This window comes from Pseudomonas sp. LTR0 (genome assembly GCF_036630035.1).
In the GTDB taxonomy this organism is placed as follows: domain Bacteria; phylum Pseudomonadota; class Gammaproteobacteria; order Pseudomonadales; family Pseudomonadaceae; genus Aquipseudomonas; species Aquipseudomonas putida_Y.
This window is the reverse complement of record NZ_CP123734.1, coordinates 125,001-182,671: the sequence shown is the minus strand read 5'-3', so window position 1 is coordinate 182,671 and position 57,671 is coordinate 125,001. Positions and strand designations below refer to the sequence as shown.

General features: G+C 60.1%; 36 protein-coding genes, 2 tRNA genes, 6 rRNA genes and 1 pseudogene (2 of these 45 cut by a window edge). 12 read left to right on the top strand and 33 right to left on the bottom strand.

The window, feature by feature from the left end; all coding sequences use genetic code 11:
- Positions 1 to 194, bottom strand: the 5' portion of a protein-coding gene (locus tag QCL51_RS00810; protein ID WP_021782568.1) for a YbaK/EbsC family protein. The gene continues 265 nt to the left of window position 1, outside the view; 194 of the gene's 459 nt are visible here — the first part of the coding sequence; it begins with the start codon at positions 192 to 194; the stop codon falls past the left edge of the window.
- Between the two features lie 98 nt (positions 195 to 292).
- On the opposite strand from QCL51_RS00810, the gene QCL51_RS00805 reads away from it, so the two are divergent.
- Both QCL51_RS00805 and QCL51_RS00800 read left to right on the top strand, forming a co-directional pair.
- A complete protein-coding gene (locus QCL51_RS00805) occupies positions 293 to 1,639 on the top strand; it encodes a nodulation protein NfeD (RefSeq protein ID WP_021782567.1) in 1,347 nt (448 codons plus the stop codon).
- 2 nt (positions 1,640 to 1,641) lie between these two features.
- Positions 1,642 to 2,394, top strand: coding sequence for a slipin family protein (locus QCL51_RS00800; RefSeq protein ID WP_021782566.1), 753 nt, complete (start codon positions 1,642 to 1,644; stop codon positions 2,392 to 2,394).
- A 48-nt stretch (positions 2,395 to 2,442) separates the two neighbouring features.
- Here the strand turns inward: QCL51_RS00800 and QCL51_RS00795 are convergent, their stop codons facing one another.
- The 3 genes from QCL51_RS00795 to QCL51_RS00785 form a co-directional block, all read right to left on the bottom strand.
- Positions 2,443 to 3,075: a LysE family transporter gene (locus QCL51_RS00795; protein WP_103443291.1), complete on the bottom strand. Its 633-nt coding sequence runs from the start codon at positions 3,073 to 3,075 to the stop codon at positions 2,443 to 2,445.
- A gap of 198 nt (positions 3,076 to 3,273) precedes the next feature.
- Positions 3,274 to 3,861, bottom strand: a complete 588-nt coding sequence (locus QCL51_RS00790; RefSeq protein WP_103443290.1) for a mechanosensitive ion channel family protein — start codon at positions 3,859 to 3,861, stop codon at positions 3,274 to 3,276.
- Positions 3,861 to 5,771, bottom strand: coding sequence for an ATP-binding cassette domain-containing protein (locus tag QCL51_RS00785; RefSeq protein ID WP_103470274.1), 1,911 nt, complete (start codon positions 5,769 to 5,771; stop codon positions 3,861 to 3,863). Before QCL51_RS00785 ends, QCL51_RS00790 begins: the two co-directional genes overlap by 1 nt.
- A 50-nt stretch (positions 5,772 to 5,821) precedes the next feature.
- Here QCL51_RS00785 and QCL51_RS00780 point away from each other — a divergent pair, with 50 nt between their 5' ends.
- Complete coding sequence (locus QCL51_RS00780) at positions 5,822 to 6,301, top strand: TIGR02444 family protein (RefSeq protein WP_103470275.1); 480 nt, start codon at positions 5,822 to 5,824, stop codon at positions 6,299 to 6,301.
- On the opposite strand, the gene QCL51_RS00775 is transcribed toward QCL51_RS00780, so the two are convergent.
- Entirely contained in the window at positions 6,280 to 7,293 is a 1,014-nt protein-coding gene (locus tag QCL51_RS00775) for an AlgP family protein (RefSeq protein ID WP_274101488.1), read from the bottom strand. The two genes, QCL51_RS00780 and QCL51_RS00775, sit on opposite strands and share 22 nt — an antisense overlap.
- Positions 7,294 to 7,471: 178 nt before the next feature.
- On the opposite strand from QCL51_RS00775, the gene QCL51_RS00770 reads away from it, so the two are divergent.
- Positions 7,472 to 8,110 (top strand): FKBP-type peptidyl-prolyl cis-trans isomerase, encoded by a 639-nt coding sequence (locus QCL51_RS00770; RefSeq protein ID WP_021782560.1) that lies wholly within the window; start codon positions 7,472 to 7,474, stop codon positions 8,108 to 8,110.
- Positions 8,111 to 8,118: 8 nt separating this feature from the next.
- Here the strand turns inward: QCL51_RS00770 and QCL51_RS00765 are convergent, their stop codons facing one another.
- The 7 genes from QCL51_RS00765 to QCL51_RS00735 form a co-directional block, all read right to left on the bottom strand.
- A complete protein-coding gene (locus QCL51_RS00765) occupies positions 8,119 to 8,589 on the bottom strand; it encodes an Rsd/AlgQ family anti-sigma factor (RefSeq protein ID WP_021782559.1) in 471 nt (156 codons plus the stop codon).
- Between the two features lie 231 nt (positions 8,590 to 8,820).
- The gene (locus QCL51_RS00760) at positions 8,821 to 9,327 is read right to left on the bottom strand and encodes a disulfide bond formation protein B (RefSeq protein WP_021782558.1); all 507 of its coding nucleotides are present in this window, start codon (positions 9,325 to 9,327) and stop codon (positions 8,821 to 8,823) included.
- Between the two features lie 222 nt (positions 9,328 to 9,549).
- A complete protein-coding gene (locus tag QCL51_RS00755) occupies positions 9,550 to 10,788 on the bottom strand; it encodes a heme biosynthesis protein HemY (RefSeq protein ID WP_021782557.1) in 1,239 nt (412 codons plus the stop codon).
- Entirely contained in the window at positions 10,785 to 11,885 is a 1,101-nt protein-coding gene (locus QCL51_RS00750) for a uroporphyrinogen-III C-methyltransferase (protein WP_021782556.1), read from the bottom strand. Before QCL51_RS00750 ends, QCL51_RS00755 begins: the two co-directional genes overlap by 4 nt.
- A 45-nt stretch (positions 11,886 to 11,930) precedes the next feature.
- Positions 11,931 to 12,698, bottom strand: a complete 768-nt coding sequence (locus QCL51_RS00745; RefSeq protein WP_021782555.1) for a uroporphyrinogen-III synthase — start codon at positions 12,696 to 12,698, stop codon at positions 11,931 to 11,933.
- The gene (gene hemC / locus QCL51_RS00740) at positions 12,695 to 13,636 is read right to left on the bottom strand and encodes a hydroxymethylbilane synthase (protein ID WP_021782554.1); all 942 of its coding nucleotides are present in this window, start codon (positions 13,634 to 13,636) and stop codon (positions 12,695 to 12,697) included. The genes QCL51_RS00745 and hemC overlap by 4 nt, the downstream gene beginning before the upstream one ends.
- A gap of 118 nt (positions 13,637 to 13,754) precedes the next feature.
- Complete coding sequence (locus QCL51_RS00735) at positions 13,755 to 14,498, bottom strand: LytTR family DNA-binding domain-containing protein (protein WP_021782553.1); 744 nt, start codon at positions 14,496 to 14,498, stop codon at positions 13,755 to 13,757.
- 297 nt (positions 14,499 to 14,795) lie between these two features.
- Between QCL51_RS00735 and argH the strand changes: the two genes are divergently transcribed.
- Complete coding sequence (gene argH, locus QCL51_RS00730) at positions 14,796 to 16,190, top strand: argininosuccinate lyase (RefSeq protein ID WP_021782552.1); 1,395 nt, start codon at positions 14,796 to 14,798, stop codon at positions 16,188 to 16,190.
- Between the two features lie 124 nt (positions 16,191 to 16,314).
- Here the strand turns inward: argH and QCL51_RS00725 are convergent, their stop codons facing one another.
- Complete coding sequence (locus QCL51_RS00725; RefSeq protein WP_021782551.1) at positions 16,315 to 16,977, bottom strand: glutathione S-transferase; 663 nt, start codon at positions 16,975 to 16,977, stop codon at positions 16,315 to 16,317.
- Between the two features lie 148 nt (positions 16,978 to 17,125).
- Between QCL51_RS00725 and QCL51_RS00720 the strand changes: the two genes are divergently transcribed.
- Both QCL51_RS00720 and QCL51_RS00715 read left to right on the top strand, forming a co-directional pair.
- A complete protein-coding gene (locus QCL51_RS00720; RefSeq protein WP_021782550.1) occupies positions 17,126 to 17,428 on the top strand; it encodes a hypothetical protein in 303 nt (100 codons plus the stop codon).
- A 69-nt stretch (positions 17,429 to 17,497) separates the two neighbouring features.
- Complete coding sequence (locus QCL51_RS00715) at positions 17,498 to 17,743, top strand: TIGR02647 family protein (protein ID WP_021782549.1); 246 nt, start codon at positions 17,498 to 17,500, stop codon at positions 17,741 to 17,743.
- Positions 17,744 to 17,805: 62 nt separating this feature from the next.
- Here QCL51_RS00715 and QCL51_RS00710 read toward each other — a convergent pair whose 3' ends face one another.
- From QCL51_RS00710 to QCL51_RS00675, 8 genes are all read right to left on the bottom strand, one after another.
- Positions 17,806 to 19,716, bottom strand: a complete 1,911-nt coding sequence (locus tag QCL51_RS00710; RefSeq protein ID WP_103463456.1) for an FTR1 family protein — start codon at positions 19,714 to 19,716, stop codon at positions 17,806 to 17,808.
- A 452-nt stretch (positions 19,717 to 20,168) separates the two neighbouring features.
- The gene (locus QCL51_RS00705; protein WP_230849510.1) at positions 20,169 to 21,056 is read right to left on the bottom strand and encodes an RHS repeat-associated core domain-containing protein; all 888 of its coding nucleotides are present in this window, start codon (positions 21,054 to 21,056) and stop codon (positions 20,169 to 20,171) included.
- Positions 21,057 to 21,157: 101 nt separating this feature from the next.
- A complete protein-coding gene (locus tag QCL51_RS00700; RefSeq protein ID WP_021782546.1) occupies positions 21,158 to 22,573 on the bottom strand; it encodes a TolC family protein in 1,416 nt (471 codons plus the stop codon).
- Positions 22,570 to 23,445: an HlyD family secretion protein gene (locus QCL51_RS00695; RefSeq protein ID WP_003255903.1), complete on the bottom strand. Its 876-nt coding sequence runs from the start codon at positions 23,443 to 23,445 to the stop codon at positions 22,570 to 22,572. The genes QCL51_RS00700 and QCL51_RS00695 overlap by 4 nt, the downstream gene beginning before the upstream one ends.
- Positions 23,442 to 23,654, bottom strand: coding sequence for a DUF1656 domain-containing protein (locus QCL51_RS00690; RefSeq protein WP_003255905.1), 213 nt, complete (start codon positions 23,652 to 23,654; stop codon positions 23,442 to 23,444). The genes QCL51_RS00695 and QCL51_RS00690 overlap by 4 nt, the downstream gene beginning before the upstream one ends.
- Positions 23,651 to 25,738 carry an FUSC family protein gene (locus QCL51_RS00685; protein WP_338444521.1) on the bottom strand — a complete coding sequence of 696 codons (2,088 nt, stop codon included), beginning with the start codon at positions 25,736 to 25,738 and terminating at the stop codon, positions 23,651 to 23,653. The genes QCL51_RS00690 and QCL51_RS00685 overlap by 4 nt, the downstream gene beginning before the upstream one ends.
- A complete protein-coding gene (locus QCL51_RS00680; protein ID WP_021782544.1) occupies positions 25,735 to 26,187 on the bottom strand; it encodes a MarR family transcriptional regulator in 453 nt (150 codons plus the stop codon). Before QCL51_RS00680 ends, QCL51_RS00685 begins: the two co-directional genes overlap by 4 nt.
- 208 nt (positions 26,188 to 26,395) lie before the next feature.
- Complete coding sequence (locus QCL51_RS00675; protein WP_017147865.1) at positions 26,396 to 27,190, bottom strand: tetratricopeptide repeat protein; 795 nt, start codon at positions 27,188 to 27,190, stop codon at positions 26,396 to 26,398.
- Positions 27,191 to 27,397: 207 nt separating this feature from the next.
- Here QCL51_RS00675 and QCL51_RS00670 point away from each other — a divergent pair, with 207 nt between their 5' ends.
- Complete coding sequence (locus QCL51_RS00670; RefSeq protein ID WP_021782543.1) at positions 27,398 to 27,958, top strand: WYL domain-containing protein; 561 nt, start codon at positions 27,398 to 27,400, stop codon at positions 27,956 to 27,958.
- 69 nt (positions 27,959 to 28,027) lie between these two features.
- Here QCL51_RS00670 and QCL51_RS00665 read toward each other — a convergent pair whose 3' ends face one another.
- Positions 28,028 to 28,369 carry a hypothetical protein gene (locus QCL51_RS00665; RefSeq protein ID WP_021782542.1) on the bottom strand — a complete coding sequence of 114 codons (342 nt, stop codon included), beginning with the start codon at positions 28,367 to 28,369 and terminating at the stop codon, positions 28,028 to 28,030.
- Positions 28,370 to 28,514: 145 nt separating this feature from the next.
- Positions 28,515 to 42,119 (bottom strand): retention module-containing protein, encoded by a 13,605-nt coding sequence (locus QCL51_RS00660; RefSeq protein ID WP_338444516.1) that lies wholly within the window; start codon positions 42,117 to 42,119, stop codon positions 28,515 to 28,517.
- Between the two features lie 990 nt (positions 42,120 to 43,109).
- On the opposite strand from QCL51_RS00660, the gene QCL51_RS00655 reads away from it, so the two are divergent.
- Positions 43,110 to 45,266 carry a type I secretion system permease/ATPase gene (locus tag QCL51_RS00655; RefSeq protein WP_021785124.1) on the top strand — a complete coding sequence of 719 codons (2,157 nt, stop codon included), beginning with the start codon at positions 43,110 to 43,112 and terminating at the stop codon, positions 45,264 to 45,266.
- Positions 45,256 to 46,632, top strand: coding sequence for an HlyD family type I secretion periplasmic adaptor subunit (locus QCL51_RS00650; RefSeq protein ID WP_021785125.1), 1,377 nt, complete (start codon positions 45,256 to 45,258; stop codon positions 46,630 to 46,632). Before QCL51_RS00655 ends, QCL51_RS00650 begins: the two co-directional genes overlap by 11 nt.
- 156 nt (positions 46,633 to 46,788) lie before the next feature.
- Here QCL51_RS00650 and lapD read toward each other — a convergent pair whose 3' ends face one another.
- Together lapD and lapG are read right to left on the bottom strand one after the other, a co-directional pair.
- On the bottom strand, positions 46,789 to 48,735 hold the full coding sequence (gene lapD / locus QCL51_RS00645; RefSeq protein WP_338444515.1) for a cyclic di-GMP receptor LapD: 1,947 nt from the start codon (positions 48,733 to 48,735) through the stop codon (positions 46,789 to 46,791).
- 10 nt (positions 48,736 to 48,745) lie between these two features.
- Entirely contained in the window at positions 48,746 to 49,507 is a 762-nt protein-coding gene (gene lapG / locus QCL51_RS00640; protein WP_172402884.1) for a cysteine protease LapG, read from the bottom strand.
- 203 nt (positions 49,508 to 49,710) lie between these two features.
- On the opposite strand from lapG, the gene QCL51_RS00635 reads away from it, so the two are divergent.
- Both QCL51_RS00635 and QCL51_RS00630 read left to right on the top strand, forming a co-directional pair.
- Positions 49,711 to 50,400, top strand: coding sequence for a GntR family transcriptional regulator (locus QCL51_RS00635; protein WP_103468999.1), 690 nt, complete (start codon positions 49,711 to 49,713; stop codon positions 50,398 to 50,400).
- Between the two features lie 333 nt (positions 50,401 to 50,733).
- Positions 50,734 to 51,082, top strand: a pseudogene (locus QCL51_RS00630) (TonB-dependent receptor); the annotation flags it as partial.
- Positions 51,083 to 51,148: 66 nt separating this feature from the next.
- Here the strand turns inward: QCL51_RS00630 and rrf (QCL51_RS00625) are convergent.
- From rrf (QCL51_RS00625) to QCL51_RS00590, 8 genes are all read right to left on the bottom strand, one after another.
- Positions 51,149 to 51,264: ribosomal RNA gene (rrf, locus tag QCL51_RS00625) — 5S ribosomal RNA — on the bottom strand.
- A 109-nt stretch (positions 51,265 to 51,373) separates the two neighbouring features.
- Positions 51,374 to 51,489: ribosomal RNA gene (gene rrf, locus QCL51_RS00620) — 5S ribosomal RNA — on the bottom strand.
- 130 nt (positions 51,490 to 51,619) lie between these two features.
- A 23S ribosomal RNA gene (locus QCL51_RS00615) occupies positions 51,620 to 54,512 on the bottom strand.
- Between the two features lie 234 nt (positions 54,513 to 54,746).
- Positions 54,747 to 54,822 (bottom strand) — tRNA-Ala (locus QCL51_RS00610).
- 6 nt (positions 54,823 to 54,828) lie between these two features.
- Positions 54,829 to 54,905, bottom strand: a tRNA-Ile gene (locus QCL51_RS00605).
- Between the two features lie 77 nt (positions 54,906 to 54,982).
- Positions 54,983 to 56,519: ribosomal RNA gene (locus tag QCL51_RS00600) — 16S ribosomal RNA — on the bottom strand.
- Positions 56,520 to 56,967: 448 nt separating this feature from the next.
- Positions 56,968 to 57,083: ribosomal RNA gene (rrf, locus tag QCL51_RS00595) — 5S ribosomal RNA — on the bottom strand.
- 130 nt (positions 57,084 to 57,213) lie between these two features.
- Positions 57,214 to 57,671, bottom strand: a 23S ribosomal RNA gene (locus QCL51_RS00590); it runs 2,435 nt beyond the window's last position.
- Together the 16S, 23S and 5S rRNA genes with 2 tRNA genes alongside form the textbook arrangement of a ribosomal RNA operon.

The following is a 57,671-nucleotide window of genomic DNA, read 5'->3' as shown; positions in this document are numbered from 1 at the left end:
CGGTTGGCCGGTAGCACGGCCATAATGTAGTTGCCGTGACGGTCATCGACCATCACCGCCTTGGCGACCCGTTCGGCGGGCACGCCGGCCATACGGGCCGACTCCAGGCTGGTGGCCGAATGTGGGTGGGGAATGATGTCGTAGTCGCAGTTGGCCTTGTCCAGGCTGGCCTGCAGGGTCTTTGCCATACGCATGATGCACCTCCGGTTTCGCCCCCCAATCTTCAATTTTAGGCCGGGTACGAGTGGTCGGGGCTAAACTTGTGTAATACGCGCAAATGAGGTGACGACAGGTGATCGCCCACTGCTGGCGCTGGCTGTTGCTGCTGTTGTTGCTTGGCATCACGCCAGGTGGCCAGGCAGCGCCCGGCGCGGTGTGGGTGCTGGGCATCGACGACGCCATCGGCCCAGCCAGCGCCGACTACCTGGTACGCAGCCTTGGCCAGGCCCAGGCGCAAGGCGCGCAACTGGTGGTTATCCGCATGGATACCCCGGGCGGGCTGGACAGCGCCATGCGCCAGATGATCAAGGCAATTCTCGCCAGCCCTGTGCCGGTCGCCAGCTACGTTGCCCCCAGCGGAGCCCGCGCCGCCAGCGCCGGCACCTATATTCTCTACGCCAGCCATATTGCGGCGATGGCGCCCGGGACCAATCTGGGTGCTGCCACGCCGGTGCGGATCGGCGGCCCGCCTGGCACGCCCGATGATGACAAGGCCAAAGGCGGCGACGATGAAACCCTCGCACGCAAACAGGTCAACGACGCTGCTGCCTACATCCGTGGCCTGGCGCAAATGCGCGGCCGCAACGCCGACTGGGCGGAGAAGGCCGTGCGCGAGGCGGTCAGCCTGTCCGCCAGCGAGGCTTTGCGCCTGAACGTGATCGATCAGGTGGCCGATGACCTGCCTGACCTGCTGCGCAAGCTCGACGGCAAAATGCTCCAGGTGGCCGGCCAGCCACGGCAGTTGCAGACCGCAGGCGCCAGCGTGGTCGAGCATCTGCCGGACTGGCGCACACGGGTTCTGGCGGTGATCACCAACCCCAGCGTGGCACTGATCCTGATCATGATCGGCGTTTACGGCCTGTTGTTCGAATTCATGAACCCCGGTTCTGCGGTGGGTGGTGTGGTCGGTGGTATCTGCCTGCTGCTGGCGCTGTATGCGCTGCAGCTATTGCCGGTGAGTTTCGCCGGGGTGGCGCTGATCCTGCTTGGCATTACCTTCATGGTCGCCGAAGCCTTCTTGCCCAGTTTCGGCGTGGTCGGCTTCGGCGGCATCGTTGCCTTTGTGGTCGGCGCGTTGATCCTGATTGACACCGACGCCCCCGGTTTCGGCATCCCGCTGGCCTTGATCGGCACCCTGGCGCTGCTCTCGGCATTATTGATCGGTGGCGTGCTGGGCATGGCTCTCAAGGCCCGTAAGCGGGCGCTGGTCAGTGGCGACGCCGGCCTGGTCGGCAGCCTGGTCACCGTCACCCAGGTGATGGCAAGCGACCCATTCTGTGGTGTCGTGCTGGCTCAGGGCGAACCATGGCAAGCGCGGTGCGCAACGCCCCTGCAAACTGGCCAGAACGTACGGGTGACCGCGCGCCATGGCGTGATGCTGGAAGTGAGCGCCGCCGCCCCTGCGACGCAAGGAGAATGAGCATGTTCATGCAATTCGGTTTCGGCGCAGTGCTGATCGTGCTGGCCATGCTGGTGCTGTCGGCGTTTCGCATCCTGCGCGAATACGAGCGCGGCGTGGTGTTTCAACTGGGGCGCTTCTGGCAGGTCAAAGGGCCGGGGCTGATCCTGTTGATCCCGGTGATTCAGCAAATGGTACGGGTCGACCTGCGTACAGTGGTACTGGATGTGCCGCCGCAGGATGTGATCACCCGCGACAACGTTTCGGTCAAGGTCAACGCAGTGTTGTACTTTCGCGTGCTCGACCCGCAAAAAGCGATCATTCAGGTCGAGGATTTTCTGGTGGCGACCAGCCAGCTGGCCCAGACTACCCTGCGTGCGGTGCTGGGCAAGCACGAACTGGATGAGCTGCTGGCAGAGCGCGAGCAACTGAATCTGGATATCCGCCAGGTGCTGGATGCGCAGACGGATGCCTGGGGCATCAAGGTGGCCAACGTCGAGATCAAGCACGTTGACCTGAACGAGTCGATGATACGCGCCATCGCCCGCCAGGCCGAGGCCGAGCGCGAACGTCGGGCCAAGGTGATTCATGCCGAAGGTGAACTGCAAGCGTCGGAGAAACTGATGCAAGCCGCGCAAATGCTGAGCAAAGAGCCGGGGGCGATGCAGTTGCGCTATATGCAGACACTGGGGGCGATTGCCGGGGACAAGAGCTCGACCATCGTCTTCCCGCTGCCGATAGATTTGCTGAAGGGGCTGGCTGGCAAGGAGAAATAGTGATGGACCAATCGCGGGCTTGCCCGCGAATGGCCTGTATTCGGTCTGTCAGACCGGCGCGCGGCGCAAGGTCGCGAGGAAGGTGGCTGCACCAATGAACAACCCGGCAAAGGTCCGGTTCAAACGCTTCTGCTGTTTGGGTGTGCGCAACATGCGCAACACATGCGAAGCCAACCCGGTGTACCCCGCCATCACCAGCAGGTCGACAGTGACCATGGTCACGGTGATCGCCACATATTGCGGCAGCAGCGGCGCATGCGGGTTGAGGAACTGCGGCAGCACCGCCAGCATGAACACCAGCGCCTTGGGGTTGCTGATGTTGACCAGGAAACCACGGAACACCAGGCTCAGCGGCTTGCCGATCGGGCGCACGCCTGATTCATCGCTCATGTCCATCGGCAGTGCACGCCATTGCTTATAGGCCAGGTACACCAGGTAGGCGACGCCAAACCACTTGATGACCTGGAACGCCGTGGCCGAGGCGGCCAGGATGGCACCGACGCCGGCGGCGATGATGGCGATCTGCATGATCAGGCCCAGCTGCAGGCCCAAGGCGTTCCAGTAACCACGCCAGAAGCCGTATTGCAGGCCGCTGGACATCGAGGCAATCGCCCCGGCACCAGGTGAAAGGCTGATCACCCAGCAGGCAGCAAAGAAGCCCAACCATACTTCCATCGACATCACACACCTCGCTCGAACATTTGTTGCAAAACGTTAAGCTAAGGTTTTGGCGAAAAAATAACCAGTGATTTCTGATGGATTTGTGGTGCCTGACCTGACCTCTTCGCGGGCACGCCCGCTCCCACGCCTACAGTGCATTTTCAGACGCTGTGGGATACCTGTGGGAGCGGGCGCGCCCGCGAAGGGGCCAGTACAGGTTCAGTCAGCTTCGGCAGCTGTTTCTTTGTGCAGGGCCTGTACCTCGGCCCCGCGCCAGCGTCGTACTGACTTCTGGAAGAACTGGCTATTAGGCACCTGCACAAGCGCCCCACCCGCTTCGGGCATTTCCAGCAGCGTGGTGAACAGCAGGTTGATGGCGATCACCCGGCCTTTCACACCGGGCTTGTCGAGGGTGTCGACCAGCTCGACCACATCGCCGATGCGAAACGGCCCAACCGTGAATATCAACACCGCGCACAACAGGTTGGACAACACGCTCCACATGGCGAAGAAGGCCACCGCCGCTACCGCTACGAAGCCGGAAAGTGCTGTCCACAACACAGTCGCCGAAACACCCAGGCGCTCCAGCACGAACAGCAGCGCGCTGCCCATGATCAGCCAGCGCAGGCCACCGCGAACGGGCACCAGCAACTCCGGCGGCAACGGGTAACGCTGGCCGAGTCGGCCAAGCCCACGGGCGACGATACGCTGCAGGATGAACGCCGCGACCAGGATCAAGAGTATCTGCAAGCCTAGCCAGAAGGTATCCATCCATTGCCCTGGCAGCAGCGAACGCAGTTCCTCCATCAGGACAGTGCCTCGAGTTCGGCCTGCATGCTTTCAAGGGTTTCCAGCGCTTCCATCCAGGCCTCTTCCAGCTCGCCTTCGCGTTGCTTGAGCTTGGTCTGGCGCGCCAGCAGGTCGCGCAACTCGTCCTTGCGCGCCGCCTCGTAAAGGCCACCATCACCCAGCGCGGTCTCGATCTCGGCCAACTGCGCGTGCACCTGGTTGAGCTCGGTTTCCAGCTTGTCGGCAGCCTTCTTGTGCGGTGCCAACTGCTGACGCAAGGCTGCGGCAGCCTGGCGCTGGGCTTTCTTGTCGGTCTTGTCCGGGTTGGCCGGTGCAGTACTGGCCGGCGCACTGCGCTGGCGGTACTCGACCAGCCAGCGGCTGTAGTCCTCCAGGTCACCGTCGAAGGTGTCGACCTTGCCGTCGGCCACCAGCAGGAAGTCGTCCGTGGTGCTCTTGAGCAAATGACGGTCGTGGGACACCACCACCACTGCACCGGCAAACTCCTGCAAGGCCATGGTCAGTGCCAGACGCATTTCCAGGTCCAGGTGGTTGGTCGGTTCGTCAAGCAGCAGCAGGTTTGGCCGCTCCCAGGCAATCAGCGCAAGTGCCAGGCGAGCCTTTTCGCCACCGGAGAAGTTAACCACTGGCTCGTCGCAGCGGGCACCGTGGAAGTCGAAGCCGCCGAGGAAGTCGCGCAGCGTCTGCTCACGCTCGGTAGGGGCGATGCGCTGCAGGTGCAGCAGCGGGCTGGCCTTGTCGTCCAGCGAGTCCAGCTGATGCTGGGCAAAGTAGCCTACAGCCAGGTTCTCGCCACGAACCAGACGGCCCGACAACGGCTCCAGCTCACCTGCAAGGTTCTTGATCAGGGTCGACTTGCCGGCGCCGTTGGGCCCAAGCAGACCAATACGAGCGCCTGGGGTGAGCTGCAGTTTGACCTTGTCGAGGATGGCCTTGTCGCCATAACCCAGGCTACCTTCGGAAAGGCTCAGCAACGGGCTGGAAATTTTCTGCGATTCACGGAAGACAAAGTCGAACGGCGAATCGACATGCGCCGCCGACAGCTCTTCCATGCGCTCAAGGGCCTTGATCCGGCTTTGCGCCTGACGGGCCTTGGTAGCCTGAGCCTTGAAGCGGGCAATGTACTTTTCCATGTGCGCGCGCTGCGCCTGCTGCTTCTCGTAGGCCTGCTGCTGCTGCGCCAGACGCTCGGCACGGGTGCGCTCAAAGGCGGTATAGCCGCCTTTGTACAAGTTGAGCTTGCGCTGCTCGACGTGCAGCACATGGTCGACCACGGCATCGAGGAAGTCACGGTCATGGGAGATCAGCAACAACGTGCCGGGGTAGCCCTTGAGCCAGTCTTCCAGCCACAGGATCGCGTCGAGGTCGAGGTGGTTGGTAGGCTCGTCGAGCAGCAACAGGTCGGACGGGCACATCAGGGCCTGGGCCAGGTTCAGGCGCATCCGCCAGCCACCAGAGAAATCGCCGACACGGCGGTCCATCTGCTCGTTGGTGAAGCCCAGCCCAGCCAGCAATTTGCGCGCACGGGCGTCGGCGGTATAGCCGTCGGCGCTTTCCAGCTCACTGTGCAGGCGCGCCAGGGCGGTGCCGTCGTGGGCCTGCTCGGCGGCGGCCAGTTCGGCCTGGACCTTGCGCAGGCGCACGTCGCCGTCAAGCACATAGTCCACAGCCAGGCGGTCGAGGGTGTCGACCTCTTGGCGCATGTGGGCGATGCGCCAGTCGCCGGGCAGTTGGCAGTCACCGGCATCGGGTGACAGCTCACCGCGCAGCAAGGCGAACAGGCTGGATTTTCCGGCGCCGTTGGCGCCGATCAGGCCGGCCTTGTGACCGGCGTGCAGGGTCATCTCGGCGCCTTCTAGCAAGCGCTGCGGACCACGCTGTAAAGTGAGGTTGGATAGTCTGATCATGATGGTCGCGGAGTCTACCAGCTTCCTCGGCCCATAGCGCGAGTGGAACCATGCACACCGACCTTTGGAATTACGCCCTGACCCTGTATGCCAGGCCCGGCGTGGAAGCCGCCTGCCTTGAACTGCAGGCACTGGGCGGTGATGTCTGCCTGCTGCTGTGCGCAACCTGGCTACAAGCACGCGGAGTAACCGTGCTGGGCGAACGCGCACAAGCACTGCAAGAACTCGCCGAGCCCTGGCAGCGTGACGTGGTTACCCCGCTACGCAGCCTGCGCCAGCAATGGCGAGCCACAGCATCGGGTGATACACAACTGGCGGCATTACGTGAACAAGTGAAAGGGTTGGAGTTGCGGGCTGAAAAAGCCTTGCTTGAGCGCTTGCAGGAACGCTCGCAACAGTGGCCCGTGGGCTCCCATGAGCCCGCGGACGACTGGCTGGCCCGGCTGGCACCGGACCAGGCTCTGCATCATGACGCGCTAGTTCAGTTGCGCGTCGCAGCGGCTGCGCTTCAGGACGCCGAAGGTGCCTGAGCAGGCGTGCTCACAGGTGCCGACGGTGCTGCAGCCGCCGGGCTCACCGAGTTGGTTGCGGCGGCCGGTGTAGCGGGTTTGGCCTCGGCAGGCTTAGCGGCCGTGCGTGCAGGTGCCTTGGCGGCAGCTGGTTTTGTGGCTGGCTTGGCAACAGGGGCTTTGGCAGCTGGCTTGGCCGCAGGTTTGGCTGCTGCGGGCGCCTTGGCTGCTGGTTTAGCCGCAGGCTTCGCGGCAGCGGTCGCCTTGGCAGCCGGTTTGGCCGCAGGCTTCGCGGCAGCGGGCGCCTTGGCAGCCGGTTTGGCCGCAGGCTTGGCGGCAGCGGTCGCCTTGGCAGCCGGTTTGGCCGCAGGCTTGGCGGCAGCGGTCGCCTTGGCAGCCGGTTTAGCCGCAGGCTTCGCGGCAGCGGTCGCCTTGGCAGCCGGTTTGGCCGCAGGCTTCGCGGCAGCGGTCGCCTTGGCAGCCGGTTTGGCCGCAGACTTCGCAGCAGCGGTCGACCTCGCAGCTGGTTTGGTCGCAGGCTTGGCGGCAGCGGCCGACCTCGTAGCTGGTTTGGCCGCAGGCTTGGCGGCAGCCGACTTGGCGGGTTTCGCTGCACGCTGATCAAGTGCCTTGGCTGCTGCTTCGCGTACCTTGCCTACACCCTGGGCCAGCTTGAGGCTGTCCTGAGCATCGCGTTTGAGTTGCTGAATGTAAGAGCGGGTCTGGGTTTGACGTTCCTTGAGAGAATCGAGCAGTTCCTCAAGTTCACCAATGGCTTTTTGCGCCTTGGTCTGCGCCTTGGCTTTACCTGCCTTGGCCGCGTCTTGCAGTTTCAGGCGACCGTTGTGCAGTTTTTCCTGTGCCTTGCCACGCTGCTTTTCCAACTTCGCCAGCAGTTTTTCCGCATCAGCCAGCGCTTGCGAGCAGGCCTCTTCCAAGTGCTCGAGCAAGCTGCCCGAAAGTTGCTGGAGCAGGTGTAACGGCGTACTTACTGGCTTCTTTTTGGCCGACATGGTTTACCTCCTGGCTGACGAGATTACGGCTCATACTATGCTTCTGCTGCTACCGCCGCTAGGGCATGTTGACCGTAATATTTACGCCGCGTTGCATGCCTGGGCAAAGTTGTTATCTTGCAGCTGCGTGAAAGTGTAGTTGCTGAATTAATCATTGCTGGTATTTGGGAGTCAGGCGTTGCCTCGATATCTTGTTTTAGGTTTATGCCTGATGGCACCCCTCGCCTTGGCCGAGAGCGAAGACCACGATTTGGCCTACAGCCTGGGTGCCAGCCTGGGTGAACGCCTGCGCCAGGAGATGCCGGGTTTGCAACTGGATGCGCTGGTCGAAGGCCTGAAGCAGTCCTATCAGGGGCAACCCCTCAAGCTCGACAAGGCACGCATGCAGGCGGTGCTCCAGCAGCATGAAACCCAGGAAAGTGACGCCGCTACGCAAAAGCTGCAGGCTGCCGAAACACGTTTCATGGCTAATGAGCGTGGGCGTTACGGGGTACACGAACTAACGGAAGGTGTGCTGTACAGTGAACTGCAGGCGGGCACGGGGGCTCAGCCGAAAGCAGGCGGCAAAGTGCAGGTACGCTATGTGGGCAGACTGCCGGATGGCTCGGTATTCGACCAAAACCAGACACCACAATGGTTCAACCTGGATTCGGTTATCGAAGGCTGGCAGGTCGCCTTGCCGAAAATGCACACTGGCGCCAAATGGCGCCTGGTAATTCCTTCAGCGCAAGCCTATGGCGCCGAGGGGGCGGGGGATTTGATTGCACCCTACACCCCCCTGGTATTCGAGATCGAACTGCTGGCGGTTGGCGACTGACGCCAACCTCAGGCCTGCACTGCACCCTCTTCTTTGTGTGCGTTGTGCAGCACTTCGATCAGACAGTCTTCAAGCTCGAAGCGCTCATGCAACAACCCGCCCAATTTGGCCAGCTTCTCGGCAAAGCGTTCGGTGTCCTTGCACTCCCCCTTGGCGCAATGGTCATTGAAGGCCAGTGCAATCTGAGTACTGTCGTTGATCCGAGGGTTGATCTCTTCGGCCAGCTTCAGCGCCTTCTCGTCTCCGAACGCCTTGGCCTCGCTGACCAGTTGCTCGCAGACTTCGAAGTGCCACGCCGAAACGTAGTCGACCAGAAGTGAGCAAAAGTCCCCGTTGGTATCCTTGTCGGCGAAGGCTGGCTTCACATCGCGCAGGGCGCGAAAAGCCTGCACCAGTTCCTGGCGCTCCTCCAGCCAACGGTCGATCAGCTTGTGAACCCCACCCCAGCGTTCCTGGGCGTTCTGACAACTATCGAGCATGGCGATCTCTTCCCTTCTGGGTAGATGCCGCTGCACCTCGCACCACGACCGCGCAGCACAAAGGTGACATCAGCAGGACGGCATCGAGCAGTTGTTTTTCCGGTATGCGTGCTGGGAGATTATTCCCGCGCGTGCTGCCCTTCAAGGTACGCAGCACACAAAGTTCATACAAGTGTTTAATAACCTGTTACATCGCCATTGGTCGCGCTAATGGCGCAACCTTGCGCCAGGTCATGTTCTAGCCAGGGTGCGGAAACGATACGCCAGCAGGCAACTCAAGGGCAGAGCCGCCAGCAGCAGGAAAGCCAACAGGCTCCATTCCGGCAGTGTCAGATCGAGAAAGCTCCAGGCAAGCGAACGGCAATCCGGGCCACCCAGCAACAGTTGCCGTGCCGCCTCACCCCAGGATTGCTCGAACACTCGCCCTATCGGCACCGGGCATACATCATTGCCCACCTCAACACCCTGCAACCAGACATGCCGTGCGGCCAGCAATGCGCCGGCCAGCGAGCAGCCCAGCGCCAGCCGAGCGTAACGAAGGATGCCCTGCGTGCCCGGCGCCTGCAGCACGGCGGCGAAACACAGCAGCGCGTAAACGCCAAGCAGCAACCGTTGGCTGAGGCACAGTGGGCACGGCCTCAGCCCCACTGTGTTTTCCAGACGAAAAGACGCAACCAGTACCGCCAGTGCAACCAGGCAGGCAGGAAGAAAAAAGGTGCGCAAACGGGCCGGCAGCATGGGCAGTGAAGGTCCCGGGGAAAAAGTAGTGGCTTGAAACGGTAGAGGAAAGACACGCCTTGTTTCAAGGCACGACAACAACGACAAGTCGCTGAATCGCGTAGGAAATTTCCAGATATGAGGTAGGAGACGACGGAAGAGATGGACTTCAGATCTAACTGACAGGAAAAGATAAATTACCCGCCCCCAAAGCCCGCACCTTGGCGCGGGCCTTGGGGTGGGTCAGGCGCGTACGCCTTCTGGCAAAGGCAGCGCCAGCAGGCGCTCGTCCAGAAGGCCAAGGCCCTCCTGGAATAGTTGGTTGCTGCGCTCGGTCTCGCCCAGCCCCGCAAGCAGGCGGGCCAGTTCAGCACAGGCCTCGGGATTGCGCTCCATGCGCAGGCTGCTTTCCAGGTAATCACGCGCCTTACCCCACAGGCGGTTCTGCAGGCTCAGACGACCCAGGGTCAGCAGCAGGCTTGCGTCTTGCGGGTGAGCCTTGAGCCAACCTTCAGCGGTTTGCAACTGACGTGCCGGGTCATCCCCACGCACCAGGCCATAAAGGCGGGCCAGATGGCTTTCATAGTCGCGCTTGAGGGCAGTGCGCAGCACTTGTTCGGCCTCGTTCTGGGCACCTACCTGGCGCAATTGCTCGGCGTACGCCAGCACCAGTTGTGGCTCCTGGCGCTGGGCTGCGGTCAGTTGCTGCCAAGCGCGCTCCAAGGATTGACGTGCACTTTGCGTGTCTTCGCCACGGGTGGCGGCCAGGCTCAGGTTCTGGCCCCAGGCACGTTGTTCCAGAGCCGCCAGCTCGGCGGCCGGCAGCACCTTGCCCTTGCGCAGGTCGGGCAGCAGGCGGATCAGTGCAGACCAGTCGCCGCGCTCCAGGTGCAGGCGCTGCAGCAAGCGCAGCACCTGGCTGTTGTGCGGGTGACGTTCCTGCATGGCCAGCAGGGTTTCCAGGGCTCCATCGCTTTCACCGCGGTCCATTTGCAATTGGGCATGGGTCAGGGCAATGGCCAGCTCCGCTTGTGGCTGGCGCTCCAGGGCACGCTCCAGCAGGTTGTCGCTGTCTTCGGTGCGGCCCTGCTCGTTGGCCGCGCGCGCGGCACCAAGGTAGTACAACAACGGTTGGCGCTCAGCCTCGGCGGCACGGTGCAAGTGTCGCTGGGCACTGGCCCAGCGGCCTTCGGCGAGATCGAGCTGGCCCTGTTCGATTGCCAGGCGGATACGTCGGCTGCGGTTGCGCCGTGACCAAGGGTTGACCACACCACTGGAGGTCAGCACCAGGCCGACCAGATAGCGCAGCAACCACAGCAGCAGGACGACCGCCAAAATACCCGCCAAGGCTGCCCACAGCCCCGACTGATAACGGAAGCCACCATAGGAAATCAGTACATAGCCGCTGTGCTTGGCGACCGCGATGCCCAGTGCCGCAGCAACCACGATTGCAAGCACGGCCAACAGGTAGACACGCTTCATGGCTTGCCCCCTTCAGCCTCGGCCGGCAGGTGACGGCGCTGAATATAGGCCTGCACAGCCGCCAGGCTTTCACTGAGGTCAGGGGTAACCACCGACACCGGCTGATCGGCCAAGGCATTGAGGCTGTCGAGCATGGCCTTGCTTTGCGGGTTGTCTGCGTTGAAGTTGGCCAGCAGTACGCTGCGGGCGTCGTCCAGCGCCTGCGTGTAAACCTTGGCATCGCCATTGAGCGCCGCCCACTGGGCCTGCTCGATAGTGAGGCTCAAGGCCAGGCGCAGCTGGTTCAGTTGCTGCCCGGCCAGCAACGGACGCACGTTTTCATCGGCGTTGAAGTCGATCTGGAAGTACTTGGATATTTCCGCCCACCACTGCGACAGCCTGCTGGCACCATCACCGTCGGCGGTCAGGGCGCCAAACGCATCGGCGTTACTGTCGAACTCTGGGGACTGGGCGCTCAACTGCTGTACCAGCTCACGCTGTGCAGCCAGTTTCAAGAACAGGCCGGTTCGGTCCGGTTGCTGAGTGCTGTTGAGCATGGCCAGGCTGCGTGCCAGTTGCTCGCGGGCAGCGAAGGCACCCGGGTCGCTCTGCTCGCGCAGGATCTCGTCGGCGCCTTCGACCAAGGCTTTGGCACTGGTGATGTCCTGCAACGCCGAAAGGCGCAGGGTAGCCAGGCGCAGGAGGTGCTCGGCTTCGGCCAGGCGCCATTCTTTGCGGCTTTCTCCCAGCACGGTTTCCAGGCGCTGACTGAGACGCTGCTGGTCGCCCTGTAGCTGGGCTACCAAACGCCGGCGGTCTTCCAGCTCGCTGGCAGCTGGCAGACTGGCCAGTTGCGCACTGATCTGCTGCTCACGTTGCTGCAGCGCCTCGGCGCGCTGGTTCAGCGCCTCGATGTGCTGGCCTTGGTTGAACTCACTGCCCTGCAGTTGACGCACCTGCCAGACACCCCAGCCACCTACCGCCACCCCGGCCGCACCAAGCAGCAAGGCCAGCGCTGCCAGGCCACTGCCGGAGCGCTTGGCAGGTGGGGTGGTAACGGGTTCCGCAGGCGCCTGTGCCGACGGTTGATCGTTATTGGACAAGACAGTCTCGCTCACGTATCCATCCTTTGCATGGGGGCGCACCGCATTCAGCTTAGCGCCTTAAGAGGCAGGTGCAGCGCTACGCTGCACGGCTGCCAGCAAGGCCGTGGCACTGGCGCCACGGCAATCCACAACCTGTTGGGCCCCGGCGGCCTTGGCCTGCTCGGCAACCCGCGGGCTGGGCACGAACAGCGGCAACTGGGCCAGCCGCAGCCAATCGGCACCGGCCATCTGCTGCAAATGTTCAAAACCCTGCCCACTGCTGACCACTAGGCCATTGAGGCGTTCCGCTTCAATGCGGCGCATCAGCGTACCCGCCGGGTAGGCCGGCAGGCAGCGACGATACAGTTCCAGATATTCGACACTAGCACCTTGCTCTGCAAGACGCTCTGCCAGCAGTTCGCGACCTCCGACGCCGCGAACGATCAAGACACGCGGTGCCGGCTCGGTAAGTGCCTGGCGCAGGGCCGGCAGTGCCAGCAAGGCTTCGCTGTCATCGCCACGCGGCGGAAAGCTTACCTCCAGCCCTGCACCCTGCAGCACCCCAGCGGTAGCCTCACCCACGGTGAACCAGCCTCGCTGCGGAGGCTGGATGCTGGCCTGGGCCAGATGCTCTAGCAACAGCCGGGCGGCCGGCTTGCTGACCACAAGGATCGCCTGGAAGTCATGCAAGCCCTCCAGCGACAGTCGCTGTGGGGCCTGCACGGTAATAGGTTCAATTTCCAGCAGAGGCAGGCAACTGCTACCCACGCCCGCTGCCGCCAGGCTTTGCGCCAGCGCCGCACAGTCCTCGGCAGGCCGGGTCAGCAACAGGCGCCATTGGCTCACGGATGACCGGCCTCGCCGTAGACTTCCTTGAGAATGGCCTCGGCGCCCTGCCCCAGCAGGTCTTCGGCCACCTGTACGCCCAAGGTCTCGGCAGCAGCACGCGGGGCACGGGCATCGGCCACCAGCAAGGTCCCGCCGCTAGGCTGGCCGACCAGGCCACGTAGCCACAACTGGTCACCTTCAAGTACCGCGTAGCAGGCGATCGGCACTTGGCAGCCACCATTCAGGCGTTTGTTCAGCGCGCGCTCGGCCATCACCCGGTCAGCGGTGTCGACATGGTGCAGTGGCGCCAGCAGTGCATGGATCTCAACGTCGGCACTGCGGCACTCGATGCCCACCGCGCCCTGACCACCTGCCGGCAGGCTGTCATCGACGCTGATGGTGGAGGTGATGCGGTCTTCGAAGCCCAGACGGATCAGGCCCGCTGCGGCGAGGATGATGGCGTCGTACTCGCCGGCATCCAGCTTCGCCAGGCGGGTATTGACGTTGCCGCGCAGAAAACGGATTTGCAGGTCCGGGCGGCGCGCCAGTAACTGGGCCTGACGGCGTAGGCTTGAGGTCCCGACGATACTGCCGGCGGGTAGCGCTTCAAGGCTGTCAAAGGTATTGGAAACGAAGGCATCACGCGGGTCTTCACGCTCGCAGATGCAGTACAGGCCCAGGCCCTCGGGGAAGTCCATGGGCACGTCTTTCATCGAGTGCACGGCGATGTCGGCTTCGTTGTCCAACAGCGCGGTTTCCAGTTCCTTGACGAACAGGCCCTTCCCGCCGATTTTTGCCAGCGGCGCGTCGAGCAACTTGTCACCACGGCTGACCATGGGTACGAGGGTCACCTTCAGACCGGTGTGGGCCTGCTCGAGGCGGGCCTTGACGTATTCGGCCTGCCACAGGGCCAAAGCACTTTTACGGGTGGCAATGCGGATTTCGCGAGTGGACATGAAACGCCCCGATCCAGAGAAATACCGCCGATGATAACAGCATCGCCGGTATCGCTTGCAGATACGGATCAACAGGTCATACGCAGCCAGGTGCAGGAGCGGCCTGGATCCGAGGGCCTCAGAGCGTCTGCATCATCTTGCGCACACCGGCCACATGGCGACGGCTGACGGTCAAGGCATCGCCGTCCAGGCCTTTCAGATACAGCTGAAAGTGCCCCAGCGGGGTGCGCTGCAAGCGTTCGATACGCTCACGGGCGACCAACGCATTACGATGGATGCGCACGAAGCGTTCGCCGAATTCGTCTTCCAGGGCTTTGAGCGGCTCGTCAAGCAGCACCTCCCCGGCTTCGTGACGCAAGGTCACATACTTGTGATCGGCAATGAAATAGATCACCTGGGGTAAAGGGATCAGTTCGATGCCTTTACGCGTGCGGGCGCTTATATGGCTGCGAGGGCCGCCGCCTTCATTGGCTGGCCGGGTAAGCGCCGCCAATTGGGCACGGTTGGGTTTTTCGGCCTTGCGCAAGGCATCGCGCAAGGCCTGCGCCTGGAAGGGCTTGGTCACATGGCTGAGGGTACTGTCCTTGAATGCCTCTGCACCGTATTCATCATCCCCGGAGCAAAACACCACCGCGGGCGGCGCCTCGCGTTCGCACAGGCGAGCGGCGACCTGCAGGCCATCCAGGCCTGGCATGCCGATGTCCAGCAGGACCACATCGGGCTTGAGGCTTTCGATCAGCGCCAAGGCTTCATCGCCGTTGGTGGCGCTGGGCTCCAGCACGGTGTACCCCTCCAGTTCGCCGAGCAGCCGGCTGAGGCGTTCACGGCCTTGGGGTTCGTCATCAACGATCAGGACATTCATAATTGCGCTGGATTCCTGAATGAGTCTCGCACAGGTATAGCGTAGACAGGTGTGGTTCGAGCGACACTGCGGTCACGCTCTAGACCGGTGCGATGGCCAAAGATTCACTCGGCCCGGCAGATTCACTGCCAGTCCTTTGTCCAACTGTAGACGGTCCGTGGAACACTGCCGTTCATTCCTTGAAATCCTTCTCTGCGATTTTCCGGGCATTTCTCTCGACCGGCGCCCTGCGGCAGCCAGCCCAACCCTGCTATCATCGACGCCACTTTTTCGTTCACGCCTGCAATGAGTGAATCCATGAGCACCGACAAGACCAATCAGTCCTGGGGCGGCCGCTTCAGTGAGCCCGTCGACGCCTTCGTCGCCCGCTTCACCGCCTCGGTAGATTTCGACAAGCGCCTGTACCGTCACGACATCATGGGTTCGATTGCCCATGCCACCATGCTGGCGCAGGTCGGCGTGCTCAGTGATGACGAGCGCGACACCATCATCGATGGCCTGAAAACCATCCAGGGCGAGATTGAAGCCGGCAACTTCGACTGGCGTGTCGACCTCGAAGACGTGCACATGAACATCGAAGCACGCCTGACCGACCGCATCGGTATCACCGGCAAGAAGCTGCACACCGGCCGTAGCCGCAACGACCAGGTGGCCACCGACATCCGCCTTTGGCTGCGTGACGAAATCGACCTGATCCTGGGCGAAATCACCCGCCTGCAGCAGGGCCTGCTGGAGCAGGCAGAGCGTGAAGCCGAAACCATCATGCCTGGTTTCACCCACCTGCAGACGGCGCAGCCGGTCACCTTTGGTCACCACCTGCTGGCGTGGTTCGAAATGCTCAGCCGCGACTATGAGCGCCTGGTCGACTGCCGCAAGCGCACCAACCGCATGCCACTGGGCAGCGCCGCACTGGCCGGCACCACCTACCCGATCGACCGTGAACTGACCTGCAAGCTGCTGGGCTTTGAAGCCGTGGCCGGCAACTCGCTGGATGGCGTGTCGGACCGTGATTTCGCCATCGAATTCTGCGCCGCTGCCAGCGTGGCGATGATGCACCTTTCGCGCTTCTCCGAAGAGCTGGTGCTTTGGACCAGCGCGCAGTTCCAGTTCATCGACCTTCCGGACCGCTTCTGCACCGGCAGCTCGATCATGCCGCAGAAAAAGAACCCGGACGTGCCAGAGCTGGTACGCGGCAAGAGCGGCCGCGTGTTCGGCGCCCTGACCGGCCTGCTGACCCTGATGAAAGGCCAACCGCTGGCCTACAACAAGGACAACCAGGAAGACAAGGAACCGCTGTTCGACGCCGCCGACACCCTGCGCGACTCGCTGCGGGCCTTTGCTGACATGATCCCGGCGATCAAACCCAAGCACGCCATCATGCGTGAAGCGGCCCTGCGCGGCTTCTCCACCGCTACCGACCTGGCCGACTACCTGGTTCGCCGTGGCCTGCCATTCCGTGACTGCCACGAGATCGTCGGCCACGCGGTGAAGTATGGTGTGGACACTGGAAAGGACCTGGCCGAGATGAGCCTGGACGAACTGCGCCAGTTCAGCGACCAGATCGAGCAGGACGTGTTTGCCGTGCTGACGCTGGAAGGTTCGGTGAACGCCCGTAACCACATTGGTGGTACGGCGCCGGCGCAGGTGCGCGCTGCCGTTGTTCGTGGCAAGGCCCTGTTGGCGTCTCGCTAACCCCCCAAGGCGAGGGCTTCGCCCTCGTTCGCGGGCACGCCCGCTCCCACAGATACTGCACAAGTTTCAATAGCGGTGCAGACCTGTGGGAGCGGGCATGCCCGCGAAGGGCACAACACCAGACTCAGCGTTTACCGCTGCGAATCATCTCCATGAAGGCCGGCATCGACGCTTCCTTGTCCGCCAAGATCCGCGCCATGTGCGGGTTCTCGCCCATCAGCTGCAGCAACGCCTTGGCCTGCGGGAAGTCCGCCAGGAAGTCGATGTTCAGCACCTTCTTGCCCACCGCGTTGGCCAGGTCGACCGAGAAGCAGAACATCAGGTCTGCCAGCGTCATCTGCTCGCCCGCCACATAGGGTGCAAAGCGTCCGTTGCGCTTGAGCGTGGCAAAACCTGCCAGCAGGTCAGCACGCGCTTTCTCTTTGATCAGCGGTTCGACCGACATGCCAAAGAACGACTCGGCGTAGCAGGTACGCGCCGGCAGCTCGATGTACAGCTCGATTTCCTTGAGCAGTTCACGCACCTTGGCCTGCTCGAACGGGTCGACCGGCAGCAGTGCCTTACCGCTTTGGGTCTGTTCGATGTAGTCGAGGATCACACTGGTTTCGCTGAGGAAGCCCTGCTCGGTCTGCAGCACCGGAACCTTGCCCCGCGGGCTCACTTCCAACGCCTGTGGCGCCTGGCCGCCATAGAAGGTGACTTCCTCGAAGGGCAGACCTTTTTCCAGTAGGGCCAACTTGACCATGTTGTAGTAGTTGCTGACCGAGAATCCATGAAGCTTGAGCATGAGGTAACAGCCTCCAGGCCGTAAGGAGTTGGCCTGGCTTTTATAGACTGAACGCCTGCCGCTGACCAGCGTCATGCACCGCGTCAATGCTCGGGCATTGCCGCCATAGGCATGGCACACTGTTGCATCCCATCCTAGGAGTACCGCCATGAGCGAGCCCACCGACATCGGCAATGACGACGACGAAGCCTTCGCCGAGGCCACGCTGACCCAAGCCATCGAAAACCAGATCGAGAGCGGCGAGCCGCCTGCGGCCAAGGCCACTTTCAACAAGCTGACGCTGGTTGGCTATGAGCGTGAAGACATTCTGAACCTGATGGCCCATGTGCTGGCCTTCGAAATCGACAACATGCTGGTAGAGGACCGTGCGTTCAACGGCGAGTGGTATGAGAACGCTCTGCGGGCACTGCCGGAGCTGCCGCCTGAGATGGATCAAGGCGACGACGAATAACCCGGCTACACTCGAAGATCAGGCACCGCTGACGGTGCCGCCATCCTTGTCTGGAAGTCAGGAGCTGCCATGCCTTTTACCCCCGATCTGATCGACGAACTGGAAGTACTCGCGCTGTTCAAACACGACAGCAGCCAGGAAGGCATCAAGATAACCAGCACCGCATCCCCCGCCCTGATCGCGGCTGCACAACGCCTGCATGAGAAGGGGCTGACCGATCAACCGGATGGCGGCTACCTGACCAGTCTGGGTCATGACGCCGTTGAAAGTGTCCAACTGCTGCAGAACATTCTCAAGGCGCCACAGCCGGCCTGAGCATCAGGCTTGCGCAAGATCTGAGGCCTTGCGCGGTCCCTGTGGGACCGCGCACGCTCCACTCAGTTGGCCGCAGCACTGCGCCTTTCCGCCAGCCACGAGCGGCCGTAGAGGAGCACGATGGCCAGCAACGCCACCGCCTGCGCCGACAGCGAGTAGGCATCGGCATGAATCCCCAGCCAATCGAACTCGAAGAACGCCACCGGCCGTGTGCCCAGCACGCCGGCCTCTTGCAGCGCCTTCACGCCATGCCCGGCGAATACTACCGACAGCGCGCACAGCAGCGCGGCGTTGATGCTGAAGAACAGCGAAAGCGGCAGCTTGGCCGAACCCCGCAAAATCACCCAGGCAAGGCCCACCAGCAGCATCAGTGCCGTCGCACCACCCGCCAGCACCGCTTGATGCCCGGCAGGGCCTGCCTGCAGCCACAGGGTCTCGTAGAACAGGATTACTTCGAACAATTCGCGGTATACCGAGAAAAAGGCCAGCACAGCAAAACCGAAGCGCCCGCCGCCGCTGACCAGGCTGCTCTTGATGTAGTCCTTCCAGGCGGCTGCATGGCGGCGGTCATGCATCCACACCCCCAGCCATAGCACCATCACCGCGGCGAACAGGGCCGTGCCGCCTTCCAGCAGCTCACGCTGAGCCCCCCCCACATCGATCACATAGGCTGCCAGCGCCCAGGTGGCGAAGCCGGCAACCAGCGCCAGGCCCCAGCCGATGTTGACGCTGCGTACTGCCGACTGCTGCCCGGTATTGCGCAGGAAGGCCAGGATCGCCGCCAGCACCAGAATCGCCTCGAGGCCTTCACGCAGCAGGATCAGCAAACCGGAGATATAACTCAGCGTCCAGCTCAGGCCATCGCTGCCCAGCAGCTTGGCCGCCTGCTCGAGCTTGGTTTTGGCGTCGGCCAGACGCTGTTCGGCCTGGGCCACGGGCAAGCCGTCCTGCAAGGACTGACGGTAGGCCATCAGCGTTTTTTCGGTGTCCTTGCGCGCCTGGGTGTCGATGTTGTCCAGCGAGCTTTCCACCAGCTCGAAACCCTCCAGGTAGGCCGCCACCGACAGGTCATAGGCCTGATCGTGGTCGCCTGCGCGGTAGGCCGCCAGGCTCTTGTCCAGTGTGCTGGCCGTGTATTCGAGCAATTGCGCAGGGCCGCGCTTTACTTGCGGCGGTTGAGCACGCTGGGCACGGAATGCCTCGACGGCCGCAGTGCCTTCGTTGGCGGCGACTTCGGCCGGCGTCTGGCGAGCCAGGTCGGCGAGGTTCCAGGCCTTGTCACCCTTGCCCGCTTCCGGCTTGGCGGTGAAGCTGGCGATGTACGCGGCCACGTCCCAGCGCTGGCGATCGTCCAGCTGGTCGGCAAACGACGGCATTTCGGTGCCGTCGATACCCAGGGCCAGGGTGTTGTAGAGGTCGAACAGGCTCAACTGGTCCAGGCGCGAAACATCGCGCAGGTTGGCGGGTGCAGGCTCCAGGCCCACGCCAGCCGGGCCATCGCCGGCGCCGGTTTCGCCGTGGCAAATCGAGCAGTTTTGCGCGTACAGCGCAGCACCGCGGGCTGGGTCCGGGGTAATCACCGGTGCCTGGCTGACCTCGTAGGCCACAGCCAGTCGTGCACCCAGCTGTCGGGCCTGTTTGGCGACTGCGGCGCCCTCCTGGCGTTGGTCGATGGCTTGGCGTAGCGCTTGAACACCTTGTTCCAAAGCAGCTTGTTCAGTATTTGCGGGCAGGCCTCTGACCAGGTCCGCCAATACCGCGCTGAACTCCTGTTGCTCGCGGTATTCGCCATCGTCGATCACCTTGCCGTCTTGCACGGTCGGCGGGTAGTCAGCGCCAATGTAATCAAGCAGGTGCTGGGCTTTGGCAGCCTCGGCGGGGGACTCGGCCAGCGCCAAGGTGCTGCACAGCGCCAGCACCGGGCCAAGCAGCAAAGCCGGCAGCCAGGCAAGCAGACGGGAACGGGTATTCATGGCCAGTCTCGAAGGTGAATGCGAAAGAGAACATTGTTCACTTCCACTTTGCTTCACTCAAGGGTCTTGGGCGGATTTCATGAAAAATCTTGCTACAAATTAGGTGAAGCGGGAGGGTTGGCCGAGCGCTTTGCCTTTGGATCGCAGGCAAGCTGCTCCCACAGGTATTGCAGCGCCCTCAAAACCTGTTCTGATCATGTGGGAGCTGGCTTACCAGCGATGGGCCGCACAACGGGCTCAGGTTCTTAAAGGCTATTGACGCACCTTGTTCACCACTTGCTCCATATCATCGATCAGCGCCTTGACCATCTCGCTTAGTATCCGCGCGGCACTATCAGCAATTTTGGCCATCTCCCATTTCAGATTCGACGGGCAGATAACCAGTACAGCCGAGCAGCATGCTTGGCTGCTGGCAGAACAGATCGGAGATGATGACTGTGCTCACACACTTCCTAATTTAAGGACTCAATAAATGACCAATATGCCCTACTGTTCGCCAAGGAAATTTCCCTAATATTATTTGAGTCACCGCTCACCCTGAAGATCTCATAAAGCTCGTGGGCCTGCCCCGGATGAAATCCCTGAGCTTGAGCTTTGGAGGACCAAGCATCGTATAGGTCTGCGCCTATCACGGGGCGCGCTACATTCTCAGGAAGTATCGCGAAAGCTTGCTGCTTGGTATGAAACTGCGTCTCGCCATGAACTCTTCCACGGGGACTATAACGGACATGAATTCCTCGATAACCCGCTGCCGTACCGCTGAAATTTCGAGGTTTTGACTTGAAAATTCGCCCAAGGTCCTTTGCGGCACTGGACATCTGTTCTTGAGGCAAAATCACCATATTTCGAACAATGTCGCCTAGCTCTCTGGGATGCTGAACGCCGAGCCTCTGCACATTATCGATGACTCTTAAACGATTCTGTTTAAATGACGTAGATATTAAGGAGCCACCATAATTTTTCGCAATTCCGGCTGCCTGGCTATCAATGAACTGCTTAGAGGTAGGCGCATAACGATACGTTACAGTGAGCTGCGCGCTAATCCGCCAACGATGAATTTTTTGTGTCATGGCGGCTGAAAAAAAATAGCCGCTTCGGTCGACTCGATTAACCGGATCGCCGGCACAGTAAGCATAGATATTCAAACCACCTAGTGAAAATGGACTATATGGATCCGGGCTCAAAAAGCGCATGAGGATGGAGGAAAATGAACGGACGCCTCTACCGAGAACGTAGAAGCCTGAGAGATCACTTCGATACTCTCCATTGAACCCAAGCACACAGTTCAAAGCACCTGGCCCCGGATACCCATAAGGCGAGTAATTCACATGGCTTTTCACCCCTGTATCCTCCATCTACATAAGTTCAGACTCCACATCTTGCTCAAACACAGGGGTATCCGCCACTAGCAATATTGATAGTATTAATTAAGTCCCAGTGATTACCTGTCCGTCTCCTTCCACCCACCACCCAACGCCAGAAACACCCCAATCTGCCCCATTGCCACTTGGCTGTTCGCCGCCGCCAACTGCGCACGCATATCGGTATAGGTCCGCGTCGCCTGCAAATCCGCCAGGAACGACTCACGCCCCGCCTGGTAATACCGGTGCGTCTGATCCGCCGCTTCTTTCGCCGACCTCTCCGCCTCGGCCAGCGCATCGCGCCGATCGAGCAAGGCGCTGTACTGCGCCAACCGGGTCTGGGTCTCGCGAATGGCGTTCAGCACCACGCCATCGAAATGCGCCAGCGCCGCCTGGGTCGAGGCTTCGGCCATGCGAATGCGGGCACGGGTGCCGTTGGTGGGGATGCTCCAGCTGATCTGCGGGCCAAAACCCCAGCGGTTGGTCGAAGGCTCGCCAAGGTTCTCCAGGATACCGATGGTGCCAACCTGGGCGCCAATGCTGATGTCCGGGTACAAAGCGCCAGTGGCTACGCCAATATAGGCGGTGGCGGCAGCCAGTTGGCGTTCGGCCTGGCGCACGTCGGGGCGGCGCTTGAGCAGGGCCGCGCCATCGCCCACCGGGACCAGCTGGTTCAGGTGCGGCAGCTCGGCGCAATCGGCGGTACCGGCAGGCAACTGGTCGACCGGCTTGGCCAGCAGCGCGGCCAGGGTGTACATGCCCGTCTCGCGTTCGGCCTTGAAGCGTGGCAGTTCGGCACGCAAGGATTTGAACTGGGTCTGCGAGCGGGTGACCTGGGTTTCATCGCCACGCCCAGCATCGCGCAGGCGCTGGTTGAGTTTCACGCTTTGCTCCTGCAAATCGAGGGACTCACGGGCAATGTGGTATTCCTCGTTGGCCGAGCACACCTGGGTATAAGCCTTGACCACGTCCGCCACAAGCGTGATGCGGGCAGTGTCGGCAGCGGCCTGCACTGCGTCGGCATTTGCCTTGGCAGCCTCGGTACCACGCTTGAAGGTGCCCCACAGGTCGAACTGGTACGAGGCACTGATGATGGCCTCACCGATGTTGGCTACCGGCACCTTCTCAGGCTGCAGGAAGGCTTCGCCCGACTCTTGCAACCGCTGAGCGCCGAGTTTGACGCCACCGTTGAAGCCGCCTTGCGATTCCGCCACCTCCACCTGGGCGCGAGCTTTGGCGATGTTGGCCGCCGCCACGCGCAGTTCGGTGTTGGCACTCAGCGCCTGACGCACCAGCTCGTTCAGCCGCTGATCCTGATACAGCTGCCACCAGTCCTCGGGGACCGGCGCCGACACGACGCTGTCGGCATCCTGGCGCAGCGGGCCGTTCAGGTCATTGCGTTGCACGGCCGCATCCCCAGGCACCTCATAGTCGGGGCCCACCATCATGCAGGCCCCCAGCGACAGGCACAGGCCAGCCAGGATCAGCTGTTTCATGGGCGCTGGCCCTCGATGATCGACACCGTGGCAGTACGCCCGGCGATCATGCGGAAGTCTTGCGGCACTTCGTCAAAGGCGATGCGCACCGGAATGCGCTGGGCCAGGCGTACCCAACTGAACGCCGGGTTGACGTTGGGCAGCAGGTTGGCGCCACTGCTACGGTCGCGGTCTTCGATGCCAGCGGCAAAGCTCTGCACATGGCCGCGCAGGCGGGTATTGTCGCCCATCACACGGATGTCCACGGCATCGCCGATGTGTATACCGCCAAGCTTGGTTTCCTCGAAGTAGCCATCGACATGGTACGAGGCGCTATCGACCACCGACAGCACCGGGCGGCCGGCGGTGACGAACTCGTGGTTACGCGGCGCGCGGTCGTTGAGGTAGCCGTCTACCGGGCTGCGCACCACCGAGCGGTCAAGGTTGAGCTGGGCAGTATCGACAGCCACTTGCGCCTCGCTGACAGCCGAACGGGCACGGGCCTCGCGGGACTGGCTTTCTTCCAGTTGCTCCGCGGCCACCAGGTTGCCCAGCTTGCGGTTGCGCTGCGCTTCGCGGGAAGCCTGGGCGAGGGTCTCCTGGCGCTCGCCCAGGGTTGCCTTGGCTTGACGCAAGGCCAGGGTGAAGCGGTCCTGGTCGATGGTGAACAGCACGTCGCCGCGTTTGACGGTCTGGTTGTCACGCACCTCGACCTTCTGGATCAATCCCGACACATCGGGGGCGATCTGGATCACGTCGGCGCGTATGTGGCCGTCACGGGTCCAGGGGGCAAACATGTAGTAGACCACCATCTGCCACACGAGCACGGCGGCGAAGGTCACTACCAGCAAGGTCAGGACCACACGGCCCAAGGTCAGCATCGGTTTTTTCATGGCAGCATCAGGTTTCGGCAAAAGTGGTCCACCGCACCAAGCAGCACGGCATACAGAGCAACATTGAACAATGCCCGGTGCCAGACCAGGCGGTAGAAATGCAGGCGCACCAGCACCGCGTGCACCCCAAGGAACAGCAGGTAGGTGCCAAACATCATCACCAGCAGCGTGGGCAGGAACACCCCGCTGATATCCAGTTCACCAATCACAGGGGTGCTCCGTCGAGGCCGGGGGGCAGTTGCGGTTGTTCAGCTGGCTCGAGCATCACCTCCACACCCGGCAACAGCGCCAGGCGCAGGCCGCTCAGGGCATGCAGCAGGTGGGTGCGGGCATCGCCGCGCTCGTACAGCTCATCCAGGTTAAGCGCCAGGCGAGCGCGTTCCATGTTGCGTAACAGTGCGGCCGGGGCATGCAGGCGTTCGCCAGCACGCAGGCAAGCGGCGTAGTGCGCGCCGACTTCCTCGACCACAGTGTTCAGGCGCTCGCGAGCCTGCTGGCCGGCGCGCGGCATGTACGCCAGCAGGTCGAGCAGGTTCAATCCCACGCGCAGGTCGCGCAGCGCCACACCACTGTCCTGGCCGGTTTGCGACAGACGTGGCAGGTGCTGCATCAGGCGGTCGAGCATCTGTACGCCAACCTGGCGGTGTTCGGCCAACGTCGCAGGCTCGGTCATTTCAACGATGTCGCGCCAGGCGAAGCGGGTCATGCGCTTGGCCGCCAGCTCCACGCCGAACGGGCGCATCACCAGGGTCCAGATAAAGGCGAACAGGAGGCCCGCGGGGCCGGCAAGGTTGGAGTTGAGGAAGGTGAAGAAGTCGGCGTCGTAGGCGCCCTGGATGCTGATGAAGGTCGACGTGTTGACGATGGTCAGCAAGGTGCCCAGGTAGAAGCGCGGCTGTACAGTCAGGGTACCTATGCAGATGAAAGGTACGGCAAAGGCCAGCACCAGCATCGGGAAGTCGTGCAGGTTAGGCAGTACCAAAAACAGGTACAGACTGGAGAAGATGACCGACATCAGCGTCCAGAAAAAGAACCGGTAGATCTGCGGTGCTGGGTCGTCCATAGCGGCGAAGAAGCTACACGCAACTGCCGCGAGGATGACCGCACTGGCGCCGTCGTTCCAGCCCAGGCCGATCCACAGGCCGCAGGCGACCACGATAGCCAGGACCGTGGAGGCTACCGAGTACAGCATCAGGCCACGGTCGAAAAACGCTGTCAGGCGGCCCAGCCGCCAGTGGCGATACACCGCACGCCAAGGCTTGGCATCATCGGTACGCAGGGCGTGCTGCAGGGTGCAGCAGTCCTGCCACAGGTCGGCCCATTCGGTCAGGCGGTACAGGGCGTTGGACAACAGCAGCTCGGCGCGTTGGTCGAGGGCGGCTGTAGCGGGCTGCAGGCGGCCGATCTGCTCGTGCAACGTTGCCCAGTGCGCTACCGAAGCGCTGTCGGCGGTGCCTTTGAGCCATTCTCGAGCGGCTTCAAGCACGGGTTGAACCTGGGCAAACTGGGCCGGGGCGCGGCCTTCCAGGGCTACCAGTGCATCGTCGAGGGCGTCGATCACCGGCAGCAGATGGATCATCCGCCCGCGCAATTCGCGGGCGTTCTTCAGGGTATGCGGGCCGGCACCTTCGTGGGCGAGCTGACCGATCATCAGCTCCAGCGAGTTGAAGGTGGTGACTATCACCCCGCGCATCCCGCCGACCTTGTCGGCACTGACATCGCGGGCCAGGTAGGTGTCGCTGTAGCGAATCGCCTCGGTGAACCAGTTTCCGGTGGCACCGACTACCACCGGCGCCAGCCGGCGTGGCCAGAAGATAGCCCCGACGACTGCCGCGCAGACAATTCCCAAACAGATTTCCTGCGCGCGAGAAGAGGCCACATCGAACACTGCCAGCGGATTATCCACCACGGCCAGGGCAATCATCGGCAGGGTATAACCGGCCAGCATCAGCACGTAGTTGTTGGCCGTGCGCAGGTTCAGCGAAAGGAACAGCAAGGTGCCGGTCCACAGGGCGATGGCGATGCTCAACAACAAGGGTGACTGTACCAGCGGCGGCACCAGGAAGATCGCCCCGCCTGCGCCGAGCAACGTGCCCATGGCACGGTACAACGCCTTGGAGCTGGTCGGGCCGACGAACGGGCTGGAAACGATGTACACCGTAGCCATGGCCCAATAGGGGCGCGGCAGTTGCATGAGCAGAGCAATGTACAGGGCAATCATGGACGCGCCGAAGGTGCGCACACCGTAGAACCAGTCACGGGCCGGAGGGACAGAGCTGAAGAAACCGTTCATGCCACCCCGCCTGCGTTGCCCAGGCCGGCAGCCTCGAAGGCACGAAGCACACGCAAGGCAGCTTCCAGGTCGGCCTGATCGACACCGCCGAGCACATCGCGGCGCAAGCGCACCAGTTCGGCTTCGATGGCTTCGGCCAGGGCACGGCCTTCGGCCGTCAGGCTCAGTGCCTTGGCGCGGCGATCCAGTGGGTCCTCGCTGCGGCACACCAGGCCAGCTTTGCACAGTTGGTCAAGCAGGCGTACCAGCGACGGGCTTTCCAGGCCGGCAGCCTGGGCCACAGCCACCTGGTGCACGCCGTCGCCCAGGCGCACGATCATCAGCAGCGGCGCAGCGCAGGCCTCGGAAATGCCGTAGCCGGTCAAGGCGGTATGACAGATGCGCCGCCAGTGGCGGGCAGCAACCACCATGCCACTGCTGACTTGCAGGCGCAGGAGATCAAGGGACATGAAGAGAACCAAATATATTCATAGTTTGCTAACTATCAATATACGCCCCAACATCCCCCTGTCGTCAACAGGGGGCGACGGATAGCCGGGGGTTAAATGTTGTTCATTTTTCAGCCAGTGGTGACGCGCTTCGCGGGTAAGCCCGCACACAGGGGCTGCACCGGGTTCGGGATCTACGCAATCCCTGTGCAGCACTGGAGAGAAATACTCAGGGCTGGATCTGGTCTTCCAGCTTCATGGTCAAGGCCAATGTACTGCCCATCTGCACCGCCCGGTCCCGCCATTCCTGATACCGCACCGCATCACGGCTGCTGAAGTGCACCGCCAGCTCCTCTGCCGCCTGCACCACCCCCGCCGCTGCTGCCAGCTCAAGCCAGTACAGCGCTGCCTTGAGGTTGGCCTCTACGTGCAGCCCATGCATCAACCGGTAGCCCACTTCAAAACGACAACGCGCCTCGCCCTGTTCGGCGCCACGCATGAACCACTGGTAGGCCTGCACCAGGTCAACCTGCCACTCCAGGTCACCGTCGCACACCTCCTCCTCATACAGGTCACCCAGTGCAGCGGCCGCATGCAGCATGCCGCGGTCGAAGGCCTGCCGGTAACACTCCGCCGCCTGCACATAGGAAGGGTCGATGCCTTTGCCGAAGTAGTGTTGCTGCCCAAGGTTGAACCAGGCAGCAGCATTGCCCTGCAGGGCCGCCATGCGCAACAGGTGCCCGGCCAGCACGGTATCGGCCCGCCAGTACTTGCCGTTGAGCCAGATCCAGCCAAGATCGTTCAATGCGGACACGCTGCCTTGCAATGCCTGGCGCCGCAGGTCGACATACACCGCCTGCAGGTCGTTGGCCTCATCCAGGCGGTTGACCAGCAGTGACCGCTGGCTGGGCAAGCCCACACCGGAGAACAGCCGCTGTCGCCTTCCTGCAGGGGCAGGAGGGGCGATGACCCGCTCGGGCAGAAGGCGGGCAAGTAGCGAATGGATATTGCTGGCAACAGACATGTTCATCCTCATTGAACGACGCACAACCCCAACCTTCGGCTGTGATGAGGCGTGATTCTGCGTGATGTCACGTCAAAACCTGTCGCGAACGAACCGGCACGAGGCAACCAAATGCGACTTCCTTGATCTGAGCAGGCTGTGGCCAATTGCCATGCCCCTCGCATGCCGCCATCCTATTGCGGCAAGCCTAGACAAGGACGTTATCTTTTGCCGTTCGCCACCACTCGCGCCACCCTTAGCCGACAGTGGGCGCTGCTGCGCCAGTTGCCCAGCCGTTCCCCAGGCATAACCAGTGCCGAGCTGGTCTGGCGCCTGCGTGACGTGGGGTTCACGGTCAGCAAACGCACTGTCGAGCGTGACCTCAACGAGCTTTCGCTGATATTCCCGCTGGAGCGCAATGACAAGAGCATTCCGTTCGGTTGGCACTGGTCGGCCAGTGCCGTGGGCGAATTACGCGGTAACTTCGACTTGCTGACACATCTGCGAGGGGATGCGTTGCAACCCTCGCAGGGTGAGGGCGTGGAGCTGGTTGCTCGAATTAGCGATGCACTGGCGCGGCAGTTGCGGGATGCGCCGTTGAGCAGCGACATGCAGCTGACGGCACTGGAGCATGGGCATCGGTTACGCGGCACGGTAAGTGACGGCTGGCCATTACGCTGGTGGCTGTTAAGCCATGGGGACGGGGTGGTAGTAGAGCAGCCTGCCGGCTTGCGGGAAGAGATTGGCAAGATTCTGAGCAATGCGGCAGCTCAATACCAGAATTTTTAGCCTGTACCGGCCTCTTCGCTGGCACCGAACACCAGCCCGACGGCGACTGTCGCGGTGACCAGCCCACTGTCAGATCAGCCCACCCTGCTCTTCTTCGTCAATCAGGTTATTGAGGCTGCTGAGCGCCTTGCGCGCCGTGGAACGGTTGAGCAGCTTGGCCTGCGCGCCGGCGGGCAGGTCGGTGATCTTGAACACGCCCTTGGCGGTCAGCACGTCAATCAGGTCCTCGAGCACGCGGATCATGTCCAGATCGCTTTGCTTGAGCTGGTTGAGGCTGTTTTCCACAACATCATCGGCAAACCATTCCTGGATATCGGCATGGTCTGAAGGGAGTATTTCGGTGAACTGATCAAACGCGGCTGCTTCCACCCGCAGCAACTGGCCGGCGGCGTTGCGTTGCACGTAGAACATGGCGATGTCCCTCGTCACGTTGGTTCCTTGTTGGTAGACAGCAGCATAGGCAAAGATCGCCGGGCGCGCAGGCCCGGCGCCAGAGTATGCGCTGTTGGCGAGTGGCAGGAAAGAGCCGGGGCCGCTATGCGGCCCCGGTGGTCTATCAGCTGTCCTTGTTGTGGATGATGATGGTCGGGTCGGCACCGCTGATCAACGAGTTGATCGTCTGGTTGGACCAGTTAACCCCTTCCAGCTTGATGGTCACGTCGGCGTTGGCGATACCACCTTCGGCGTTGAGCTTGCCTTCGCTGCTGACTTGCAAGGTGGTCGTACCCTCCACCGTGGTGAGCTTCAGGTAGTTATCGATGGTGCTGCCCTTCTCGCCCTGGAGCAGGTCCTTCAGGTCGATACGGTCACCCTCGGCCTTGTTGAAGTCCTTGATCACGTCGTTACCAAGGTCGCCAGCCTTCCACACGAAGGTGTCGGCACCGCTGCCACCGATCAGGATATCGTCGCCATGGCCACCGATCAGGGTGTCATTGCCAGTACCGCCCAACAGGATGTCGTTACCTCTGCCACCATCTAGCGTGTCGTTACCACCTTGGCCGAAGAGGATGTCATTGCCATTGCCGCCCGACAGGATGTCGTTGCCGTCTTTGGCACCGGAGATATCGAACTCGGTGTAGTGCTCGGTGATGTACTGGTGAACATTGCTGGTAGTGACAGCGCTGACTTCAACACCACTCTTCTCTGCAACGTACGTCTGCAGGGCCTGGTAGCCCTCGCTGACCACACCGTTGAGGGTGATCAGGTCACCGAAGATGATGTCGTTGCCGTTACCGCCATCGATGGTGTCGGCACCTGGCACCGTCGCTTCGGAGTGACCGAGAATCGCCTTGGCCAAATCGGACGGGTCGATATTGGTCTGTGGCTTGCCGGCACTGTCGTAAGGTTTCAGATCGTTCAGCGTGACATCGCTGTTCAGGCCGATAGCCTGGACTTTGCTCAAGCCGTTAGTGCCACCGAGCACGTTGAAACTCGCCGTAGAGCCAGCAGCCGCTTCAGTGTAGCTCCACCCATTACCCCAGCCCGCTCGCGAGGAGATCTCGTAGGTACCATCACCTTGAGCATGGATGGTGCCCAGTTCGTAAGTGTCGACTCTGCCATTACTCTTGTACGTGTAGACGTACACAGTGCCATCACTGTCGATTTCGAACTTGTGCGTACTGTCGACCATGGTGCTGAACGTGTCACCAATCTTGTAGTTGTTGACGTTCACAACATCATCCAGATATTTGCCACCTGTCCACAGACGAGGGTTGGTCGACTCGTCACTCTGGTAGTAGGTCGGCTTGCCATCAGTGATGAAATAGGTGAGGTTCTCCGCACCAGAGTTGCTCAAGGCCATCGTGCTCTTGAAGAAGTTGGACGTGGTCTTGAACGCGTCCTCGTAGTTGGTACCGCCACCGTAGCTGGTCCCCCCAACCATCGAGTTCAATACCGCTTGCAGTTTGCTCAGGGCATTCGAATCGGCCAGATTCACCGCCACGTTCTTGTTGACCTGGCTATCGAAGTCGACGAGGAAGATGTTCACGGTACCCGAGGTGTCCGAGCCCAGGCTGGCCTTAAGCGAATTGAACACCGAGGCCAACTGCGTCTTGGCATCTGCAATCGACTTGTCGCTCATACTGCCCGAGCTGTCGACCATGAAGGCGATATTGTAATTCTTGCCCTGAACCACGTTCAGCCCTGATACGTCAGCAACGATGATGTCGTTGCCTTCACTACCGGTCATCGTGTCATTGCCCGAGGTACCCACACTTGCCTTGTAGGTCGCAGCGTACACCGTCACCGGGATATTGCCGGTGGTGATGGCCGAGCCGCCCAGGCTTTCGGTGGCAGTCGAGGTAACCGTGATGTCGAACGAGCCTTTGTAATAGGCCGGCGGGGTCAGCGTCAGGCTGCTGAGTTTCCAGCCTGTCACATCGACCGGGGCAGTACCAACCGTGACCGTGTGGCCTGCACCATCGCTCAACACGGTACCTTTCGGGATACCGCTGAGTGTCACGTTCAAGCTTTCGGAGCCGTCGGTGTCGGTCAGGGCGGTGGAAATACCGACCAGTTTCACCGAGCCACCCTCAGGCCCTTCGTTGAGCTTGTAGCCGTCGTAGTAGCTCTCACCGTTCACGGTGTGCAGGTCAGACACGCCCAGGCCGGCATTAGCCATCTCGGTAACGTTCTGGTACATCTTGACGTTCGAGCTGCTCAGGTCGGTAACGGCACCGGAGCCTACCTGGATGTTCAGGTCATAGCTGCCTGGGCCGGACTGGTTGGCATGGTAGACCTCGATCGGGTAGTAGCCGCTGGTATTCGGGGTAAAGGTACCCGACACCCCGCCACCGGCTCCCCAGGTGGCCGTGACTACAGTCTTGCCACCGATGGTGACCACGAAGCTGTCGTCGGCCGAACCACTGAAGGTATAGACCTTGCCGGCTTCCAGGTAGATCAGGCCAGACGTTTTTGAACCGGTGCCAGCGTTGACGCTGCCATCGGACTGCACGTTGGTAGTGGTGCTGCTGGAGTTGGCACTGCCGGAGTTGGCAAAGACCGCCTTCAGATTCTCGCCGGTAATGCCGTTGCCGCCAGTACCCAGGCCGTTGAGGCTTGTCCAGACTTCCTTGGTCAGCCCTTTGGACTCGATATCGGCGTTGCCGAAGCTCAGGGTCGGTTTGTCGGCAACCGGGCTGATATCGACCTTCATGGTCACTTCGCTGCCCAGGTTGGTGTCATCGTTTGGCTTGAACTTGAACTGGGCGTAGTCGGCCTTCTGGTTACCCACGCCATTACCACCGTAGTTGTCCGCCCCCGACTGGTTCAGGGCCGGAACGAACTTCAGGTGCTGGGCAGTGATATCTGCCTGGCTGACCACCTGGCCAGCGGCCACATTCACCCATGCAGTACCGTTGAAGAACTGCAGGTTGCCGGCGACCGGGAGCGAGGTGATGGTCACGGACAGGTTAGTGTTGCCATCGGCATCGGTGACTTTGAAATCACTCCAGGCAAACACGTAATCAGTGTCCTCCACGCCAAACACCGCGCCACCAGGCGAAACCGGCAGGTGATCATTGTCGAGAATGGTGGTCGTCACGCTCGATTTGCTGCTATCGACCTGCAGGTTCTCGAAGTTACCACCCGTGGCGGTTTCAATCTTCACGACGAAGTTTTCGGTACCTTCGACCAGCTTGTCGTCGATGGTAGCGATATTGAACGTCGTGCCTGTGCTGTTGGCCGGAATCTTCACGGTCGCAACACCGGTGAAGTCGTCACCGTTTTTGGCGGTACCGCTGTAGCTAAGGGTGATAGTGACTTCGGACTTGGACGCGTTGCTCAGGGTCAGCGTGTACTGGCCGGTTTCACCTTCGGTCAGAGAAGACGTGCCGGTAATACCGACGGTGGTGACGTCACCCTGATTGCCGGTGCCCGGAGTTCCCGTACCTGGTTCGTCGGTCACGGCGGTGCTGACCGGGGTCTTGTCCAGCGTCAGTTGCTCGAACTTGCCGACATCCGCGCCTTCAACGGTTGCGATCGATTTGATCACAGGGTCGTTGGTACCGACGTAGACGTTGTCCGGGGCAGTCACGGTGGCAGTGCCCACGGTACCGTTGGCCGGTACGGTGATGACTGTGGTGCCGTCGCTCAGCGTGAAGGTCAAGGCGCTGTGATTGTTGATCGGCAGGCCGTCTTGGTTGGTCAGCGTGATGGTGTAGGTGATCTCGCCGCCTTCGGTCACCGAAGGGGTCGCAGTCAGCTTGGCCACCACTTCGTCGGTGGTGTCGGTCACTTGAACCGAAGCCGCACCGCCGAGTTCCAGGTTCTCGAAGGTCGCACCAGTGGCGTCCTCCGCCGAGTTGATACCCAGGCTGATCTGACCTGCGTCGTTGTAGACGTCATCGCCTTGTGCCGTGTGCTCGTATGGCGCGCTGGTGTCGCCAGCCTTGATGGTGACCTGGGCGTTGTTGCTCAGGGTCACGACCAGGTCGTGGTCCAGCGGCTGGTTGACGTGCACGGTGAAGGTCGGTTTGACGTTCTCGGCTACCGAAGTCTGGTCGGCCGTGATGGTGACCTTCACCAGATCGCCTTCGTTGTTGCCGCCCGGGTTACCTGGGGTACCTGGCTCGTCAGTGACCGCAGTGCTGACCGGGGTCTTGTCGAGTGTCAGTTGCTCGAACTTGCCGACATCCGCGCCTTCAACGGTTGCGATCGACTTCACGACAGCGTCGTTGGTGCCGACGTAGACGTTGTCCGGAGCAGTCACGGTGGCTGTGCCCACGGTACCGTTGGCCGGCACGGTGATGACGGTGGTGCCGTCGCTCAGCGTGAAGGTCAAGGCACTGTGATTGTTGATCGGCAGACCGTCTTTGTTGGTCAGCGTGATGGTGTAGGTGATCTCGCCGCCTTCGGTGACCGAAGGGGTCGCGGTCAGCTTGGCCACCACTTCGTCGGTGGTGTCGGTCACTTGAACCGAAGCCGCACCGCCGAGTTCCAGGTTCTCGAAGGTCGCACCAGTGGCGTCCTCCGCCGAGTTGATACCCAGGCTGATCTGACCTGCGTCGTTGTAGACGTCATCGCCTTGTGCCGTGTGCTCGTATGGCGCGCTGGTGTCGCCAGCCTTGATGGTGACCTGGGCGTTGTTGCTCAGGGTCACGACCAGGTCGTGGTCCAGCGGCTGGTTGACGTGCACGGTGAAGGTCGGTTTGACGTTCTCGGCTACCGAAGTCTGGTCGGCCGTGATGGTGACCTTGACCAGGTCGCCTTCGTTGTTGCCGCCCGGGTTACCTGGGGTACCTGGCTCGTCAGTGACCGCTGTGCTGACCGGGGTCTTGTCGAGTGTCAGTTGCTCGAACTTGCCAACATCTGCGCCGTCAACGGTAGCGATCGACTTCACGACAGCGTCGTTGGTACCGACGTAGACGTTGTCCGGGGCAGTCACGGTGGCAGTGCCCACGGTACCGTTGGCCGGTACGGTGATGACGGTGGTGCCGTCGCTCAGCGTGAAGGTCAAGGCACTGTGGTTGTTGATCGGCAGGCCGTCTTGGTTGGTCAGCGTGATGGTGTAGGTGATCTCGCCGCCTTCGGTCACCGAAGGGGTGGCAGTCAGCTTCGCCACGACCTCGTCAGTGGTGTCGGTGACATCCACCTTCGCAGCACCGCCCAACTCGAGGTTTTCGAAGGTGCGACCGTCGACATCCACAGCGGAGGTGATACCCAGGCTGATCTGGCCAGCATCGTTGTAGACGTCATCGCCTTGTGCCGTGTGCTCGTATGGCGCGCTGGTGTCGCCAGCCTTGATGGTGACCTGGGCGTTGTTGCTCAGGGTCACGACCAGGTCGTGGTCCAGCGGCTGGTTGACGTGCACGGTGAAGGTCGGTTTGACGTTCTCGGCTACCGAAGTCTGGTCGGCCGTGATGGTGACCTTGACCAGGTCGCCTTCGTTGTTGCCGCCCGGGTTACCTGGGGTACCTGGCTCGTCAGTGACCGCTGTGCTGACCGGGGTCTTGTCGAGTGTCAGTTGCTCGAACTTGCCAACATCTGCGCCGTCAACGGTAGCGATCGACTTCACGACAGCGTCGTTGGTACCGACGTAGACGTTGTCCGGGGCAGTCACGGTGGCAGTGCCCACGGTACCGTTGGCCGGTACGGTGATGACGGTGGTGCCGTCGCTCAGCGTGAAGGTCAAGGCACTGTGGTTGTTGATCGGCAGGCCGTCTTGGTTGGTCAGCGTGATGGTGTAGGTGATCTCGCCGCCTTCGGTCACCGAAGGGGTGGCAGTCAGCTTCGCCACGACCTCGTCAGTGGTGTCGGTGACATCCACCTTCGCAGCACCGCCCAACTCGAGGTTTTCGAAGGTGCGACCGTCGACATCCACAGCGGAGGTGATACCCAGGCTGATCTGGCCAGCATCGTTGTAGACGTCATCGCCTTGTGCCGTGTGCTCGTATGGCGCGCTGGTGTCGCCAGCCTTGATGGTGACCTGGGCGTTGTTGCTCAGGGTCACGACCAGGTCGTGGGCCAGGGCGGTATTGATGTGCACGGTGAACGTCGGTTTGACGTTCTCGGCTACCGAAGTCTGGTCGGCCGTGATGGTGACCTTGACCAGGTCGCCTTCGTTGTTGCCGCCCGGGTTACCTGGGGTACCTGGCTCGTCAGTGACCGCTGTGCTGACCGGGGTCTTGTCGAGTGTCAGTTGCTCGAACTTGCCAACATCTGCGCCGTCAACGGTAGCGATCGACTTCACGACAGCGTCGTTGGTACCGACGTAGACGTTGTCCGGGGCAGTCACGGTGGCAGTGCCCACGGTACCGTTGGCCGGTACGGTGATGACGGTGGTGCCGTCGCTCAGCGTGAAGGTCAAGGCACTGTGGTTGTTGATCGGCAGGCCGTCTTGGTTGGTCAGCGTGATGGTGTAGGTGATCTCGCCGCCTTCGGTCACCGAAGGGGTGGCAGTCAGCTTCGCCACGACCTCGTCAGTGGTGTCGGTGACATCCACCTTCGCAGCACCGCCCAACTCGAGGTTTTCGAAGGTGCGACCGTCGACATCCACAGCGGAGGTGATACCCAGGCTGATCTGGCCAGCATCGTTGTAGACGTCATCGCCTTGTGCCGTGTGCTCGTATGGCGCGCTGGTGTCGCCAGCCTTGATGGTGACCTGGGCGTTGTTGCTCAGGGTCACGACCAGGTCGTGGGCCAGGGCGGTATTGATGTGCACGGTGAACGTCGGTTTGACGTTCTCGGCTACCGAGGTCTGGTCGGCCGTGATAGTGACCTTGACGATGTCGCCTTCGTTGTTGCCGCCCGGGTTGCCTGGGGTACCTGGCTCGTCGGTCACCTCGGTGCTGACCGGCGTCTTGTCCAGGTTCAGGTTTTCGAACTTCCACGCATCTGCGCCGCTGACGGCGTCGATGGCATTGACCACCGGCTGGTTAGCGCCGACATAGACGTTGTCCGGGGCGGTTGCAGTGGCCGAGCCCGTAGTGCTGTTCGCTGCCACGACAACAGTAGTGCCGTCGGTCAGCTTGAAGTACAGCTCCGAGTGGTTGTTGATCGGCAGACCATCTTTGTTGGTCAGCGTAATGGTGTAGGTGATCTCACCACCTTCGGTCACCGAAGGAGTCGCGGTCAGCTTGGCCACCACTTCGTCGAGGGTGTCAGTCACTTGAACCGAAGCGGCACCGCCCAGTTCCAGGTTCTCGAAGGTCGCACCAGTGGCGTCCTCCGCCGAATTGATACCCAGGCTGATTTCGCCAGCATCCTGATAGACGTCGTCACCTTGCGCATCGTGCTCGTACGGAGCGCTGGTATCGCCAGCCTTGATGGTGACCTGGGCGTTGTTGCTCAGGGTCACGACCAGGTCGTGGTCCAGCGGTTGGTTGACGTGCACGGTGAACGTCGGTTTGACGTTCTCGGCTACCGACATCTGGTCAGCAGTAATAGTGACCTTGACGATGTCGCCTTCGTTGCCCGGCGTACCTGGCTCGTCGGTCACCTCGGTGCTGACCGGCGTCTTGTCCAGGTTCAGGTTTTCGAACTTCCACGCATCTGCGCCGCTGACGGCGTCGATGGCATTGACCACCGGCTGGTTAGCACCGACATAGACGTTGTCCGGGGCGGTTGCAGTGGCCGAGCCTGTGGTGCTGTTCGCTGCCACGACAACAGTAGTGCCGTCGGTCAGCTTGAAGTACAGCTCCGAGTGGTTGTTGATCGGCAAGCCGTCTTTGTTGGTCAGCGTAATGGTGTAGGTAATCTCGCCGCCTTCGGTCACCGAAGGGGTCGCGGTCAGCTTGGCCACCACCTCGTCGAGGGTGTCAGTCACTTGAACCGAAGCTGCACCGCCGAGTTCCAGGTTCTCGAAGGTCGCACCAGTGGCGTCCTCCGCCGAATTGATACCCAGGCTGATTTCGCCAGCATCCTGATAGACGTCGTCACCTTGCGCATCGTGCTCGTACGGAGCGCTGGTATCGCCAGCCTTGATGGTGACCTGGGCGTTGTTGCTCAGGGTCACGACCAGGTCGTGGTCCAGCGGCTGGTTGACGTGCACGGTGAACGTCGGTTTGACGTTCTCGGCTACCGACATCTGGTCTGCAGTAATAGTGACCTTGACGATGTCGCCTTCGTTGCCCGGCGTACCTGGCTCGTCGGTCACCTCGGTGCTGACCGGCGTCTTGTCCAGGTTCAGGTTTTCGAACTTCCACGCATCTGCGCCGCTGACGGCGTCGATGGCATTGACCACCGGCTGGTTAGCACCGACATAGACGTTGTCCGGGGCGGTTGCAGTGGCCGAGCCTGTGGTGCTGTTCGCTGCCACGACAACAGTAGTGCCGTCGGTCAGCTTGAAGTACAGCTCCGAGTGGTTGTTGATCGGCAAGCCGTCTTTGTTGGTCAGCGTAATGGTGTAGGTAATCTCGCCGCCTTCGGTCACCGAAGGGGTCGCGGTCAGCTTGGCCACCACCTCGTCGAGGGTGTCAGTCACTTGAACCGAAGCTGCACCGCCGAGTTCCAGGTTCTCGAAGGTCGCACCAGTGGCGTCCTCCGCCGAATTGATACCCAGGCTGATTTCGCCAGCATCCTGATAGACGTCGTCACCTTGCGCATCGTGCTCGTACGGAGCGCTGGTATCGCCAGCCTTGATGGTGACCTGGGCGTTGTTGCTCAGGGTCACGACCAGGTCGTGGTCCAGCGGCTGGTTGACGTGCACGGTGAACGTCGGTTTGACGTTCTCGGCTACCGAAGTCTGGTCGGCCGTGATGGTGATCTTCACCAGATCGCCTTCGTTGTTGCCGCCCGGGTTACCTGGGGTACCTGGCTCGTCAGTGACCGCAGTGCTGACCGGGGTCTTGTCGAGTGTCAGTTGCTCGAACTTGCCGACATCCGCGCCTTCAACGGTTGCGATCGACTTCACGACAGCGTCGTTGGTGCCGACGTAGACGTTGTCCGGAGCAGTCACGGTGGCTGTGCCCACGGTACCGTTGGCCGGCACGGTGATGACGGTGGTGCCGTCGCTCAGCGTGAAGGTCAAGGCACTGTGATTGTTGATCGGCAGACCGTCTTTGTTGGTCAGCGTGATGGTGTAGGTGATCTCGCCGCCTTCGGTCACCGAAGGGGTCGCGGTCAGCTTGGCCACCACTTCGTCGGTGGTGTCGGTCACTTGAACCGAAGCCGCACCGCCGAGTTCCAGGTTCTCGAAGGTCGCACCAGTGGCGTCCTCCGCCGAGTTGATACCCAGGCTGATCTGACCTGCGTCGTTGTAGACGTCATCGCCTTGTGCGTCGTGAGTGTACGGCGCGCTGGTATCACCGGCCTTGATGGTGACCTGGGCATTGTTGCTCAGGGTCACGACCAGGTCGTGGTCCAGCGGTTGGTTGACGTGCACGGTGAACGTCGGTTTGACGTTCTCGGCCACCGAGGTTTGGTCGGCCGTGATAGTGACCTTGACGATGTCGCCTTCGTTGTTGCCGCCCGGGTTGCCTGGGGTGCCTGGCTCGTCGGTCACCTCGGTGCTGACCGGCGTCTTGTCCAGGTTCAGGTTTTCGAACTTCCACGCATCTGCGCCGCTGACGGCGTCGATGGCATTGACCACCGGCTGGTTAGCGCCGACATAGACGTTGTCCGGGGCGGTTGCAGTAGCCGAGCCCGTGGTGCTGTTCGCCGCCACGACAACAGTAGTGCCGTCGGTCAGCTTGAAGTACAGCTCCGAGTGGTTGTTGATCGGCAAGCCGTCTTTGTTGGTCAGCGTAATGGTGTAGGTGATCTCGCCGCCTTCGGTCACCGAAGGGGTCGCGGTCAGTTTGGCCACCACTTCGTCGAGGGTGTCAGTCACTTGAACCGAAGCCGCACCGCCCAACTCGAGGTTTTCGAAGGTCGCACCAGTGGCGTCCGCCGCCGAATTGATACCCAGGCTGATTTCGCCAGCATCCTGATAGACGTCGTCACCTTGCGCATCGTGCTCGTACGGAGCGCTGGTATCTCCAGCCTTGATGGTGACCTGGGCGTTGTTGCTCAGGGTCACGACCAGGTCGTGGTCCAGCGGTTGGTTGACGTGCACGGTGAACGTCGGTTTGACGTTCTCGGCCACCGAGGTTTGGTCGGCCGTGATAGTGACCTTGACGATGTCGCCTTCGTTGTTGCCGCCCGGGTTGCCTGGGGTGCCTGGCTCGTCGGTCACCTCGGTGCTGACCGGCGTCTTGTCCAGGTTCAGGTTTTCGAACTTCCACGCATCTGCGCCGCTGACGGCGTCGATGGCATTGACCACCGGCTGGTTAGCGCCGACATAGACGTTGTCCGGGGCGGTTGCAGTGGCCGAGCCCGTGGTGCTGTTCGCCGCCACGACAACAGTAGTGCCGTCGGTCAGCTTGAAGTACAGCTCCGAGTGGTTGTTGATCGGCAAGCCGTCTTTGTTGGTCAGCGTAATGGTGTAGGTGATCTCGCCGCCTTCGGTGACCGAAGGGGTTGCGGTCAGTTTTGCGACAACTTCGCTGATAGTGTCCGAGATTTCAACGGTGGCCGGTCCCCCCAAGGCCAGCTGCTCGAAGGTGGCACCCGGAACTGTAGCGTCGGTAACACTGAGCGTGATGGAGCCTGCATCGAGATAGACGTCATCGCCCTGAGCCGAGGTCTTGTACTCGACTTCGGTCTTACCGGCTTCGATCGTTACGACGTCGCCGTTTGACAGGGTTACGGTCATCGGACGGTCCAGCGCCTGGCTTACTTTCACAGTAAAGGAAGGCTGCTGGTCTTCGGTCACATTGCCATTGCTAACAATGCTTACAGTGACGGTATCGATGCTGTCATTGATGACCGTCGAGGCTGGAGTCGGATTCGGGGTCAGTTGCTCGAAGTTGCCGCCCGTGGCGTTCTCGATGGTGACGCTGACGGTCGAACCGTTGTTGTAGACGTCATTCGCCGGGGTCTGGAAGTCGACACTGCCCTGGGTTTTGCCGGCTTCAACGGTGATGGTCTGGCCGTTGGACAGAGTCACGGTGACTGGAGTCTGGGCAGGATTGCTCAGGGTCACGGTGTAGGTGATCACGCCGCCTTCGGTGACCGATGGGCTCGCCGTCAAGGTCGCAGTGGTGGTGTCGACCGAGTCGTTGATCGTGGTCTGAGCCGGTGTCGGGTTCGGGGTCAGTTGCTCGAAGTTGCCGCCCGTGGCGTTCTCGATGGTGACGCTGACAGTCGAACCGTTGTTGTAGACGTCATTCGCCGGGGTCTGGAAGTCGACACTGCCCTGAGTCTTGCCGGCTTCAACGGTGATGGTCTGGCCGTTCGACAGGGTCACGGTCACCGGAGTCTGGGCAGGGTTGCTCAGGGTCACGGTGTAGGTGATCACGCCACCCTCGGTCACGCTTGGCGAGGCGGTCAGGGTCGCTGTGGTGGTGTCGACCGAGTCGTTGATCGTGGTCTGAGCCGGTGTCGGGTTCGGGGTCAGTTGCTCGAAGTTGCCGCCCGTGGCGTTCTCGATGGTGACGCTGACGGTCGAACCGTTGTTGTAGACGTCATTCGCCGGGGTCTGGAAGTCAACGCTACCCTGGGTTTTGCCGGCTTCAACGGTGATGGTCTGGCCGTTCGACAGGGTCACGGTGACTGGAGTCTGGGCAGGATTGCTCAGGGTCACGGTGTAGGTGATCACGCCGCCTTCGGTGACCGACGGGCTCGCCGTCAAGGTCGCAGTGGTGGTGTCGACCGAGTCGTTGATCGTGGTCTGAGCCGGGGTCGGGTTCGGGGTCAGTTGCTCGAAGTTGCCGCCCGTGGCGTTCTCGATGGTGACGCTGACGGTCGAACCGTTGTTGTAGACGTCATTTGCCGGGGTCTGGAAGTCGACACTGCCCTGGGTTTTGCCGGCTTCAACGGTGATGGTCTGGCCGTTGGACAGGGTCACGGTAACTGGAGTCTGGGCAGGATTGCTCAGGGTCACGGTGTAGGTGATCACGCCGCCTTCGGTCACGCTTGGCGAGGCAGTCAGGGTCGCAGTGGTGGTGTCGACCGAGTCGTTGATCGTGGTCTGAGCCGGGGTCGGGTTCGGGGTCAGTTGCTCGAAGTTACCGCCCGTGGCGTTCTCGATGGTGACGCTGACGGTCGAACCGTTGTTGTAGACGTCATTGGCCGGGGTCTGGAAGTCGACGCTGCCTTGGGTCTTGCCGGCTTCAACGGTGATGACCTGGCCGTTGGACAGGGTAACGGTCACCGGAGTCTGGGCAGGGTTGCTCAGGGTCACGGTGTAGGTGATCACGCCGCCTTCGGTCACGCTTGGCGAGGCGGTCAGGGTCGCGGTGGTGGCATCGACCGAGTCGTTGATCGTGGTCTGAGCCGGGGTCGGGTTCGGGGTCAGTTGCTCGAAGTTGCCGCCCGTGGCGTTCTCGATGGTGACGCTGACGGTCGAACCGTTGTTGTAGACGTCATTGGCCGGGGTCTGGAAGTCGACGCTGCCTTGGGTCTTGCCGGCTTCAACGGTGATGACCTGGCCGTTGGACAGGGTAACGGTCACCGGAGTCTGGGCAGGGTTGCTCAGGGTCACGGTGTAGGTGATCACGCCGCCTTCGGTCACGCTTGGCGAGGCGGTCAGGGTCGCGGTGGTGGCATCGACCGAGTCGTTGATCGTGGTCTGAGCCGGGGTCGGGTTCGGGGTCAGTTGCTCGAAGTTGCCGCCCGTGGCGTTCTCGATGGTGACGCTGACGGTCGAACCATTGTTGTAGACGTCATTCGCCGGGGTCTGGAAGTCGACACTGCCCTGAGTCTTGCCGGCTTCAACGGTGATGGTCTGGCCGTTCGACAGGGTCACGGTCACCGGAGTCTGGGCAGGGTTGCTCAGGGTCACGGTGTAGGTGATCACGCCACCCTCGGTCACGCTTGGCGAGGCGGTCAGGGTCGCAGTTGTGGTGTCGATTGTATCGGTCACTTGGGTAACCGCTGGCGTTTGCGGCAATGTCACCGTCAGACCGCCACCACCGGTACTGCCTGTCACGGTCGCCGAAATCTGGCTCCCGTCGATGTAGGGAGTGTCATTTGCCGGAACTACGACGTTGACGCTTCCACTGGTCTGCCCGGCCGGAATGACGATCACGGCACCGTTGGACAGAGTAATTACCAGGTTGGTGGTCGGAGCCTGACCAACGGTGGCGGTATAAACGATTACGCCACCCGCTTCACTGATAGAAGGGGTTGCGCCAAGAATCAGATCAGTAGCGACGTTGGTATCCGTCGTGGGTGTGGTCACCAGGTTGTTGCCGTTGGTGTCCAGCAGGCCCACTTCTTCGCTATCGAGTACGCCCGCAAAGCCCAGCCCATCAGTCGGGAAGCCGACCGTCGGGTCAACTCGGCCAGCCGTTTCTTCGAGCATCACGAAGCTGTGGCCACCGCCCAGCGCACCACCACCCGCTGATGACGGGCCAGCGGCGGTAGCTTCAAGCTCAGTAGTCGGGTCAACACCAGCAGCAATAGCCTGCTGCAGCTCTTCCACCGAAGGCGCGGCCTGCGCTGCAGCCTGGCTCAGGTCGGTACTGCTGTCAGGCGCGTCGGCGCTCCATTGGCTGTCACGGCCCAGATCGAGCATACGGCCATCAGCCAGCTCCAGAGTAACTGCGCCACCAGGACCGGTGAGCACTTCCTCACCGGTCAATAGGCGGTCACCTTCGATAAGTACACGCCGGATGCCCTCTGGGGATACCGCAATAACCTGGCCGACAATGCTTTTGACGATGGCTACAACGCTGCTCATTGGACTCTCCGTGTGACCCGATGGGTACTTCCCTGCCAGAGCGGCGCTTGATAGCCACTTCAGGCGGAACTATGTCGATGATCTCTTGACGTTTTGACGTCAATATTCCGTCTATAACTTTCTGGAATTGACTGACTGCCAAACTATTGACCTTATACAGGCCATCCTAAACAATCGGCAATGTAATGTCACATTGATATTTTTACCTTAGCCAAGCGTTTCCGAAGGACAAATGCCTTACATCATCTAAAGCGTGTTAATCCGTCAGCCACGGCACTTTTTTCATACACCTTGGCAGCCGTAAATCATGCCGTCCTCGGTGGGCAATGTCAGCGTTACCGGCGTCAAAATTCAGGTCACGGCCAATTGCCGGACTCTGATTGTCGAATAAGCACAAACCTTGCCGGAATGCGGCCAGGCAGAGGTCGATAACCAGCAAAGCCGGGGGTGCGTGCTCGCTTGGGGCACACCAGGTTTTCAAATCTGCGCCAGCCACGAGCAGCGATTTGTCACAAATCAAAGAGATGACGGACGAGTGCGCGAATACTGGCCTCCCAACCACCGGGAATCGCTTACGATTATTGAATGCAAGAAGGCAGAGGATCTGTTTTCTATAGATGAATTTTGACTAACAAGCCACAGATTTGCGCCAACAAACCAGCGCCTGTTTACTGACAATAACTAAGCTGAAACCCTAAGCCCTTGCATCCCGTCGCTGGGTCGCAGGCTATGCTGCAGTTGACGTCAAGCCGGATGATGGCTGGCTCAAAAATGAAACAATCATTGCGCCACTGCGTATGGTGCATATGAAGCACGTAGAATTGTTTACTCAACACCGATTCAAGGCGACCATTGGCAAGTTGCTTAAGCATCGGGGCGTGAGTCCCCTTATCAGCACAGCTTTACAGCACCAAAGAGAGCCAGGGTGAGCCGGCCTGACCTTAACGACGGCACACCCCCTACCCACCACAAGGATGAAGAGAGCGCCGCGTGGAATCCGAAGTCAGTCGAGTCCAACTCAGCCACGATCCACGCAGTCAGCATGACGATCCCCTGCTGGATAGTCTGTTGAGCCTGTGTGTCCTGCATCAGAAGCCCGCCAGCCGGGTCATGCTGACAACAGGCCTACCGTTACCCGCCCAGCGCCTGAGCCCTGAACTGCTGCCTCGCGCCGCGGCCCGGGCCGGCCTGCAGGGGCGCGTTCTTCAGCGAAAGCTGGAGCAGATCCCGAGTATCGCCATGCCGGCCATGCTTTTGCTGAAGGAGGGCCGCAGCGCCGTCCTGCTCGGCTGGGAGAACGAAGACACCGCGCGCCTGCTACTCAGCGAAAGCGACGGTGGCGAGGTGCACGTCAGCCGCGAAGCACTGCTAAGCGACTACAGCGGCCGAGTATTCTTCGCGCAGCCTCAGCACAAGTTCGATGTCAACCACGGCAACCTCATCCCACGCGCGAAGTCGTGGTTCCGCGACACCCTGCTGCGCAGCAAGTGGTTGTATATCGACGCCATCGCCGCGAGCTTGGTGATCAACCTGATCGCCCTGGCCGCGCCACTGTTCGTGATGAACGTGTATGACCGGGTGGTGCCAAACCAGGCCACCTCGACGCTTTGGGTACTGGCCATCGGTATCGCCGGCGCGTACATCTTCGACCTGATCCTGAAAGGCCTGCGTGGCCTGTGCCTGGACCTGGCCGGCAAGAAGACCGATCTGATCATCTCGGCAACGCTGTTTGAACGTATCGTCGGCATGTCGATGAAGTACCGGCCGGCGCGGGTCGGCAGCTTTGCCCAGAACATTCACGAGTTCCAGGGCCTGCGCGACTTCCTCGCCTCGCTGACCCTGACCAGCCTGATCGACCTGCCCTTCACCATCCTGATTTTGATCGTCATCGCCATCATTGGCGGGCACCTGGTGTGGATTCCGATCATCGCCTTCCCGCTGGCTCTGGGTATCGGCTACGCCCTGCAGCGGCCACTGATGGCGACCATGGAGCGGACCATGGCGTTGGCATCAGAGCGCCAGTCCAGCCTGATCGAAACCCTGGCAGGTCTGGATGCGGTAAAGGTCAACAACGCCGAAAGCGAACGCCAGTACATGTGGGAGCAAACCCTCGGCACCCTGAGCCGCCTGGAACTGCGCGTGAAAGTGCTGTCGAGCCTGGCGATGAACATCACCCTGCTGATCCAGCAACTGGCAGGCGTGGCAATGATCTGCGTCGGCGTGTACCTGATCATAGATGGCAACCTGAGCATGGGCGGCCTGGTGGCTTGCTACATGCTCAGCGGCCGCGCCCTCGGCCCTTTGGGCCAGCTCAACGGCCTGCTCGCCCGCTACCAGCAAGCCAAGGTAACCATGGTCTCCACCGACCACATGATGGATCTGCCGCAAGAGCGCAACTTCGAAGAACGCCCGCTGAGCCGCAAGGTGCTGCAGGGCAGCGTGGAGTTCCGCGGGGTCGACTTCACTTATCCGAACCAGCAGAACCTGGCCCTGAAGAATATCAACCTGACCATCCGCCCTGGCGAGAAAGTCGGCATCATCGGTCGCAGCGGCTCGGGCAAGAGCTCGCTGGCCAAGCTCATCGTCGGCCTGTACGAGGCCGACGGTGGCTCGCTGCTGGTCGATGGCGTCGACATTCGCCAGATCGATGTCAGCGAACTGCGCCACAATATCGGCTACGTCCCACAGGACATTCAGCTGCTCGCCGGCACCTTGCGTGACAACCTAGTCAGCGGCGCCCGTTACATCGAGGACGAACTGATCCTGCAGGCCGCTGAACTGGCGGGTGTACATGAATTCGCCCGGCTGCACCCCGACGGCTACGAGCTGCAAGTGGGTGAACGCGGTCAGAACCTGTCCGGCGGACAGCGGCAGAACGTCGCCTTGGGCCGTGCGCTGCTGCTCAACCCGCAGATCCTGCTGCTGGACGAGCCGACCAGCGCCATGGACAACACCGGTGAAGAACGCCTCAAGCAGCGCCTGCAAGCGGTGGTAGAGGGCAAGACGGTACTGCTGGTCACGCACCGTGCCTCGTTACTGTCGCTGGTAGACCGGCTGATCGTGATCGATCGCGGGCAGATTGTCGCCGACGGCCCGAAAGCCGCGGTCATGGATGCACTGAAGAAGGGGCAGATCAGTGTTGCATAAGCTGGATATTGGGCAGTTCAAGGACGGCCTGCGGCGCTATTTCAAAGGCAGCGACTCGCTTGGCGGCCAGCCGCTGCCCGAGGTAAACAAAGCCCTGATCGAAGATGCGCCGCGGGTGGTTCGACTGACCATCTGGGGCGTGATCCTGTTCTTCGTGTTCTTGATCGTATGGGCGAGCGTTGCGCCCATCGACGAAGTTACCCGGGGTGAAGGCAAGGCCATTCCGTCTTCCAAGGTGCAGAAGATCCAGAACCTGGAGGGCGGAATCGTTGCCGAAATCTTCGCCAAGGAGGGGCAGATCGTCGAAGTGGGCCAGCCATTACTGCGCCTGGATGAAACCCGCTTCGCCTCCAACGTAGGTGAAACCGAGGCTGACCGCCTGGCCATGGCCCTGCGGGTCGAACGCTTGAGTGCCGAGGTCCAGGACATCCCGCTGGTAATCGACGAGAAGCTGCGTAAAGCCGCGCCAAACCAGGCGGCCAATGAAGAGTCGCTGTACCAGAGCCGGCGCCAGCAACTGCAGGACGAAATTGGCGGCCTGCAAGAGCAGTTGGTCCAACGCCAGCAGGAACTGCGCGAATACAGTTCCAAGCGCACCCAGTACGCCAACAGCCTTGCGCTGCTGCGCAAGGAAATCAGTATGTCCGAACCGCTGGTGGCAACCGGCGCGATTTCCCAGGTTGAAGTGCTGCGCCTGCGCCGTGCTGAAGTGGAAAACCGCGGTCAGCTGGATTCCACTGCGCTGGCGATCCCACGCGCAGAGGCGGCCATCCGCGAGGTGCAAAGCAAGATCGAAGAGACTCGTGGCAAGTTTCGAAGTGAAGCGCTGACCCAACTGAACGAGGCACGCACCGAACTGAACAAGGCTACTGCCACCAGCAAAGCGCTGGACGACCGGGTGCACCGCACACTGGTCACTTCGCCCGTGCGAGGTATCGTCAAGCAACTGCTTGTGAACACCATTGGCGGGGTAATCCAGCCAGGCAGCGATATCATCGAAGTCGTGCCACTGGACGACACGCTGGTCATCGAGGCTAAGATCCTGCCCAAAGACATCGCCTTCCTGCACCCTGGCCAGGAAGCGACGGTCAAGTTCACCGCGTATGACTACACCATCTACGGTGGGCTCAAGGCCAAGCTGGAGCAGATTGGCGCCGACACCATTACCGATGAAGACAAGAAGACTACGTATTACCTGATCAAGCTGCGCACTGATCGCAGCCACCTAGGGACTGACGAGAAGCCACTGCTGATCATCCCGGGGATGGTGGCGACGGTGGATATCATGACAGGCAAGAAGACCATCATGAGCTACCTGCTCAAGCCGATCATGAAAGCGCGCTCGGAAGCGCTGCGCGAGCGGTGATAGCCGGCCTGCTGGTTTCGCCATTGCTGCAGGAGCGGCCTTGTATCGCGACGGGGCTGCACAAGCGGCCCCGTGTATCGCTACGTGAATCCTGGGGCCGTTCCGCGCCCCTTTTCCGGCTCTAGGTCGCTTCTACGGCGGGGCACGAAAAGACGTTCAGCGCCAGGGCGCAGGCTCACCCACCAGTTGCCCCTGAATCCCGCCCACTCCCATCTCCTGCAACACCAACCGTTCCCCTTCCGTCTCGACTCGCTCGGCAATCAGCGGAAGGTCGATGCTGTGCGCCGCTCGCTGTATCGCTTCGATGAACAGCCGCTTGTGCTGCTCATGATCGATGTTGCGGATGTAACTGCCGTCAATCTTCAGGTACGCCAAGCCTAGGTGCGCCAGATTACCTATCATGCTGAAGCGCCCGCCAAAGCGTTGCAACGCCAGGCCGAAGCCAAGCCCATGCAGGCGCCGGGTGAGTTGCTCCAATGCTGCCTGCTCAGGCAACTGCTCCTCGCCAATTTCAAATACCAGCCGCGGGCCAAGCGCCGCGTTCTGGCCCAGCAGCTCGAAAACGCGCTGAAGAGCCTTGGGGTCGGCCAGGGTGGCGGCGGACAGGTTCAACGCCACCACCTGATCATGCCCTCGCAGGTGCGCCAACACTTTCTCCAGCACCAGCACATCCAGCCGCGGCATCCAGCCGAAGCGCTCCAGCCAAGGCAGGAAGCGGCCCGCCGGCAAGGCTTCACCCTGGCCATCCTGCAAACGCGAAATGACTTTGTGATGCAGTATCTGTTGCGAGGAAGCGCAATCCATCACGGGCTGGAAGAAAAGTTCGAAATGCCCATTGATAAACGCCTGATCGAGCCGCTTGTGCCAGGCATGCTGGCTGTCCGCAGCAACCGCGGCAACACCTTGCTCAAGGCATACCCAACCTGGCGTTGGCTGGTTCTCAGCGCGGGCCAGAGCCTCGTCGGCGAGCTTCAGCAACGCCTGCGGTGAATCACCAGGGCTGAATGGCGCCAGGCCTATACATGCCACCGGGTCGATATCACTGGCACCTGTTTCGTGCAGGCTCTGCAACGTTGCCTCCAGAGCCTGGGCAAGCTGTACTGCCTCCTCATGCACCATGCCCGGTGCCAGCACTGCAAACTCGCCGCCGCGGCTGCGGGAAATGAGGTCTTTGGTTTCTGGGTAGCTGGCACATGTACGGCGCAGCTGTTCACCTACCGCTTGCAACAACTGGTCAGTACGCTGGCCGCCAAGGCGGGCGTTAAGGCCGGCCAGGCCCTGAACCCGCAACAAAAGCAGGTAGCCGGCGCGCGCGTCTTCCAGGTTGCTTACCCGAGTGTTCAGCTGCATTTCGAAATAGCGGCGGTTCGACAACCCGGTCAGGCTGTCCTGATAGGACTCCGCCCGCAGCCGTTCACTGCGCTCGGCCTGCTCGGTGAACAGGGCTTTGAGCTTCTCGACCATCTGGTTCATCGCTTGCACCACGCGGCGTAGCTCCGGCGTGCGTGGCAACTCTGGGAGGCTGAGGAATTCGCGGCGGGCAATGGCGTGGGATTGCTCGACCATGTAGTCCAGCGGCTTCAACTGACGGCGCAATAACAAGGCACCGAGCACGGCACTGGCCGCACCGCACAACAGCAACCAACCGAGGCTGCCCAAGGCACTTTGCCAAAGCTTGGCAATGGCGAACATCGGGTGGCTGATCACTTCAACGCGCGCGGCCTGTTGCCAGCCACGGCTGACGATTGCATCGCCGCCGGCGGCCTCTAGGCCGATCAGGTGCACGAACCAAAGCGGGACACCGCCAGGATCTGGCTCGGCGAGACGCTCCACCAGCACGGCATTGGAGCCCAGATCGACAACCTTGATGCTTGCATAGTAACCACTGTCGAAGATCGAGCTGACCATCAACTCGACCATCGCTGGGTCGTCGATATTCGGCGTCAGCGAAAGCGCCAGCGCAGTGGCCGCATCCTGAGCGTGCGAGCGCAACTGGTTGACGTACTGGCTGCGCGAGCTTTCCAGGCTGACCATGAAACTGCCACTGAAGGCGACTACCAGGAACAGGCAAATGGCCAACAGCAATTGTTTGAACAGTGACATCTGTGCTCCTTCAGTAAACCGGCTCGGCCGGGAACCCTTCGGCCTGCATTTTCTTCAACAAATCCTGCCAGCGTGACAGCCGCTTGGTATCACCAACCTTCTTGTTCCCTGCTGCGCCCGTCAGCCATAACCCCTCACCATTGAAGGCGTACACCGGTAGCAGGTCAGTACGCTGGCTTGCCGGCTTGATGGCATCCATCAGGCTGTCAAGCACCAAAGGCTGGGCCTGTGGGCTTGAATAATAGGTCAGGACCATGTGTGCCCGGTTCTGCCGCAGCGCCTTGACGTAGGTGATGCGCAGTTTTTCGCTGGGGATTCCCATGCGCCGAAGGCTGAAATATTTCGCAATAGCGTAATCCTCGCAGTCCCCTGCACCTTTGATCAGTGCCTGCACAGGTGTGGCCCAGTAGTCGACCTCATGCCACAGATCGATATCCTCGACATAACGCAATTGCTGGTTGAAGAAGCGGTTGATCACTTGCAACCGTTCAAGCTCAGTACCCTGCTTCTGCGTGGCCATCAGGTTCTGCCAGGCATCGATGCGGCCTTGTCCGGCACCCAGTGGGCCGTACAGGGCCTGCGACTTGCGGCTGATCTGGGAGAAATCCCAATCCGCGTGCAAGCCGCCCAGCAGAAGACTGCCCAGCAGCGCGGCAAAGCCGACATGTCGCACAACGGTTTTGAGCAAGCAGGATATCGCCACTGCGAAGCCCTGTTCAGACCAGTCGAAAGCAGCGATGGTGGGGCCTGCCACAGCAAAAGACAATGGCAACCTGCAATCACGCACCCGGCTGTCAGCCCACCTATACTTTCTACTTACATCTTTCTATAGGCAGCTTTCTTTGACGTGCGACTTCCTCCACCATAGCCGCGCTTTTGGGGCGCCCGTACCAGTGTGGGTGCAGGTTTGACACCCTCACAAGCTGTTACTAGCGTTATTGGATCCAATATAGTCATCGTTGAGGCAGGCGTAGCGTGGCCAAGAAAATCAAATTGAGTGATGTGCTGGCCAGCGAGCAGTTGTTGCCGCATCAGGCCCGTGGCGTGATCGAAGAACGCCTGCGCAGCGCCATTCTCGATGGTCGCTTGCCGCCTGGTACTGCAGTTCGCCAACAAGAGCTCGCCACCTTGTACGGCGTCAGTCGCATGCCCGTGCGCGAGGCCCTGCGCCAGCTCGAAGCGCAATCCCTGTTGAAAGTGGAGATGCACAAGGGCGCCGTCGTTGCACCGCTGATCGGCGAGGATGCAGTGGACACCTATGCCCTTCGCGTATTGCTCGAGAGCGAGGCGCTGCGCCAGTCTATCCCGCTGCTTGATGCCAGCGACATCGCCAGCGCCCGCGGGTATATCCAGCAACTGGAGAACGAGACCAGCCACACCGAAATTGGCCGCCTCAACCGCCTGCTCCACATGGCGCTGTACAGCAAGGCGCCGAACAAGAAACTACTGCGCCTTATCGAGAACGAACTGAACGAGGAAGAACGCTTCCTGCGCTTCCATCTTTCGTCCATGGGCCTGGGCAAGCTCACTCAGGACGATCACAACGCACTGGTAGATGCAGCCAGCGACAAGCTGGTGGACGAAGCGGTAGCGGTGCTGGAACGGCACCTCAATGGCGGGGCGCGGGTGATCCGTAATTACCTGGATACGCACGTGGGGCGTTAGCCTGATACCGGCCTTACGCGCGAGTTGATGGATTGCAAATTAGTACTGCCTGCAAAAAATGAGACTACATATCATTCATGCGCACGGATGCCTGCACCCTCCCCATGCCCAACAACGAGTCCGTGCAAACGCTCTGAAGTGACCACCATGACTGGTTGCATACTTGGCTCTGCAACACAGCCGAAACGGCAGATTTGGCCCAGTACACCTCCGTGAGCTTGCTAAAACGCTTGAACAATTGCAGCTGAATGCACCCACTGCCTTTTTACGCGCTGTAGCGCGAGGACTGGCTATACCCTGTCGCGTGAGCCTCAGCTGGCCGACGGCAGCAGGTATTCCAAGTTATTGCCGAGCCTGGTGCTGGGCGACAAGGGTAATTCGCCTACTCAGGCGCCGAAACAGATGCTCACGCTCTGAACCGACTGCCGCTAGGGGCCCTGGATGGTCTGCGGCTGGGCGGGGGGGGCGAGAAGTGGGGGACAGCATGAAGGTGCCTTCCTACGCCCTGTTGGACGCCTCGATCGGCTATGACCTGGGCCAGGTCGTCCTGCTAGGTGTGGATGTGCGCTTGAACGCCAACAACCTTACCAATGAACGCTACATTACCTCATGTGTCAGCCTGAACTACTGCTACATGGGTAAAGAGTGCAATGTGAGCGCCACGGCCAGTTATCAGTTCTAACCGATATTGAAACCCATAAAAGACAAAGCCCCTGTCTGCATCGCAGACAGGGGCTTTGGGTTTGAATCTTGACGATGACCTACTCTCACATGGGGAAACCCCACACTACCATCGGCGATGCATCGTTTCACTGCTGAGTTCGGGATGGGATCAGGTGGTTCCAATGCTCTATGGTCGTCAAGAAATTCTGTGTGCTGGCTCGTCCTTCGGGCGCGCCTGCGAATATCTGTAGTTCCTACTTAAAGACAAAACCCCTACCTGCATGTGCAGATAGGGGTTTTGCGAAATGAATCTTGACGATGACCTACTCTCACATGGGGAAACCCCACACTACCATCGGCGATGCATCGTTTCACTACTGAGTTCGGGATGGGATCAGGTGGTTCCAATGCTCTATGGTCGTCAAGAAATTCTGTAGCCAGAATGTCCAGATGGACAGCCCAGCGAATCCGGATATGCGATATTTGTGGTCTTACGAATTTTCGGGTCTTTCGTCTTCACCACCACAATCTGCGTAGCAGATTGCTTGGGTGTTATATGGTCAAGCCTCACGGGCAATTAGTATTGGTTAGCTCAACGCCTCACAGCGCTTACACACCCAACCTATCAACGTCGTAGTCTTCGACGGCCCTTTAGGGGATTCAAGATCCCAGTGAGATCTCATCTTGAGGCAAGTTTCCCGCTTAGATGCTTTCAGCGGTTATCTCTTCCGAACATAGCTACCCGGCAATGCCACTGGCGTGACAACCGGAACACCAGAGGTTCGTCCACTCCGGTCCTCTCGTACTAGGAGCAGCCCCTCTCAAATCTCAAACGTCCACGGCAGATAGGGACCGAACTGTCTCACGACGTTCTAAACCCAGCTCGCGTACCACTTTAAATGGCGAACAGCCATACCCTTGGGACCGGCTTCAGCCCCAGGATGTGATGAGCCGACATCGAGGTGCCAAACACCGCCGTCGATATGAACTCTTGGGCGGTATCAGCCTGTTATCCCCGGAGTACCTTTTATCCGTTGAGCGATGGCCCTTCCATACAGAACCACCGGATCACTAAGACCTACTTTCGTACCTGCTCGACGTGTTTGTCTCGCAGTCAAGCGCGCTTTTGCCTTTATACTCTACGACCGATTTCCGACCGGTCTGAGCGCACCTTCGTACTCCTCCGTTACTCTTTGGGAGGAGACCGCCCCAGTCAAACTACCCACCATACACTGTCCTCGATCCGGATAACGGACCTGAGTTAGAACCTCAAAGTTGCCAGGGTGGTATTTCAAGGATGGCTCCATGAGAACTGGCGTCCCCACTTCAAAGCCTCCCACCTATCCTACACAAGCAAATTCAAAGTCCAGTGCAAAGCTATAGTAAAGGTTCACGGGGTCTTTCCGTCTAGCCGCGGATACACTGCATCTTCACAGCGATTTCAATTTCACTGAGTCTCGGGTGGAGACAGCGCCGCCATCGTTACGCCATTCGTGCAGGTCGGAACTTACCCGACAAGGAATTTCGCTACCTTAGGACCGTTATAGTTACGGCCGCCGTTTACCGGGGCTTCGATCAAGAGCTTCGCTTGCGCTAACCCCATCAATTAACCTTCCGGCACCGGGCAGGCGTCACACCCTATACGTCCACTTTCGTGTTTGCAGAGTGCTGTGTTTTTAATAAACAGTCGCAGCGGCCTGGTATCTTCGACCGGCATGAGCTTACGGAGCAAGTCCTTCACCCTCGCCGGCGCACCTTCTCCCGAAGTTACGGTGCCATTTTGCCTAGTTCCTTCACCCGAGTTCTCTCAAGCGCCTTGGTATTCTCTACCTAACCACCTGTGTCGGTTTGGGGTACGGTTCCCAGTTATCTGAAGCTTAGGAGCTTTTCTTGGAAGCATGGTATCAACCACTTCGTCGCCTAAAGGCAACTCGTCATCAGCTCTCGGCCTTGAAATCCCGGATTTGCCTAAGATTTCAGCCTACCACCTTAAACCTGGACAACCAACGCCAGGCTGGCCTAACCTTCTCCGTCCCTCCATCGCAATAACTGGAAGTACAGGAATATTAACCTGTTTTCCATCGACTACGCTTTTCAGCCTCGCCTTAGGGACCGACTAACCCTGCGTCGATTAACGTTGCGCAGGAAACCTTGGTCTTTCGGCGTGCGAGTTTTTCACTCGCATTGTCGTTACTCATGTCAGCATTCGCACTTCTGATACCTCCAGCAAGCTTCTCAACTCACCTTCACAGGCTTACAGAACGCTCCTCTACCGCATCATCATAAGATGATACCCGTAGCTTCGGTGCATGGTTTGAGCCCCGTTACATCTTCCGCGCAGGCCGACTCGACTAGTGAGCTATTACGCTTTCTTTAAAGGGTGGCTGCTTCTAAGCCAACCTCCTAGCTGTCTAAGCCTTCCCACATCGTTTCCCACTTAACCATGACTTTGGGACCTTAGCTGACGGTCTGGGTTGTTTCCCTTTTCACGACGGACGTTAGCACCCGCCGTGTGTCTCCCATGCTCGGCACTTGTAGGTATTCGGAGTTTGCATCGGTTTGGTAAGTCGGGATGACCCCCTAGCCGAAACAGTGCTCTACCCCCTACAGTGATACATGAGGCGCTACCTAAATAGCTTTCGAGGAGAACCAGCTATCTCCGAGCTTGATTAGCCTTTCACTCCGATCCACAGGTCATCCGCTAACTTTTCAACGGTAGTCGGTTCGGTCCTCCAGTCAGTGTTACCTAACCTTCAACCTGCCCATGGATAGATCGCCCGGTTTCGGGTCTATACCCAGCGACTAAACGCCCTATTAAGACTCGCTTTCGCTACGCCTCCCCTATTCGGTTAAGCTCGCCACTGAATATAAGTCGCTGACCCATTATACAAAAGGTACGCAGTCACCTAACAAAGTAGGCTCCCACTGCTTGTACGCATACGGTTTCAGGTTCTATTTCACTCCCCTCTCCGGGGTTCTTTTCGCCTTTCCCTCACGGTACTGGTTCACTATCGGTCAGTCAGTAGTATTTAGCCTTGGAGGATGGTCCCCCCATATTCAGACAAAGTTTCTCGTGCTCCGTCCTACTCGATTTCATTGATAAGAGATTTTCGTGTACGGGGCTATCACCCACTATGGCCGCACTTTCCAGAGCGTTCCACTAATCTCAAACCAACTTAAGGGCTGGTCCCCGTTCGCTCGCCACTACTAAGGGAATCTCGGTTGATTTCTTTTCCTCAGGGTACTTAGATGTTTCAGTTCCCCTGGTTCGCCTCTTGCACCTATGTATTCAGTACAAGATACTCAGCTTATGCTGAGTGGGTTCCCCCATTCAGAGATCTCTGGATCACAGTCTGTTTGCCGACTCCCCAAAGCTTATCGCAGGCTACCACGTCTTTCATCGCCTCTGACTGCCAAGGCATCCACCGTATGCGCTTCTTCACTTGACCATATAACCCCAAGCAATCTGGTTATACTGTGAAGACGACATTCGCCGAAAATTCGTACGTTGCTCTTTCGAGCAGAACTCACAAATTTTACCTTAGCCTGATCCACCAGCAGTGAAACTGGTGTTCAGTCTATATCTATCACATATCCGAATTTTTAAAGAACGATCTGACAAAAGTCAGAAATCAACATTCGATACAAATGCTCATTTCTGAGTTTGATCAAGGTACAGCAAGTGGTGGAGCCAAGCGGGATCGAACCGCTGACCTCCTGCGTGCAAGGCAGGCGCTCTCCCAGCTGAGCTATGGCCCCGCATATTGGTAGGTCTGGGCAGATTTGAACTGCCGACCTCACCCTTATCAGGGGTGCGCTCTAACCAACTGAGCTACAGACCTATATAGGGTCTTGATCGTCTTCGACAATGAATCAAGCAATTCGTGTGGGAGCTCATCAGCAGGCTGATGTCGTCGATTAAGGAGGTGATCCAGCCGCAGGTTCCCCTACGGCTACCTTGTTACGACTTCACCCCAGTCATGAATCACACCGTGGTAACCGTCCTCCCGAAGGTTAGACTAGCTACTTCTGGTGCAACCCACTCCCATGGTGTGACGGGCGGTGTGTACAAGGCCCGGGAACGTATTCACCGCGACATTCTGATTCGCGATTACTAGCGATTCCGACTTCACGCAGTCGAGTTGCAGACTGCGATCCGGACTACGATCGGTTTTGTGAGATTAGCTCCACCTCGCGGCTTGGCAACCCTCTGTACCGACCATTGTAGCACGTGTGTAGCCCAGGCCGTAAGGGCCATGATGACTTGACGTCATCCCCACCTTCCTCCGGTTTGTCACCGGCAGTTTCCTTAGAGTGCCCACCATTACGTGCTGGTAACTAAGGACAAGGGTTGCGCTCGTTACGGGACTTAACCCAACATCTCACGACACGAGCTGACGACAGCCATGCAGCACCTGTGTCAGAGTTCCCGAAGGCACCAATCCATCTCTGGAAAGTTCTCTGCATGTCAAGGCCTGGTAAGGTTCTTCGCGTTGCTTCGAATTAAACCACATGCTCCACCGCTTGTGCGGGCCCCCGTCAATTCATTTGAGTTTTAACCTTGCGGCCGTACTCCCCAGGCGGTCAACTTAATGCGTTAGCTGCGCCACTAAAATCTCAAGGATTCCAACGGCTAGTTGACATCGTTTACGGCGTGGACTACCAGGGTATCTAATCCTGTTTGCTCCCCACGCTTTCGCACCTCAGTGTCAGTATCAGTCCAGGTGGTCGCCTTCGCCACTGGTGTTCCTTCCTATATCTACGCATTTCACCGCTACACAGGAAATTCCACCACCCTCTACCGTACTCTAGCTTGCCAGTTTTGGATGCAGTTCCCAGGTTGAGCCCGGGGCTTTCACATCCAACTTAACAAACCACCTACGCGCGCTTTACGCCCAGTAATTCCGATTAACGCTTGCACCCTCTGTATTACCGCGGCTGCTGGCACAGAGTTAGCCGGTGCTTATTCTGTCGGTAACGTCAAAACAGCAAGGTATTAACTTACTGCCCTTCCTCCCAACTTAAAGTGCTTTACAATCCGAAGACCTTCTTCACACACGCGGCATGGCTGGATCAGGCTTTCGCCCATTGTCCAATATTCCCCACTGCTGCCTCCCGTAGGAGTCTGGACCGTGTCTCAGTTCCAGTGTGACTGATCATCCTCTCAGACCAGTTACGGATCGTCGCCTTGGTGAGCCATTACCCCACCAACTAGCTAATCCGACCTAGGCTCATCTGATAGCGCAAGGCCCGAAGGTCCCCTGCTTTCTCCCGTAGGACGTATGCGGTATTAGCGTTCCTTTCGAAACGTTGTCCCCCACTACCAGGCAGATTCCTAGGCATTACTCACCCGTCCGCCGCTGAATCAAGGAGCAAGCTCCCGTCATCCGCTCGACTTGCATGTGTTAGGCCTGCCGCCAGCGTTCAATCTGAGCCATGATCAAACTCTTCAGTTCAATACTGCTTGGGTTTTTAAGAAACCCTAAACTTGGCTCAGCAATCTCAAATGACTATGTGATTTCTCGCATGGCCACTTGTGATGCTGATAATCTTTTTGACTATCAGTCCGTACTCACAAGCACCCACACGAATTGCTTGATTCGATTTGTTAAAGAGCGTTTGGTTAAGAGCTTTTCGTCTCAACCGAGGCGCGCATTCTACGCTTTCCTCAGAGCCTGTCAAGCGTTTATTTTGAAGTTTTTGCGAGAAACTCGTTTAGCTTCAAACACTTAACTCGCTTCGATCTCTCGTCGCGGGAGGTGAATAATACAGCATTCAAAAACACTGTCAACCACCTTTTAACTACAGCTGGCTAACCTTGCGGCCAACCAGGACGAAGCATGAGCTTCTACTTAAAGACAAAACCCCTACCTGCATGTGCAGATAGGGGTTTTGCGAAATGAATCTTGACGATGACCTACTCTCACATGGGGAAACCCCACACTACCATCGGCGATGCATCGTTTCACTACTGAGTTCGGGATGGGATCAGGTGGTTCCAATGCTCTATGGTCGTCAAGAAATTCTGTAGCCAGAATGTCCAGATGGACAGCCCAGCGAATCCGGATATGCGATATTTGTGGTCTTACGAATTTTCGGGTCTTTCGTCTTCACCACCACAATCTGCGTAGCAGATTGCTTGGGTGTTATATGGTCAAGCCTCACGGGCAATTAGTATTGGTTAGCTCAACGCCTCACAGCGCTTACACACCCAACCTATCAACGTCGTAGTCTTCGACGGCCCTTTAGGGGATTCAAGATCCCAGTGAGATCTCATCTTGAGGCAAGTTTCCCGCTTAGATGCTTTCAGCGGTTATCTCTTCCGAACATAGCTACCCGGCAATGCCACTGGCGTGACAACCGGAACACCAGAGGTTCGTCCACTCCGGTCCTCTCGTACTAGGAGCAGCCCCTCTCAAATCTCAAACGTCCACGGCAGATAGGGACCGAACTGTCTCACGACGTTCTAAACCCAGCTCGCGTACCACTTTAAATGGCGAACAGCCATACCCTTGGGACCGGCTTCAGCCCCAGGATGTGATGAGCCGACATCGAGGTGCCAAACACCGCCGTCGATATGAACTCTTGGGCGGTATCAGCCTGTTATC

Bases quoted from the DNA above. Each gene is read 5' to 3' on its own strand.
- QCL51_RS00715 (WP_021782549.1), top strand. From the start codon at position 17,498: ATGCCTTTTACCCCCGATCTGATCGACGAACTGGAAGTACTCGCGCTG.
- QCL51_RS00775 (WP_274101488.1), bottom strand. From the start codon at position 7,293: ATGTCGGCCAAAAAGAAGCCAGTAAGTACGCCGTTACACCTGCTCCAG.
- QCL51_RS00685 (WP_338444521.1), bottom strand. From the start codon at position 25,738: ATGAACGGTTTCTTCAGCTCTGTCCCTCCGGCCCGTGACTGGTTCTAC.
- lapD (WP_338444515.1), bottom strand. From the start codon at position 48,735: ATGTCACTGTTCAAACAATTGCTGTTGGCCATTTGCCTGTTCCTGGTA.
- QCL51_RS00675 (WP_017147865.1), bottom strand. From the start codon at position 27,190: ATGTCTGTTGCCAGCAATATCCATTCGCTACTTGCCCGCCTTCTGCCC.
- QCL51_RS00695 (WP_003255903.1), bottom strand. From the start codon at position 23,445: ATGAAAAAACCGATGCTGACCTTGGGCCGTGTGGTCCTGACCTTGCTG.
- QCL51_RS00780 (WP_103470275.1), top strand. From the start codon at position 5,822: ATGCACACCGACCTTTGGAATTACGCCCTGACCCTGTATGCCAGGCCC.
- QCL51_RS00800 (WP_021782566.1), top strand. From the start codon at position 1,642: ATGTTCATGCAATTCGGTTTCGGCGCAGTGCTGATCGTGCTGGCCATG.
- QCL51_RS00680 (WP_021782544.1), bottom strand. From the start codon at position 26,187: ATGTCCCTTGATCTCCTGCGCCTGCAAGTCAGCAGTGGCATGGTGGTT.
- hemC (WP_021782554.1), bottom strand. From the start codon at position 13,636: ATGTCCACTCGCGAAATCCGCATTGCCACCCGTAAAAGTGCTTTGGCC.
- QCL51_RS00755 (WP_021782557.1), bottom strand. From the start codon at position 10,788: ATGAAGCGTGTCTACCTGTTGGCCGTGCTTGCAATCGTGGTTGCTGCG.
- QCL51_RS00725 (WP_021782551.1), bottom strand. From the start codon at position 16,977: ATGCTCAAGCTTCATGGATTCTCGGTCAGCAACTACTACAACATGGTC.
- QCL51_RS00790 (WP_103443290.1), bottom strand. From the start codon at position 3,861: ATGGAGGAACTGCGTTCGCTGCTGCCAGGGCAATGGATGGATACCTTC.
- QCL51_RS00720 (WP_021782550.1), top strand. From the start codon at position 17,126: ATGAGCGAGCCCACCGACATCGGCAATGACGACGACGAAGCCTTCGCC.
- QCL51_RS00710 (WP_103463456.1), bottom strand. From the start codon at position 19,716: ATGAATACCCGTTCCCGTCTGCTTGCCTGGCTGCCGGCTTTGCTGCTT.
- QCL51_RS00660 (WP_338444516.1), bottom strand. From the start codon at position 42,119: ATGAGCAGCGTTGTAGCCATCGTCAAAAGCATTGTCGGCCAGGTTATT.
- QCL51_RS00795 (WP_103443291.1), bottom strand. From the start codon at position 3,075: ATGTCGATGGAAGTATGGTTGGGCTTCTTTGCTGCCTGCTGGGTGATC.
- QCL51_RS00760 (WP_021782558.1), bottom strand. From the start codon at position 9,327: ATGCTGCCGGCCCGTTTGCGCACCTTTTTTCTTCCTGCCTGCCTGGTT.
- QCL51_RS00700 (WP_021782546.1), bottom strand. From the start codon at position 22,573: ATGAAACAGCTGATCCTGGCTGGCCTGTGCCTGTCGCTGGGGGCCTGC.
- QCL51_RS00665 (WP_021782542.1), bottom strand. From the start codon at position 28,369: ATGTTCTACGTGCAACGCAACGCCGCCGGCCAGTTGCTGCGGGTGGAA.
- QCL51_RS00735 (WP_021782553.1), bottom strand. From the start codon at position 14,498: ATGAATGTCCTGATCGTTGATGACGAACCCCAAGGCCGTGAACGCCTC.
- argH (WP_021782552.1), top strand. From the start codon at position 14,796: ATGAGCACCGACAAGACCAATCAGTCCTGGGGCGGCCGCTTCAGTGAG.
- QCL51_RS00785 (WP_103470274.1), bottom strand. From the start codon at position 5,771: ATGATCAGACTATCCAACCTCACTTTACAGCGTGGTCCGCAGCGCTTG.
- QCL51_RS00765 (WP_021782559.1), bottom strand. From the start codon at position 8,589: ATGCTCGATAGTTGTCAGAACGCCCAGGAACGCTGGGGTGGGGTTCAC.